Here is a 57,671-nt window from a genome sequence, read left to right as displayed (position 1 = left end):
CACGCCGAGATGGGCGTGGCGGCGGCGGAGGCGGGCAAGCACTTCTGGATCGAGAAGCCCGTCGGGCGGGGACTGGACGAGGCGCGGGATGTGGCCCGGGCCGCCGACGCGGCCGGGGTCGTCACCACCGTCGGCTTCAACTACCGGCACGCGCCCGCCGTCGAGCACATCCGCGAGCTGGTGGCGAACGGGCGGCTCGGCCGGATCACCAACGTCCGGTGCGTGTTCTTCGCCGGCTACTCCGCCGACCCGCGGGGTGCCCTGTCCTGGCGGTTCCAGCGGGCGTACGCCGGCAGCGGGGTGCTGGGCGACCTCGGCAGTCACGCCGTGGACCTGTGCACCTACCTGGTCGGGCCGGTCAGCGACGTGACCGCCCTGACCTCGACCGTGCACACCCGACGCCCGATCCTGCCGATGGGGTCCGGCACGCACTTCGCCGTCCTCGAGGGCGGCGAGCAGGGCGACGTGGAGAACGAGGACTACGTGGCCTCGCTGCTCCGCTTCGGCGGGAGCGGCCCGGGCGCGGGCGCGGTCGGCACCCTCGAGTCCTCGCGCGTCGCGGTGGGTCCCGACTGCCGCTACGGCATCGAGATCTACGGCACCGAGGGGTCGGTGTCCTGGGACTTCGAGCGGCTGAACGAGCTGAAGGTGTTCAGCGGCCGGGGCGCGTCCGAGCTCGGCTACGTGACGGTCAACGCCAACCCCACGTACGGCGACTTCGGCCGGTTCCAGCCCGGCGCCGGCTGCTCGATGGGCTTCGACGACCTGAAGACGATCGAGGCCAAGAAGTTCCTCGCTGCGGTCGCCGGGACCGCACACGACAACTCCACCATCGCCGACGCCGTGGCCTCCGCGGCGTTCGTCAGCGCCGCGGAGGAGTCGGCCGCCTCGGGTCAGTGGGTGGCGTTGCCCTCGGTCCCGGGCAGCACCGCGGCCGGCTCGCCGGGCGCCGCCGGCGATCCGGCCCCGGTCGGCTGAGAGGTCCGCTGGACCTTCCAGCGCCGGGCCAGCAGCGAGAGCAGCAGGGTGACGACCAGCAGCACCGCCATCGGCACCAGCATGAACGGCCCACCGGTGCCGGCGCTGCGGTCGAGGTTGATCTCCTGGCCGGCCAGGATGACGATCCCGAAGGCCATCATGTTGTTGACCGCGTGCACGACGACGGCGGCCTCCAGGCCGCCGGTCCGCCAGACCAGCAGCGACATGGCGGCCCCGAAGACGAAGTAGTAGACGTTCAGCCACGGGTCGCCCGCGCCGTGCGCGGCCATGAAGACCAGCGACGGCACGATCGTCGCGATGATCAGCCCGGGCACCGGCGAGGCGACCCAGCTGCCGGCGGACCGCATGATCAGCCCACGGGCGCCGTACTCCTCACCGGCCGCCTGGAGCGGGGTGGTGAGCAGCATGATGATCAGCAGCGCGATGCTCTCGCCGGTGAAGCTCCCCGGCCCGGTGATGCCTGAGGTCTGCGGGAACGCGATCGCCGAGACCCCCATGTAGACCAGCCACAGCGGGACGACGACCGCGGCGCTGCGACCCAGCAGCCGCCAGCGGAAGACCCCGGCCACCGAGTGCAGCCAGCGCTTCGGCTGACCCCAGATCCACCACTGCAGCAGCATGGCCAGCGGGATGGACAACGCGTTGCCGACGTTGGTGGCCAGGAAGATCGCCGGCGTGAACTCCACCGCGCCGGTGCTGTAGGACTCCCAGGTGGAGCGACCGGTGAGGACGTCGAAGGCGATCGCCCCGACCCCGACCACGGTGTTGATGATCAGGTAGCCGAGGACGAAGCCGACGATCGCCAGCACGCCCTTCCACCAGGCGTTGCGGGGCGTCCGCAGGAACCGGTGGTACTCGGTGCCGGGGGCCGGCAGCGGGTCCTTCCAGACCGGGGGACCCAGGGGCCCCCAGACCTGCGGAGCGCCGGGCGGGACCTGCCCGGCCGGGTAGCCCGGCGGGGGCTGCTGTCCGGCGGGGGGCTGCTGTCCGACCGGGAGCTGTCCGGCCGGAGCGTACGGGGCCGGCGGCGCGTACGGGTCGTAGGGCTGAGCGCCGTACGGTCCCGGCGCCGGGAATGAGTCCGGTCCGCCGGTCGTTGGCCCGTAGGTCGGCTGGTTCGGCGGCGGGCCGTGGTCCGGCCCGGACGAGGAAACGGGGTGCTGTTCGGTCATGTCTCTGCCATCGTGTGGGGTGCGACTGCTCCGGTCGGGTCGACCCGGGGCCACCGTCCGGCGGCTCGGGAAGGCGTTCCAGGCTACCCGGGCCGATGAGTCCGATCCGGCGGCGTAGTCCCAGGTGACGGACGCGACCACCACCCGCGGGCCTGCCCCGTGCAGACCGACCGACGCACCGCGGGCCGACACCGAGACCCCGCGCAGAGACAACGAGACACCGCGCAGAGACACCGAGACACAGGAGCACCACCATGACGACGACCGACGTCGCTGACGCCCAGCTGCGCAGCCGTGACCGCAAGGTCATCGCCACGCTGCTGATCGCGACCTTCGTGGTGATCTTGAACGAGACGATCATGGGTGTCGCGCTGCCGGTGCTGATGGTCGATCTCGATCTCTCCGCGGGCACCGTGCAGTGGCTCACCACGGCCTTCATGCTGACCATGGCGGTCGTCATCCCGACCACCGGGTTCCTGCTGCAGCGGTTCTCCACCCGTACGGTCTACGGCGCCGCCCTCGGCCTGTTCAGTGCCGGGACCCTGCTGGCCGGCGTCGCGCCCGGCTTCTGGGTGCTGCTGCTCGGCCGGATCATCCAGGCGTCGGGCACCGCCATCATGCTGCCGCTGCTGATGACCACGATCCTGACCCTGGTGCCGATCCACCGGCGGGGCGTGGTGATGGGCAACGTCAGCATCGCCATCTCGGTGGCGCCGGCGATCGGCCCGACGCTGTCCGGCCTGATCCTGCAGTTCCTCCCCTGGCGCTTCATGTTCCTGCTGGTGCTGCCGATCGCCCTGGCGGCGCTCGCGTACGGGCTCAAGGGTCTGGTGAACGTCAACGCCGACGGCGACCAGCCGCTCGACGTCGTCTCCGTGCTGCTGTCGGTCCCGGGCTTCGGCGGCATCGTCTTCGGTCTGAGCCGGTTGGGCGAATCCAGCGGTTCGGCTGCCTGGGTCGCTCCGGTGTCGCTGGTCGTCGGCGTCGTCTGCCTGGTGCTGTTCGTGGTCCGCCAGCGGGCCCTGGTCGCCGGCAAGGGTCCGCTGCTGGACCTGCGGGCCTTCAGCTTCACGATGTTCCGTCGCGGGGTGGCCCTGCTCTGCATCGCCGCCGTCGCCCTCTTCGGGGCGATCATCCTGCTGCCCATCTACTTCCAGAACGTCCGGGGACTCAACACCCTGCAGACGGGGATGCTGCTGCTGCCCGGCGGTCTGCTGATGGGGCTGCTCGGCCCGGTGGTCGGTCGGCTGTTCGACAAGTACGGTCCGCGCTGGCTGTCGGCCTCCGGATCCGCGCTCCTGGTGCTGACCATGCTGGCCCTCACCCAGGTGGGGCCGACGACGCCCATCCCGCTGCTGCTCGGCATCCACCTGACCCTGTCGACCGGGCTGGCCTTCCTGTTCACTCCCGCCTTCACGACCGCGCTCAACCCGCTGCCGCCGAGTCTCTACTCCCACGGCAGCGCGATCCTGTCCACCCTGCAGCAGGTGGCCGGCGCTGCGGGTGTCGCCCTCCTGGTCACCGTGGTGACCCTGCGGGCACAGACGGCGGCCACGACCGGGGCCGACGACATCGCCGCCGAGGTGGCCGGTCTGCACCTGGCCTTCCTGGTGGCAGCCGTCATCGGGGTGGTAGCGGTCGCGCTGGCCCTGACGCTGCGCAAGACCGAGGCGGTGGCCCCCGGTCACGGCCCGCACGGCGAGCCCACCGGCGCCGAGCCCGCCCGGACGGAGTCGACCGACGCCGAGCTGCGCAACGCCGACCCGAGCAGCGCTGAGCCGAACAACGCCGAGCCGAGCAGCGCTGAGCCGAGCAACGACGAGATCGCCGTGGCGGAGGCCGACCGGCGCTGACCTCGGCGTCCCTGCACGCCCTGGGCGGTCCCTGCACCCTCTGGCGGTTCCTGCACCCTCGGGCGGTTCCTGCACCCTCGGGCGGTTCCTGCACCCTCTGGCAGCCGTTGCACCGGCTGCCGGCGGTGCAGCCGCGGCCATCGGGTGCAGCCACGCGCGAGGGGTGCGGCTGCGCTCAGAAGGTGCAGCCGCGGGGCGGAGGTCTGTCGGAGGTCTCTGTCAGAATCACTCACATGTACGAATACGCCTCCGGTGACACCGCCCGCCGACCCTCGAGTGGCCACGACCACGACGGCGCCGTGGCCCTCGACAGAACACCCGTGCGGCGGCCCGACGAGGAGGCCGTGCTGCTCGACGTGGCCGCGCACTTCGCGGCCGAGCACGGGGTGCCGGGCCCGGGCGCGCTGATCGACCGCTCGGCGTCGTTGCGCGCTGCTGCCCGCCGGTGGCCGCTGCTGCAGGACGAGCGGCGGGACGAGGCGGCCGTGGCCGAGGTGGTCGAGCTGCTCCGCGACGCGGTCGACGCCCGGGATCGCTTCCCGCGGCTGTGGGCGGCGGCCACCGAGCGTGGCGCCGTGGGCGGCCGGGAGCTGCGGCAGCTGGTGCGCCAGCACCGCGACAAGCTCCGCGTCGAGAGCCTGCGCATCGACGCCGACCAGGCCGCCGTGCTGGAGTCCGAGCCGGATCTGTGGCACGCCGTGTTCCGGGCCAGCCGGTTCCTCGGCCGCCTGCACGGTGACGGTCTGACCGACCAGCAGATCCTCGCCCTGCTCGACGAGCACGTACCGGATCCGGTGGTCGGCCTGCTGGCCGGCTGAGCCGTCGCCCGGCCACCCGCGGGCCGACAGGCCCGAGGTGCGGGGGGAGCGGTCCCGACGGGGACACCCCTGACGGGCCGCCGGCCGCAACGACTAGCGTTTCGCCCGTGACTGACGCAGAGCAGAGTGCTTCCGACGCCGCCTCGGCCGGGCGGCGGGTGGCCATCGTGACCGGTGGCGGCTCCGGCATCGGGGCCGCCTCCGCGGTCGCCCTGGCCCGGGAGGGGTGGACGGTGGTGGTCGCCGGCCGGCGGGTGGAGCCGTTGACGGCTCTGGTCGCCGAGCACCCCGAGCTCTCGATGGACTGCGGCGTGGCCGACGTGACCGACCCGACCTCGGTGCACAACCTCTTCGCCCGGGCCGTCAACAAGTACGGCCGGGTCGACCTGCTCTTCAACAACGCGGGCCGGGGCGCGTGGTCGGCCGAGATCGACGAGCTGGACGTCAAGGAGTGGAAGGCGGTCGTCGACGTCAACCTGACCGGGGCCTTCCTGTGCACCAAGGAGGCGTTCCGGGTGATGCGGCGCCAGGACCCGCCGGGCGGTCGCATCATCAACAACGGGTCGATCTCCGCCCACGTCCCCCGGCCGCTGTCGGTGGCGTACACCGCGACCAAGCACGCCATCACCGGTCTGACCAAGTCGACAGCGCTGGACGGCCGTCGCCACGGGATCGCGTGCGGTCAGATCGACATCGGCAACGCCGCCACCGACCTGACCAAGGACATGGCCTCGGGGATCCTGCAGGCCGACTTCTCCACCGGTGTCGAGCCCCGGATGGACGTCGAGGACGTGGCCCGGGCCGTCGTCTACATGGCGAGCCTGCCGCCGGAGGCGAACGTGCTGACCATGACGGTGATGGCCACCACGATGCCGTACGTGGGTCGCGGCTGAGACCGACCAGACCCTGGTGCTCGCTGGGTAGGGTGTCCTGACTCGCCTGCCCCGGCCTCAGGAGCCTCGTGTCCGTCATGCCCCTCGCACCTCGGTCGACCCGCCGCACCGCCGGTCTGGTCGCCGGACTGGCTGCCCTCGTCCTCCCGCTCACGGCCTGTGGCAGCGACGACGCGGCGACCACCCCCGCCCCGACCGACATCTCCATCGCTCCACCCACCTCGACCCCAGCCGGCTCGGCGCCGGCTGACCCGGCGAGCCCGACGGCTTCCGAAGCGCCGACCGACGCCGCGACGTCGAAGCGACCGTCCGCCAACGGCGGTCTGGACGCCCTCGGCGCGGCGAAGGCGGCCGAGACCGGGCTGGCCGACAGCACAGTCGTCGAGCTGTCCAAGGACGACGACAGCGGCTCCTCGTGGGAGGTCCTGGTGCGCGTCGGTGGCGGCGGTCGCGAGCTGCAGGTCGACCAGGACGGGGAGATCACCGGCAACCAGGCCGAGTCGCTGTCGGCGGTCCAGCGCGGGAACCTGCCCGACGTCACCGTCGCCGACGCCGTCAGGGCGGCCGAGCAGCGGGTGTCGGGCGGCGAGGTCACCGACGCCGAGCTCACCCGGGAGAACCAGCGGACCGTCTGGGACGTCTCCGTCGAGGTGGCCGGTGGCGACGACTACGAGCTGTGGATCGACGCGTCGTCCGGCAAGGTCGTGCGCTCCGAGCGCGACTGACCTCAGTCCAGGTGCTCGTCGAAGAAGTCGGTGGTGCGCTCGATGGCCCGTTGCCAGGTGGCGCCCTCGAAGGTGTGCCCGGCGCCGGAGTAGCGGTGGAAGGTGACGTCCTTGCCCTTCTTCTCCAAGGTCTCGACGATGTCGGCCGACCAGGAGATCGGGCAGGTGTCGTCGGCGGTGCCGTGGTGCACCATCAGCGGGTCGTCGACCCGGTCGAAGTACGTCTTCGGTGAGGCCGCCTTCCAGAACGCGGGACTGTCCTCGGGCAGCCCGTAGGTGCGCTCGATCTTCCGGTTGACCGAGCGGCGGTCGTCACTGGCCCGGTAGAACTGCTTCCAGTTCTGCGCGGCCAGTGAGCTCGTCGAGGCGTAGATGACGGCGGCGTCGACCAGGTTCGGCTGGGCCACCAGCGCGTTCAGGGTCACGTTGCCGCCCATCGACCGCCCGAGCCAGCCGACGCGGTCGCCGTCGAGGAAGTCGAGCTTCGAGCGCTTCACCGCGTAGACCGCGTTGATCGTGTCGACGGCGTACGGCAGCCGCAGCTCGTAGTCCACGTCCGGGTCGTCGTCGCCGGAGGCGTGCCCGCGGTAGTCGGTGTGGAACACGACGTACCCCTGACGGGCCAGGTAGTCGTGCTCGCGCGGCATCCCCTGGCCGGGGAAGTAGGTGTCCGGGTTGATGTAGCCGTGGTTGAGGACCAGCACCGGGAAGGGTCCCTTGCCGTCGGGCACCAGCATCACGCCGGAGACGGTGAGCTTCTCGCTGCGGTAGGTGACGATCCGGGTCGTGTAGTCGTCGGTCCGGTTGATCACGCGGCCGAGCTTCAGCTTGTCGCCGTTGTAGTCCTTCTCGATCAGCGCCCGCACCGAGATCGGGTCCGGCTTCTCGCTCGGGGTCGGGGACGGTGTGGTGGGCCGGGGCGACGGCGTGGTCCGGACGCTCGGACTCGTCGCAGCCGTGGGCGGGGCGGCGGAGCTGGCCGGCGGTGCCGTCGGCGAGGTCGCCGCCGTCGGGGTCCGTTCCTCGGTGCAGCCGGCCACCAGGGCCAGCAGGCCGGTGGTCACGACCAGGGCGATCGACCGTCTCATGGACCGAGTATTCCTGCTCGCCGGCACGGCCGGTGTCGGGAGCCGGGGTCGGAGCTCGAGCGCGAGGCCAGGTGTCGGGTCGCCCTGGACCGGAGGGGGAATGCCCCGGATGCCGGGTGCCAACGCCGCCGGGTTGGGCTGTCGGGCCTCCGGCGGCCGTGAGACCGTCGTTCGGGTCAACCGGAGCCCGGCACCCGTTTGTGTCCGGTCGGGTTCCACGGGACGATCGACGGATCATGCCCCTCCTGGATCCCGCCGCCGTCTCGCCCGAACCCGATGCTCTGTACGAGGCGTTCACCGGGTGGGCGGAGGGGCGCGGCCTGACCCCGTACCCGGCGCAGGCCGACGCGCTGCTGGAGCTGGTCACCGGCAGCAACGTGATCCTGGCGACGCCGACCGGCTCGGGCAAGAGCCTGGTCGCCACCGGGTTGGAGTACGCCACCGCCGCCCAAGGCGGCCGCACCTTCTACACCGCGCCGATCAAGGCGCTGGTCAGCGAGAAGTTCTTCACCGCCACCGAGATCTTCGGTCCCGAGCGGGTCGGGATGATGACCGGCGACGCCTCGGTGAACGCGGACGCCGACATCATCTGCTGCACCGCGGAGGTGCTGGCCAACCTGGCCCTGCGCCAGGGTCCCGGGCAGGGGATCGCCAGCGTGGTGATGGACGAGTTCCACTTCTACGCCGACCCGGACCGTGGTTGGGCCTGGCAGGTTCCGCTGCTGGAGCTCCGCGACGCCCAGTTCCTGCTGATGTCGGCCACCCTCGGCGACGTCACCCGGTTCGAGCACGACCTGACCCGTCGGACGGGCCGGCCGACCGCGGTGATCGCGTCGGCCGAGCGCCCCGTGCCACTGCACTACGAGTGGGTGACCACCCCGGTGCACGAGACGATCGAAGAGCGGCTCGCCACCCACCAGGCGCCGATCTACGTCGTGCACTTCAGCCGGGCCGCGGCCATCGAGCAGGCCCAGGCGCTGAACAGCCTGCGGGTCTGCACCCGCGAGGAGAAGGACCAGATCGCCGACCTGATCGGCGGCTTCCGGTTCGCCGCCGGGTTCGGCAAGGTGCTGTCCCGGCTGGTCCGCAACGGGATCGGCGTCCACCACGCCGGGATGCTGCCCAAGTACCGCCGACTGGTCGAGCTGCTGGCCCAGGCCGGTCTGCTCAAGATCATCTGCGGCACCGACACCCTGGGGGTGGGCATCAACGTGCCGATCCGCACCGTGCTGTTCACCGCGCTGAGCAAGTACGACGGGGTCAAGCCGCGGCTGCTGACCGCGCGGGAGTTCCACCAGATCGCGGGCCGGGCCGGACGGGCCGGCTACGACGCCGCGGGCACCGTGCTGGTCCAGGCCCCCGACCACGTGGTGGCCAATCTCAAGGCCCTGGCCAAGGCGGGCGACGACCCGAAGAAGCGGCGCAAGGTGGTCCGCAAGAAGCCGCCGGAAGGCACCGTGGGGTATGGCGAGCCGACGTACGAGCGGCTGGTCGGGGCCCCGCCGGAGCCCTTGGAGTCGAGCTTCGCGGTGACCCACGCCATGATCATCAACGTCATCTCCCGGCCGGGGAACTGCTGGACCTCGATGAGCGAGCTGCTGACCGACAACGACGAAGCGCCGCGGCGGCGCCGGAAGCACGTGCACGATGCGCTGCGGATCTACCGCGGGCTGCTGGACACCGGGGTGGTGGAGCGGCTGGACCAGCCCGACGACCACGGACGGCTGGCCCGGCTGACCGTCGACCTGCAGGCCGACTTCGCCCTCAACCAGCCGCTGTCACCGTTCGCCCTGGCCGCCGTCGACCTGCTGGACATCGAGTCACCGGAGTACCCGCTGGACGCGCTGTCGGTGATCGAGTCGATCCTGGAGAACCCCCGCCCGGTCCTCTCGGCGCAGCGGTCCAAGGCCCGCGGCGAGGCGGTCGAGGGGATGAAGCGGGAGGGGCTGGAGTACGAGGAGCGGATGGAGCTGCTCGAGGACGTCACCTACCCCCGCCCCCTGGCGGACCTGCTCGAGGTGGGCTACCGGGCGTACGCGACGAGCCATCCCTGGGTGCTGGACCACGCCCTGGAGCCGAAGTCGGTCGCTCGGGACCTGTTCGAGCGGTCGATGACCTTCACCGAGTACGTGGCGTTCTACGGTCTCGCGCGGGCGGAGGGCCTGGTGCTGCGCTATCTGGCCGACGCGTACAAGGCGCTGCGGCAGACCGTGCCGGAGACCAAGCGGACCGAGGGGCTGGAGGACCTGATCGCCTGGCTCGGCGAGCTGGTGCGGCAGACCGACTCCAGCCTGCTGGACGAGTGGGAGAAGCTGCGCAGTCCCGACGCCGACCCGGAGGCCGAGCTCGTCGCCGAGGCCGATCGACGGCCTCCCGCTGTCACCAGCAACCTCCGAGCCTTCACCGTGCTGGTCCGCAACGCGCTCTTCCGTCGGGTGGAGCTGATCGCCCGCCGCCGCTGGTGGGAGCTCGGCGAGCTGGACGGCGACCAGGGCTGGGGCGCCGGGGAGTGGGAGTCCGCGCTGGCGGACTACTTCACCGAGCACGCCCAGGTCCAGGTCGGCGCGAACGCGCGTGGACCGGCGCTGCTGATCATCGAGCGGCTCCCCACCTCCTGGCGGGTGCGTCAGATCCTCGACGACCCCGAGGGTGACCACGACTACTCGCTCACCGCCGAGGTCGACCTGGCGACCAGCGACGAAGCCGGAGAGGCCGTCATCACGATCACCGGAGCAGGCCGGACCGCCGCCTGGTAGTCAGACCGGTCCGGGACACAGCTGTCGGCCCGGCCGCGTTCGTCACGATCCTGCTGCTGACGTCCGTGGTCGGAGAACCCGGCACCGGATGGTGCCGGGCGGGGGCCAGAGCCGTCCGTGGTCGGAAAACCCGGCTCCCGAGGAACCCGCCCCCGGGCCGTCGCTCAGATCCCGGCGGACCGGTGACCGACCTGCGGCTCGTCCGCGGTGGCCGACTGCACGGCGTCGGCCGCCGCGCGCACCGCACCGGCGACCGGGTCGGGCAGCTTGTCGGCGTTCTTCTTCACCTCGCCGGCCAGCGACGACACCCCGGACCGCACCCGCGGGTCGTGCGCGAAGTCGTCGGCCTTGGCCTTGATCTGCTCGAACTGGGCTCGGCCGGCCTTGGTGCCGAGCACGTAGCCCACCGCGGCTGCGCCGGCGGCCACTACCAGGGTCTTCAGCTTCATCGGGGCTCCTCGTCGTCGATCTGCGGGTCCTGAGTGTAGAGCCAGGCACCGGGGCGGCGGCCAGAGCGGTCGACGTACGCCCGGCCGGTCGCGTCCGGGATGATCGAACCCATGAGCCTGATCTCGCGACTCGCCGTGGTCGGCGCCGGCAGTGTCGGCACCTCGCTGGCGTACGCCGCCCTGATCCGTCGGTCCGCGTCCGAGGTGATCCTGTACGACATCGACGCCGCCAAGACCGAGGCCGAGGTGCTCGATCTGGCACACGGGACGCAGTTCACCGGCACCTCGAGGGTGTCGGGCGGCGGCGACATCTCCTGCGTCGCCGGGGCGTCGGTGGTGGTGATCACCGCCGGAGCCAAGCAGAAGCCGGGGCAGACCCGACTCGAGCTGGCGGGCACGAACGTCGCGATCCTGGAGACCCTGATGCCGCGCCTGCTCGAGCAGGCACCGAACGCGGTCTACCTCCTGGTCAGCAACCCGGTCGACGTGCTCACCGTCGCGGCCGCCCAGATCTCCGGTCTCCCGGACGGTCATCTCTTCGGCTCGGGCTGCGTGCTCGACTCGGCCCGGTTGCGGTGGCTGATCGCCGAGCGCAGCGGGGTGTCCCAGCAGAGCGTCCACGCGATGATGCTGGGCGAGCACGGCGACACCGAGTTCCCGCTGTGGTCCCAGGCCAAGATCGGCACCGTCCCGCTGCGGGAGTGGAGGGACGATGGGGGTTCGCGGCTGTTCTCCGGTGACGTCCGCGCCACCATCCACGACGAGGTGGTGCACTCGGCGTACAAGATCATCGCCGGCAAGGGCGCGACCAACTACGCGATCGGGCTCAGCGGTGCCCGGATCGTCGAAGCGGTCCTGCGGGACGAGAAGGCGGTGCTGCCGGTGAGCACGGTGCTGCACGGCTACCGGGGCATCGACGGCGTCGCGCTCAGCGTGCCCGCGATCGTCGGCGCCCGGGGGATCGAGCGGGTCCTCGACACCCCCATGGACGAGCAGGAGACCCGCTGGCTCGATCGGTCGGCCAGCACCCTGCACGCCTCCCTGACGAGTCTGGGTCTGGAGTGATCCGCCCGCTTACCGCGTAAACACCGACCGAGTACGGTCGGAGCATGACTGATGACACCACCGAGTTCGAGCGCGTCGGCGAGCTGATCTCCAAGGCCCGCTTCGCCTTCGTCACCACCACGGGGGCGGACGGCCGCCTGCTCAGCCGGCCCCTCGCGATCCAGGACCGCGACTTCGACGGCGACCTCTACTTCTTCACCATGGACCCGTCGTCCAAGACCGAGGAGATCGCGGCCGACTCCCACGTCAACGTGAGCCTGCAGTCCGGCGACGACTACCTCTCCATCGCCGGCACGGCCACCGTCACCCGGGACCAGGCCATGATCGACGAGCTCTGGAACGCGCACGCCGCGGCCTGGTTCGAGCAGGGCCGGGAGGACCCCACTGTCGCTCTGCTCAAAGTGCACGCGGACTCCGCGGAGTACTGGACCATGGACAGCCCCAAGCCGGTCGCGTTGATCAAGTACGCCAAGGCGATCATCACCGGCGACCGGCCCGACGTGGCCACCAACAGGACCGTCGAGCTCTGAGCGATCCCTTCCGAACAGGTGCTTGACCTCGCCCCAGGGGCGAGCCCCAGAGTGGGGTCATGACCTCGACCCGACCGCCGAGCGGTGATCAGCTGATCACCGCCGGCCGGTTCGCCCAGGAGACGCTGCTGTCGGCCAAGGCGCTGCGGATCTACGCCGATCGCGGGCTGCTGCCTCCGCGGCGGGTGGACCCGACCAACGGGTACCGCTACTACGCCGAAGACCAGATCCGGACCGGTTGGCTGATCGCCCTGCTGCGATCGGCCGATCTGTCGCTGGACGGGATCGCCGACATCGTCGGGGCGCCGGCGGCGGAGCGGCCGGTCCTGCTGGAGCGTGCGGTCGATGCCGCCCGCCAGCGGGCCGAGGTCAACCTGACCGTGCTCGACCGAGCCCGGCACCACCTGCGAGGGGAGTCCACCATGTCCGAACCGTCCACCCGGGTCGAGAGCGACCGTGCCGTGCTGAGCGTGCTGCGACGGATGCGGCCCGACGAGATGGACCAGGTGATCAGCGGCGAGGCCCGGCGGCTGCGGGAGGTCGCCCGGAGCGCCGGCCTGACCGTCACCGGCGACGCGTTCGGCATCTTCCACGCCCCCGTCACCGACGAGTCGGACGGACCGTTGGAGATCGCCGTGCCCGTCGACCAGCTGCTCGGGGCCGAGGTCTCCCCGGACCCGGGCAGCGACCTGCGCAGCTACCGGCTGGCCGGAGGACACGTGGCCGAACGTCTCGCCGAGGGCCGTGAGACCGACTTCCCCGACATCCTCGCGCTCTACGACGAGGTGCACGCCTGGATCACCGCGAGCGGCCGTACGCCGGTCGGGCCGCCGCGGGAGATCTGGCACAACGCACCGAGCGACCCCGAACCCCTGCGGCTGACCATCTCCTGGCCATACGCAACGGACTGACCCTCAGCTCCGGGCGATGGCCCAGCCGTGCGCGGCGACGTGGTGGGGCTGGTCGGGGTGGCTGGTCTCGATCACCTCGGCCCCCTCGGGCACCCCGGCCGCCCGGTCGGCCAGATTCAGCACCAGGGTCAGCGGCCGCTCGCCGGCGGCGTCGTCCCGAGCGGTGGCGGTGATCTGCAGGTAGGTGTTGCTGACGTCGCTGGACACGATCCGAGCGTCGGTCAGCCACGGGGTCCGGCGGCGGAAGGCGATCAGCCGTCGGTAGAGCTCCAGCACCCCGGCGTTGGTGCCCTCGACCTGGTCGGGCTGCTCGGGCATGGTCGGTCGGATCGCGTCGTCGCCACCCAGCCGCTGCTCCTTCACCCCGGCCAGTCCGAGCTCGTCGCCGTAGTAGAGGCACGGGATCCCGGGCAGGAACAGCAGCAACGCGATGGCGTGCCCCCAGTGCCGCCGGTCGCCGATCTGGCTGGCCACCCGGGTGGTGTCGTGGTTGTCCAGGAAGGTGAACGGCACGATCCGCTCGCACAGCTCGGCGTGGCGGCCCAGGGTGTGCTCGAGCTCGTAGAAGTTCTGGTTCTCGATCGAGGACCACATCGCCTTCCACAGCTCGTACTGGGTGATGCTGTCCAGACCGGCGGTCGCCGCGTAGCCGGCGTAGTCGCCGTGAATCATCTCGCCCAGGAACCAGGCGTCGGGGAAGCGCTCGCGGACGGCGGGGACGACGGCGGCCCAGAACTGCGCCGGCACCGCGTACGCCGCGTCCAGACGCCACCCGTCGACGCCGCGCTCCAGCCAGTGCAGCATCACGTCGCGGACCAGCTGCTGGACACCCGCGTCGCCGTGGTTCAGCTCGACCAGCTGCTGCTCACCCTCGAACACCTCGACGTCGACCCGGTCGCCGTCGGTGTGCAGCTTGAACAAGTGTGCGGCCGGCGCCTCCGCGCCCCGCTCCAGCACCTCGTCGAGACCGGGGTAGCCGCGTCCGACGTGGTTGAACACGCCGTCCAGCACCACCCGGATGCCGCGCTCGTGGCAGGCGGCGACCAGGGCGTCGAAGTCCTCGTCGTCCCCGACCCGGGGGTCGATCCGGAAGTAGTCGAGGGTGTCGTAGCCATGGCTCATCGACGCGAACAGCGGATTGAGCAGCAGGCCGTTGCAGCCCAGGGCGACGAGATGGTCCAACCACCCGATCAGCCGCCGCAGCCGGTGCACCGCCGGACGGTCGAGGTCGTCGCGGACGTCCTCGGCGCCGGTGAAGCCGAGCGGGAACACTCCCCAGAAGATGGCGTACCGGGTCCAGTCAGGCATAGCAGCCATGTCTACCAGGGCCTCCTCACGCCGCCACTACCCGTCGCCCAGCAGACCGGCCATGGCTGCCGCCCGGTAGGCCGAGCCCAGGGCGTCCCGGGTGGCGGTGACGGTGGCGTCACGGTCGGCGCGCTCGACCGGCGGCACGGGGGTCCTGATGTCGGCTCGCAGCCGGTCGGCCGTCCCCAGATGAGCCGCGGCGGTCCTGAAGTCGCCGGCCAGCGCGGCGATGGCGGCCAGCTCGTCGTGGACGCTGGACATCCGCCACCGGTCCCCGATCCGCGCGTGCCCCTGGAGGGCGGCCTCCTGCAGGTCCCGGGCGGCCTGCACCTGACCGGAGAGCCGGGCGACCGCCCCGAGCTGGTTGCGCGTCCAGGCGATCCCCTCCGCGAAGCCGTTCTGCTCGCCCACCTCGTACGCCTGGTGCAACAGGATCTCCGCGCCGACCAGGTCGCCGCGGTAGCGGGCCGTGACCCCCCCGTTGATCAGCGCCCACGCGATCTGCTCCTGGTCGCCGCCGCGGCGCAGTCGGTGCATGGCCGCGTCGCCGAGGGCGTCCGAGGCGTCCAGGTCACCGCGCAACCAGGCCACGAAGCTCAGGTAGTTGAGCTCGGTCGCGATCAGCTGCTCGTCGCCGATCCGCTCGGCGATCTCCAGCGACCGGCGGTGCTGGGCCTCGGCGACGTCGTAGTCACCGAGCTCCCGGGCGATCGAGCCGAGGCGGGTCAGACAGTAGGCCGTCCCCTCGTCGTCGGCCAGCTGCTCGTACAGGGTGAGGGCCTGGGTCAGCTTGCCGCGGGCCACCTCGTAGTCGCACTGCAGGAAGGACAGCATGCCCGCCCCGGCGAGGACGGGGGCCCGCAGCTCGGCCGGGGCGTCGGCGCCGGCGGCCAGGGCGCCCCGCATCCAGGTCCGACCCTCGGTGTAGCGACCCCGCAGGTAGCACCAGCGCCACAGGTGCCGGACCAGCCGCAGGGCCGCCTCGGGGTCCGTGGTGGTCAGGAAGTCCACCGCCGCCCGGATGTTGCCGGACTCGGCATCGAGGGTCCGGAGCCACCGCTCGGAGTCGACCGAGGACAGGTGGGTGGCGGCCTCGGCGGTCAGCTCGGTCACGTAGTCGGCGTGCCGGCGGCGGACCAGGGCCGTCTCGCCGGCCGCGTCGAGCTGACCGCGCGCGAACTCGCGCACCAGCCGGAGCAGCACGAACCGGGTCGGCTCCTCGGCTTCGTACATGCGGCTGACCAACGACTTCGCGGCCAGCGAGGTCAAGGCGTCGAGCACCTCGAGCGGGGTGTGGACGTCACCGCAGACCGCTGCCGCCGACTCGTGGCTGAACCAGATGAACACCGACAGCCGGGCGAGCACCAGCTGCTCCGGCGGGGTGAGCAGCCGGTAGCTCCAGCCGACCACCCGGTCGACCAGTCCGTCGTCGGGCTCGCCGCCCGGTTCGAGCAGCGGGCCGACCGTGTCGTCCAGGGCGTCGGCCAGGGAGCTGACCGACATCACCCGGGCCCGGGCGGCGGCCAGCTCGATGGCCAGCGGGAGACCGTCGAGCCGTCGGCAGATCCGCGCCGCGGCGGCGTTCTGGGCCGCCGTGGGGGGACCCAGCGACGCCAGTCCCGTACGGTCCCAGAACAGCTGGACCGCCGGTGAGGAGGTGACCTCCCGGGCGTGGGCGCGGGCTGAGGGCACGGCGAGAGGTCGGACGGTCAGGACGGCCTCGCCGGGGACCTGCAGCTGATGCCGCGAGGTGACCAGGAAGACGAGGTCAGGGCAGGAGGCGACCAGCACCTGGATCAGCTCGCGGGCCGCGTCCAGCAGGTGCTGGGCTCCGTCGACCACGAGCAGCTGGCGGCGGGTGCGGAGGGCCTCGGCGAGGGTGGTGAGGTCGACATCGGGGTCACCGGTCACGCCGAGGGCGGCGGCGAGGGCCGGGATCAGGTCGGTGCTCTGGGAGACTCCCGGGACCGGCAGCCAGCGCACGCCGTCGGCGTAGCCGGTGGCGCCGGTGGCGAGAACCGCCGCCAACCGGGTCTTGCCCACGCCTCCCGGGCCGGTCAGGGTGACCAGACGGTGGTCCGCCAACAACGCGTGGATGGCGTCGAGGTCGTGGTCTCGGCCCAGCAGCGGGTCGGCGAAGGTGGGTGGTTCGAGCGACGGGGTGGCCCGGGGGGTCGGGGGGACCGGAGGGGCCGGCAACAGGGCGGCGAAGAACCGCTCCCGTTCCGCTCCGGCGAGGCGCAGGGCATCGGCCAGCAGGCTGAGGGTGGTCATCCGGGGCGAGCGCCGGCCGCGCTCCAGCAGCGAGACCGCTTCCGGGCTCAGACCGGCGCGCGTGGCCAAGCTCTCCTGCGACATCCCCGCCCGCTGGCGGTACCACCGCAGCTCGCTTCCGAACGTGCTCACCCGCACCCACCTCGTCGGCCCCGCTGTGAGCCTCACCTTAGTGCCCGTGCTTGCCGGGCCGCACGGGATTGTCCGACCCTTGTCCGTGGTCGGGGTCCCCTGCCGGACGGAAGACTTCGGTGGAGTCGCGGGTCGATGTGTTCGGGGGAGCTCTCCTTCGCAGGGGATTCGTCCGTGGCCGTGAGCTTGGGGGGCGTGCCCGGTGGGGGCGACTCGGACGGGGCCGAGGAGTCCGGGGTACGCCCCTCAATCACGCCCGGACCCGGTTCTCGCCGGCGAGGGCCCGCTGCGCGGTGCCGGCTCCGTCCCGATGAGTGAGGGCACCCTGACCTGCGTCTCTAGACTGGCCAGGTGACCAGCCGGACCGAGACCTGACGTGGAGTTCTTCCGCGGTCTGCCCTTCCCGCTGGCGGTCGGTGCGCTCTTCGTCATCGTGCTGCTGCGCGCCGGCGGCACGTACGCGCTCGGCCGGGCCGCACGCTCGGGGGCCGGCCGGAACGCACGGGTGCAGCGGCTGGTCGACACGCCGAGGTTCGTCCGGGCGCAGCAGCTGGTCGCGCGCTGGGGAGCACCGATCGTCGTGTTCTCCTTCCTCACCGTCGGTTTCCAGACCCTGGCCAATCTCGCTGCCGGGGTGGGCCGGATGCCGTTGCGCCGCTATCTCCCGGCGCTCGTCGTCGGTGGGCTGCTCTGGGCCGTGCTCTACGCCACCGTCGGTCTCCTCACCTGGGCGGCGCTGTCGCACCTGTACGAGATCTCACCCGTCGCCGCCACCACCGGCAGCCTCGCCCTGGCGGCCGGTCTCATCGGCTACGTGGCCTGGCAGGTCCGGCGGGCGCGGGCGGAGGAGGCGACTGTCGTGCTCCACCGGGAACTGCGAGACGGGCGCGTTCGGTAGGCGGGTGCCGCACGCTTGGCTGTGAGCGCCCGGCGCCTCCGATCTGAGTGCGGCGTCCCGCGCAGCTACGTCATTCTCCTCAGGACTTCCCGGGCCGGTCTTGCGACCGTTGACCCAGTCGCCGGAGAGGCCGGCGGCACCACCCACAGGGGGAGAAATGTCCAGCAACCACCGCAGTCTCCAGGACGGCACCACGACCCTGCCGACGTCGTCGGGCGACCGGGACGTCGAGATCACGTTCGACGTGCCGGGTCTGTCCAGCAGCACCTTCGTCCACACGCGTCCGTACCTGTCCTACCGGGTGGCCCCGGTCGGCAGCTCGGGCACCCGTCTGGTGATGGAGCTGAACGGGACCGAGATCGTGGACCTGAGCTACAACACCACCGTCAACCGGACGATGACCGAGATCTTCGATCACGGAGTGCTCAGGGCCGGCACGGGCGGGGTCAACACGCTCCGGGTGTTCGTCCCGGACGACGAGCCCGGCTCGGCCCAGATCAGCGAGCTGATCGTCACCTACACGGACGCGTGAGCCGGCGCGTCCGACCGAGCAGCTGCCGGCGACACGATCCGGGTCGTGTCGCCGGTGGCCGCATGCCATGCTGAGGAATGGCTGGCCCGAGGTCGACGGCTCCGCGGGAACCCATGGTCGGGCGTGCTGCGGAACTGGCCTCGGGGCTCACTGCTCTGGCCGCGGTGGCGGCGGGTACGCCGCAGGCCATGATCATCAGCGGCGAGGCCGGCATCGGCAAGACCCGCCTGGTCCGGGAGCTGGCGAGCCGTGCACGAGCCGACGGGTTCGTGGTGGCGACCGGTGTCTGCTCGCCGGTCAGCGGCGGTCGGCTGCCGTACGGTCCCGTCTCGGAGATGCTGGCCCACCTCGTCGGTGAGGCACCGGAGCTGCCCTCCCTGGCGTCGACGTCCACGTGGCAGGCGCTCGGTCCACTGCGGATGGAGGCACCCGGGACCTCGTCGGACTCCGGGCTCGCAGCGACCAGGCTGTACGCCGCGGTCGTCGATCTCCTCCTCACCGTGAGCGGTCGGCACCCGACGATGCTGGTCGTGGAGGACGTGCACTGGGTGGACCAGGCGAGCATGGACCTGCTGGCGTTCACCGCTCGCCGGCTCCGTCAGGGCCGGGTGCTGCTGGTTCTCACCGTGCGGCCCGAGCGCGCCCGCACCCGATCGCCCGACCGCTCGGCGCTGGCCGAGCTCCGACGGTTGCCCAGCGTGCACGGCATCGAGCTCGCGGCGCTCTCGGCCGACGCCGTGCGCGAGCTGGTCCGGTCGGTCCCGGATCCGCCGTCGGACCATCAGGTCGCCCGGATCACTGACCTTGCTCAGGGCATCCCGTTCTTCGCTCTGCACCTGGCCCGCCACGACGCCGACGAGATCCCGGCCCGGCTCCGAGGCGTCCTGCTGAGCTCGGTCGACGAGGTCACCGACGATCAGCGCTCCCTGCTCGTGCTCCTCAGCCTGGTCGGCGCCTGCGAGGAGCCCGAGCTGCTGGTCCGGGCGACCGGCGGCTCGGCGGAGCGTCTCGGTGCGGCTTCCCGCGACCTGGTACGCCGCGGGCTGCTGAGCGTCGACGGCAGCGCCCTGGCGTTCCGCCATGCCCTCCTCCGCGAGGTGGTGGTGGCCGACACGCTGCCGAGCGAGCGCGTGGTGGCGCACACGGCGGCAGCCGACTTCTGGCTGTCCGGTCCCGCGGCCGACCAACCGCACCGGGCGGCCCAGCTGGCTCACCACCTGCTGGAGAGCGGGCGCCACGGCGCGGCGCTGCACTACGCGCTGAAGGCGGCCCGGCACGCCGGGGCGATCTGGGCGTACGAGGATGCGCGCGCCTGCTACGCGGGCGTCGAGCGGATCTGGGGCCTGGTGCCCGATGCCGAACGGGTGAGCGGCGTCCGGCAGATCACCGTGCTGTGCGAGGCGGCCACGGCCTGCCGGTGGTGCGGACGGCCGGAGGACGCCCTCCTCCGCCTGCAGCACGCTGACCGGCTGGTCGTCACCGAGCTCGACCGAGCGACTGTCGCGCACCGGCGCGGCCAGGTGCTGTGGGCGACCGGAGACATGCACGCGTCGCTCGAGGCCTATCGGCTCGCCCTCGGCGCCCTGCCGCCGCAGGCCGATGATCACCTCAGAGCCTCTCTCCTGGCGGCCCTCGCCCAGGGCTGCATGGCCACGGGGCAGGCGCGGTCAGCCACCGAGTGGGCGGCGCAGGCCATCGCCGCGAGCACGCTCACCGGGGACCAGCGGATCCGGCTGCACGCCTCGATCACGGCGGCGGTGGCCCAGGCTCAGCTCGGCGACGTCGACGCTGCGGTGTCCGGTCTGACGCTCCTGCTGCCGGAGGTTCGCGGCCTGGATGATCTGGAGCTGGTGCTCCGCTGCTACGGGAACCTGACCTTCGCCCTCGGGGTCGGCTGCCGGTTCGAGCAGCTGGCCGAGGCCGCCGCCGAGGGCATCGCCGCCGCCGCCCGGTACGGGCCGGTGATCTCCCTCGCCTCGACCTTGATCAGCAACCAGGTGAACGCGCTGGTGGCGCTCGGTCGCTGGGACGAAGCCGTACGGGTGGCCACCGACGCCCTCGCGGACCTGACGGCGGAGGGAGTCGCCGGGCACCTGCACGCCTCGCTGGCCGAGGTGGCGGTGGCACGCGGCGACGAGGCGGAGGCGGACCGGCAGCTCGCGTCGGCCCGGGCCTTCGGTGGGCAGAACCCCTACGTCGCCGCCACCGTGGCGATCACCGAAGCCGACCACCACCTGTGGAACCACCGTCCGGCGGAGGCTGCCGCCGTCCTGGCGGAGGCGCTGCCCGGACTCCGCAAGCAGGACGACGCACTGTTGATCATGGAGGCGTGCTGGCGCGCCCTGCGGGCGGAGGCCGACCGGGTCGAGACGACGGTGCCGCTGCGTCGGACCGGCCCCAGCGGCGCCCGGGACGAGCTCGTCGGGGTGGCCCGGGACGCGGCGGCGGGCACGGCGTTACCGGTCTGTGCCGCCGTGCTGTCGGCCGTCGAGGCGGAGGCGGACCGCGTCGACGCCACCGACCGCCCGGAGCAGTGGACCGCCGTGGTGGCGGCCAACGCCGCCCTCGGACGGCGGCACGTGCAGGCGTACGGCTCGCTGCGACTGGCGGTCGCGCACCTGCGGGGGCAGGCGCGGAGCCGCGCGGAGGTCGCGCTCCGGGCCGCCCACGCCGAGGCCGTGGCGCTGGGTGCCGTCCCGCTGATCGAGGAGATCTCCACGGTGGCTCGGGTCGGCGGGCTGCGTCTCGGCCCTGACGCCGGCAGCTCCGCCCGGAGCGACGCACACGGCGGGGCTGCCTCGGTCGCCGACTCTCTCGGGCTGACGCCGCGCGAGCGCGAGGTGCTGGCCATGCTCATGACGGGAGCGACCAACCGGATGATCGCCCGGGCTCTGTTCATCAGCGAGCGGACGGCGAGCGTGCACGTCAGCAACATCCTGCCCAAGCTCGGTGCGGCCAACCGCACCGAGGCGGCCCGGATCGCCCTCCGGCTGAACCTGGACAGCCTGGGGTGAACCGGACGATAGTGGCGGCGTGGGACATTACATGCCGTGCCGTACGAGCGGGAGCCAGGACACGCACCTCTACCGTGCCGGTGACCCCGGGGAGTCGCTGTGCGGCAAGTCGGTGTCCGAGGGTGCGGCCAGCCCCGGGAACCGTCCGGTCTGCGCGGACTGCGCGAAGGCGCTCCTGGTGGCGATCTTCCGCAGGGCCGGTCGGATCTCCTCGGTCGAGGTGGTCGCTCACGACGAGCAGGAACCCACCCCGTCGAGTGGGTGAGGAGCTGCTGGCCCGACGTGGCCGGGTCGCGCGAGGCGCGGACCGGCGACGGCCCGCGGCGACTGCTGCCCGCTAGCGTTCCCCCGTGACCCCCGACCCCCAGCTCTGGACCCCTGTGCCCGGCTTCGACCTCACCGACGTCACCTACCACCGCGCGGTGGACGCGCCGGTGGTGCGGGTGGCCTTCGACCGGCCCGAGGTCCGCAACGCCTTCCGGCCGCACACCGTCGACGAGCTCTACCGGGTCCTCGACCACGCCCGGAGGAGCTCGGACGTCGGGGCGGTGCTGCTCACCGGCAACGGACCCTCGCCCAAGGACGGGGGGTGGGCGTTCTGCAGCGGCGGCGACCAGCGGATCCGCGGTCGGGCTGGCTACCAGTACGCCGAGGGTGAGAGCGCCGAGACCGTCGACCCGGCCGCGCTGGGTCGGCTGCACATCCTCGAGGTCCAGCGGCTGATCCGGTTCATGCCCAAGGTGGTGATCGCGCTGGTCAACGGCTGGGCGGCGGGCGGCGGCCACAGCCTGCACGTGGTCTGCGACCTGACCCTGGCCAGCCGGGAGCACGCCCGCTTCAAGCAGACCGACGCCGACGTCGGCTCCTTCGACGCCGGCTTCGGCTCGGCGTACCTGGCCCGTCAGGTCGGTCAGAAGTTCGCCCGCGAGATCTTCTTCCTCGGTGACGTCTACGACGCCGAGGACGCGTACCGGATGGGGATGGTCAACAAGGTCGTCGACCACGACGACCTGGAACGGGTCGGTCTGGAGTGGGGCGAGAAGATCTGCGCCAAGAGCCCGACCGCCCAGCGGATGCTCAAGTTCGCCTTCAACGCGATCGACGACGGCCTGGTCGGCCAGCAGGTGTTCGCCGGCGAGACCACCCGGCTGGCGTACATGACCGACGAGGCCGTGGAGGGCCGGGACGCGTTCCTGGAGAAGCGTTCCCCGGACTGGTCACGCTTCCCGTACTACTACTGAGCGGCGGCCGCCGAGCTCGTCGCCCGGCCGGTCCACCGCTGGGAATCTGCTCGGGTTCGTCGGGTTCGCTCGATCTATAGCCCGAGCAGAACCGACCAACCCGAGCAGATCGAGTCTGAGGCGCAAGCGGACCTCAGACGACGCCGTAGAGGCGGTCGCCGGCGTCGCCCAGGCCCGGCACGATGTAGCCGCGCTCGTCGAGCCGCTCGTCGACGGCGGCGGTGACCAGGGTGCAGGGGACCTCGAGGTCCTGCAGCAGCGCAGTGATCCGGTCGATGCCCTCCGGGGCGGCGAGCAGGCAGATGCAGGTGATGTGGTCGGCGCCCCGACGAACCAGGAAGCGGACGGCTTCGGCGAGGGTCCCACCGGTGGCGAGCATCGGGTCCAGCACGTAGCACTGCCGCCCCGACAGGTCGTCGGGCAGCCGTTCGGCGTACGTGGACGCGACCAGCGTCTGCTCGTCGCGGACCATGCCGACGAATCCGACCTCCGCGGTCGGCATCAGCCGGGTCATCCCCTCGAGCATCCCGAGGCCGGCGCGCAGGATCGGCACCACCAGGGGGCGGGGTGGGGCCAGCTTCACGCCCTCCGCCGCGCCGACCGGGGTCTGGACGGTGACCGGTGCGACGCGGACGCCTCGCGTCGCCTCGTACGCCAGCAGCGTGACCAGCTCCTCGGTCAGCCGGCGGAACGTCGGTGAGTCGGTCCGCTCGTCCCGCAGCGTCGTCAGCTTGTGGGCGACGAGCGGGTGATCCACGATGCACAGGTCCACGGGGGAACGGTAGCGACCCCCGGACGCCGTTCGTATCCGAGTCGTGGTTCTGGGTCCTGTCTGACACGATGGGCACGGCTCATCCGGGCCGTGGTTTCGAAGGAGTGGCATGTCGCAGCACAACGACGAGGAGATCGAGTCGTTCGAACCCGACGATGCCGTCGACAACCGCCCCGGCCTGGACGAGGACCTGGATGTCGACAGCGAGGACGACGGCCCCGCGTCCGACGACTCCGATGCCGACGACGCGGACGATGACGACTCCGACGACGACGACGACGACGACGACGACGACGAGCCGGAGGATGCCCTCGCCGACGAGATCGACTTCGTCATCGCCGCCTACCGCGAGGACGGCCAGCTGAGCGTGTCCGCGCTGAACGACGACCTGGCCAACGACCTGGAGGAGCTGATCGTCCAGCTCCGCCGGCTGCCCGGCGACGCCGGTGCGATCGGCTTCGTCAGCCTGGTCGAGGAGGTGCTGGTGGCGGTCCGCGTCCGGGGGCGGCACGTGCAGGTCGTCCTGAACGACGCCACGGCGGCCCTGGACTGGCCGATCGCCCGCGACGTCCTCGACCTGCTGGGCGAGGAGCTGCCCGACTCCGACGACGAGGCCGAGCCGGTCGGTGACCTCAGCATGTTCGCCGACCTGGGACTCAGCGACTTCGACCTCGGCACCATCATCGACGACCTCGACCTGGCGTCGGACCAGGCGCTGATGCAGATCGCCGACAAGATCAACATCGGCCCGCAGTTCCGCAAGGTCGCCGAGACGGCCCTGCAGGACTGACGGTCGACGGACCGGGGCGTCGGCGCCGTGGGTAGCCGGTGGGACGACGCAATGCGCCTGGCCCTGGCCGCAGGACTCGCCGCCGCCGGTCGTGCGGACCGCCCGGACGTGCCGGTCGGGGCCGTCGTGCTGGACCCGACGGGGACGGTGGTGGCGATCGCCGCCAACGAGCGCGAGCTGACCGGCGACCCGACGGCCCACGCCGAGGTGCTGGCCCTGCGCCGCGCCGCCGAGCGGCAGGGGGAGTGGCGACTGGCGGGTCACACGCTCGTGGTCACCCTGGAACCCTGCACCATGTGCGCGGGGGCGGTGGTGCTGGCCCGGATCGAGCGGCTCGTGTTCGGCGCGTACGACCCGAAGGCCGGTGCCGTCGCCTCGCTGTTCGACGTCGTCCGCGATCCCCGGCTTCCCCACCGAACCGACGTCCGCGGCGGGATCCTCGAGACCGAGTGCGGTGCGGCGCTGCGGTCCTTCTTCGGTCGCTGACCGGGGGAGGCCCCCCGCCCCGCGTCGGCGCCGCAGGATTTCGTCCGCGCTGTCCCGGTTGGGTATTGTCCTCCGCGGTGGCGTGTCTGAGCGGCCGAAAGAGCGCGCCTCGAAAGCGCGTGAGGGGCAACCCTCCGCGGGTTCAAATCCCGCCGCCACCGCCAGTCGGCCGATCGCCGGTCCTGCCTCCACGCAGGGCCGGCGTTCTGTCGCTCGGGGCGGGCGCCGGCGATGGTCTCGTACGGCCGACGTCGACTGCCGTACGGCCGCTGCCACCCCGGCGCAGGGCCGCCCGCCCCGCGCTCGTCGCGACCGGGTCGCTGCCCGGACGGGCAGCCACGCGTGCCCGGAACGCCACCCGACGGGTCCCGGACCGGCGGACACCGGGCTGTAGGTTCGAGCGACGAGAGTGACCGGCAACCGAACAGGACGACCCGTGACTCCTGCAGATGGTCGGCTGCCCCAGCCGGATCGGCGCCGCCGCCCCGCCCCGCTGCGTCGAGGGGCTGCCGAGCCGCAGGACGCCGGGGAGTCCCCGGCGCCGCCGGTCTCCTCGGGGAGCCTGACGGCCGAGCACGTCGTGCGGCTGCAGCGCACGGCGGGGAACAGCGCCGTGACCGCGGCCCTGCACGGTGGCGAACGGGCGCGGGATCCGCTGCAGGTGCAACGGCTCGAGCCCGCCCAGGTCCAGCGCAGCGTGCTCTCCGACCGGCTGGCGGGTGTGTGGCGGGACCAGGGGAGAGACGCGTTCTTCCGGGAGCTGGCGCTGGTCCGGAACTCCGACCCCGACGTCTCGGCGTTCATCGAGCGGACCCTGACCGGGGCCGACCTCCGGCGCGCCCGGGTCGTCCTGGGCACCGACCGCCCCCTCACCGACAGCCAGCGCAACGCTCTGCACACCCTGCTGGTGAGCCGGCTGAGCAGCGCGGAGACGCTCTACGCGGCCGCCTGCCAGCAGGTCCACGAACGCATCCAGGCCGAGCGGGCGGCGGCCACCGAGCTGGCCGTGGCCCTGATCACGATCGGCATCACCTACGTCGTTCCCGGGCTCGGCGGCGCCATCACCCGGATGGTCACCAACATCCCGGCCAGCGCGGCGGCCGGCACGCAGGCCGTGGCGCTCGGCATCCTGCCCCGGGCGGGGGCGATCGCCTCGACCCTGGGCGAGGCCGGCAAACGAGCGGCGCCGCCGGTGGTGCGGGCGGCGCTGGCCGCCTCGCCCCGGGACCTGTTGAACGCGATGATCCAGGGCTTCGCCGTGGCCAAGGACAGCATCGTCAGCGACGTCGCCACCAAGATCCAGGACCGCCAGGCCCTGCCCGACGAGGACCTGTGGGTCGCGGTGGCCAACTGGGACCCCGTCGAGCGCACGATCGCCGGGTACGCCACCCAGATCACGGGCTTCTACGACCGCTGGCGGGAGCAGGTGGACACCATCGGGCCGCTCCAGCACGGCCGCCGGTCCACGCTCGAGCGGGACCGACCGTTCACCTACCAGACCGGCGTGGTCTGGACGCGGCACGCCACCGGCGAGTACCTCACGCTGGCCCGGGTGACCGACGGGCGGATGTCCTTCCTGCGCTTCGTCGACGCCGATCTGCGCGAGATGGCGCTGGCCCGGGCCCAGACCAGTCAGCCCCGCGGGGTGCAGACGCTGCCCTGGGACCCGCGCAGCATCTCCGGTCTGCCGACGGACCCGCCGGCCACGGCTGCCCGCCGGAACTGAGCGAGGTCTGGCTCGGCGACGGGACCGATAAGATCCCTGCACACGGCACCCCGTTCTCGGTGAGGACGGGGTCGCTCTGTATCGGGGGTCCCACACACTCCCGCGTGTCGGCCGGGAGGGGCAGATCGTGATCGATCTCGACCTCATCCTGCTGGTCGGCTCCGTCGTGGTCATCGTGGCGATCCTGTCCGCCCGGCTCGGCACCCGGTTCGGGCTACCCGCCCTGTTGCTGTTCCTCGGTGTCGGCATGCTGCTCGGCCAGACCCGCGTCAACTTCGACAACGCCGAGCTGGCCCACGCCCTGGGTTTCGGGGCCCTGGTGATCATCCTGGCCGAGGGCGGTCTGACCACGAAGTGGTCCGACATCCGGCCCAGCATCGGCGTGGCCTCGGTGCTGGCCACCCTCGGGATCGGGATCAGCGTGGCCCTGATGGCGCTGTTCGGGCACATCGTCCTGGGCCTCGACTGGTGGATCGCGATCCTCTTGGGGGCGGTCTTCTCCCCGACCGACGCGGCCGCGGTGTTCTCGGTGCTGCGCAACGTTCCACTGCCACAACGGCTGCGGGGGGTGCTGGAGGCCGAGTCCGGTCTGAACGACGCCCCGACCGTGCTCCTCGTCTCGCTGGCCTCGTCGGCGGCGCTGACCGGCCAGAGCGAGTACGGACCGGTGCTGCTGGGCGGCCTGGTGCTGCTGGAGCTGGCGGCCGGGATCGGGCTGGGGGTGGCGCTCGGCTGGGTCGGCGTCCAGGTGCTGCGGCGGGTGGCCCTGCCCGCGTCGGGTCTCTACCCGCTGGCCACGATGGTCTGGATCGTCTTCACGTACGGGGTGACCGCCGAGCTGCACACCAGCGGCTTCGCGGCCGTCTACGCCTGCGCGCTGATGCTCGGCAACGCCCAGCTGCCCCACCGCGGGGCCACGCGCTCCTTCGTCGAGGGCACCGGCTGGATCGCCCAGATCGGGTTGTTCGTGATGCTTGGTCTGCTCGCCGTGCCCGAGCGGCTGAACCTGCGCGAGGTGGTGATCGCCCTGGCGGCCGGGCTGTTCCTCACCTTCGTGGCCCGGCCGGTGTCGGTGTTCCTCTCCGCGACCGCCTTCCGGATGCCCATCAAGCAGCAGATCTTCGTGTCCTGGGCCGGTCTGCGCGGTGCCGTGCCGATCATCATGGCCACGGTCCCGCTGTCCATGGGGGTGCCGAACGCACCGTACCTGTTCGACGTGGTGCTGATCTTCGTGGTCATCTTCACCTGCCTGCAGGCCCCGACGCTGCCGTTCGTCGCCCGCAAGCTCGGCCTGGTCGACCTGGAACGGGCCCGCGAGGTCGAGGTCGAGGTCGCGCCCCTGGACATGATCTCGGCCGACCTGCTGCAGGTGCGGGTGCCGGCGGGGTCCCGGATCGCCGGTGTCGAGATCAGCGAGCTCCGCCTCCCGCGTCACACAGTGGTCACGCTGGTGATCCGCAACCAGACCCCGTTCGCCCCCCGCGGGCAGGAACGGCTGAGGGTGGGCGACGAGCTGCTGATCGTCACGCCCACGTCGGAGCGCGAGCTCACCGAACGGCGCCTGGCCCTGCTCAGCCGGGAGGGTCGACTGGCCAGCTGGAGACGGAGCGCACCGGACCCGGAGTGAGCCGGCCGGGGACCATCGGACGGGTCAGTTGCCCAGGGCCGGGGTCGAGGTCTGCGTGGAGGGGAGGCAGGCGGTCGCGGTCTTCACCACGATGGCGGTCTTGGCGTTCTTGTTGAAGCCGCCGTACTTGTCGCCGACCAGGACGTCGACGGTGCCGTCGGTGCGCTTGTCGGCCCGCACGGTGGCGCCCTTGAAGAACCCCTTGACCAGGATGACCTCGGGGTTCCGCGCGTCCGAGCCGACGATCACCGTCTGCTTGATGTTCTCACCGGTGTTGGAGGTGCGCTGCACCCGGAAGCCCTTGTCCCGCAGCGCGCGGCCGACGTCGCCGGCCAGGCCGCGCCGGTCGCCGCCGTTGTACACGTTGACCGTGACCTGACCGGAGCGCAGCTGGCTGTTGGGCAGCGACTGCTGCACGCACGGCTCCGGCGGCAGCGGCGGGACGGTGGCGATCACGTTGTTCCAGCCCCACCAGGCGCCGTAGCACAGCACGCCGAGCAGGATCAGCAGCGTCAGGGGTGTCCGGACGATCCGGAACACTCGACCGATCACTGACGGGTTCCCTTCTGCCTCTTCACCGGATCCTCGACCCTACGGGACGCGGGCTTACTTCAGGTCGAGGACGCGGGCGTGCATGGTCTGGCGCTGCTGGAGCGCCGCCCGGAGGGCTCGGTGCAGTCCGTCTTCGAGGTAGAGGTCGCCCCGCCAGGACACGACGTGGGCGAACAGGTCCCCGTAGAAGGTGGAGTCCTCCTCCAGCAGCGCCTCCAGGTCCAGCGTGCGCTTGGTCGTCACGAGCTGGTCCAGGCGCACCTGGTGCGGCGCGATGGCGGCCCACTGCTTCTGTACGTACCCGTGGTCCGGGTAAGGACGTACGTCGCCGACGCGCTTGAAGATCACGCGCCCACCCTAGACGACCTGGTCGGGCGGACCGGTCCACGACCTGATTACGATTCGGGCATGGCGGAGAGCAACGACGGGCCCGACGAAGCGACTGACTCCGGTCCCGCGACCACCCCGTACGCCCCGCCGGCCGCCGCAGAACCCGCCCCCCCGGCTCCCGCGGGTTCCGCTGGGCCCGGCGCCGCAGTCGGCGGCGACGCCCCCGCGCCGTCGGCGGAGGTCGTCGCCATCCAGACCGGCTACACCTTCGACGAGCCGGCCATCGACCTCGGTGTGCTGATGGAGGACGACACGCCCGTGCCGCAGGCCCGGGTCCGGATCCCGTTGTCGATGCTGAACCGGCACGGTCTGGTGGCCGGCGCCACCGGCACCGGCAAGACCAAGACGCTGCAGGTGCTGGCCGAGGCCATCTCGCGGGCCGGCGTGCCGGTCTTCGCCGCCGACGTCAAGGGCGACCTGTCCGGCATCGCTGCTCCCGGCGAGGCGAACGAGAAGCTGGCCGCCCGGACGAAGAAGATCGGTCAGGACTGGCAGCCGCAGGGCTGCCCGGTCGAGTTCTACTCCCTGGGCACGGGCGACGTCGGGGTGCCGTTGCGGGCGACGATCACCTCGTTCGGACCCATCCTGCTGTCCAAGGTGCTCGGCCTGAACAAGACGCAGGAGTCCTCCCTCGGCCTGGTCTTCCACTACGCCGACACAGCGGGTCTGCCGCTGCTCGACCTCGCCGACCTCCGCGAGGTGCTGAGCTACCTGACCAGTGACGAGGGCAAGGAGGAGCTGAAGGGCATCGGCGGTCTCAGCAGCACCACCGTCGGGGTCATCCTGCGCAGCCTCATCACCTTCGCCGACCAGGGGGCGGAGGACTTCTTCGGCGAGCCCGAGTACGACACCGCCGACCTGATGCGGGTCACCGCCGACGGCCGGGGGGTGGTCTCGCTGCTGGAGCTGCCGAACCTGGCCAACCAGCCCGCGCTGTTCTCCACCTTCCTGATGTGGTTGCTGGCCGACCTGTTCACCGACCTGCCCGAGGTCGGCGACGTCGACAAGCCCAAGCTGGTCTTCTTCTTCGACGAGGCGCACCTGCTCTTCAACGGCGCGTCGCCGGCCTTCTTGCAGGCGATCACCCAGACCGTCCGGCTGATCCGCTCGAAGGGGGTGGGCATCTTCTTCGTCACCCAGACGCCCAAGGACGTGCCGGACGACGTGCTCGCCCAGCTCGGCTCACGGGTCCAGCACCAGCTCCGGGCGCACACCCCGAACGACGCCAAGGCGCTGAAGCAGACCGTCGCCACCTTCCCCAAGTCGCACTACGACCTGGCCGAGGTGCTGCAGTCGCTGGGCATCGGCGAGGCGATCGTCACGGTGATGGACCCCGACGGAGCTCCCACCCCGGTGGCCTGGACCCGCATGCTGGCGCCCCAGTCGTTGATGGCCGCGATCCCGGCCGAGTCCCTCCGCCCGGGCATCGCCCAGTCGGCCATGATGACCAAGTACGGCCAGGAGGTCGACCGCGAGTCGGCGTACGAGATGCTCACCCGCAAGGTGGAGGCCGGCGCCCAGGCCGCCGAGCAGGAGCGGATGGCCCAGGAGTCGGCGAGGCAGCAGGCCGAGTACGCCAAGCAGGCGGCAGCCGCCGCGACCCAGGCCGAGAGGGACCGGATCGCCGCCGAGAAGCTGGCCGCCAAGGAGCGGGCCGACGCCGAGCGGCGCGCGGTCAAGGAGCGGGCCGAGGCCGACCGGCGGGCCGCCGCCGAGGCTCGCGAATCCGCCCGCAACCGGAAGCAGGCCGGTGACATGGTGGGCAAGGTGCTGCGTTCCTCGGTGGCCAAGGAGATCGTGCGCAGCATCCTCGGGAACGCCCGGCGGCGCTGATGAGCGAACGGATCGCGGTCACCGGCTCGTCGGGTCACCTGGGTCGGGCCGTGGTCGACGACCTGGTCGCGCACGGCTACCAGGTCGTCGGCATCGACCGGTCGGTGGCGCCCGAGGCGACGCACCCCACCTACGCCTGGGAGGGAGAGTCGGTCGAACCGCTCCGCCCGCTGCTGGAGGACTGCGACGGCCTGATCCACCTGGCGGCCATCCCGGCGCCGGTCGGTCACCTGCCGGAGGTGGTCTTCGTCAACAACACCCGGGCCACCTTCGCCGCGCTCGAGGCCGCCGGGTCGGTCGGCATCCGCCGGGCCGTGATCGCGTCCAGCGGGTCGGCGTACGGGACGGCGTGGTCGCCGCAGCCGACCCGGTTCCGCCAGGTGCCGGTCGACGAGAACCACCCGATGACCAACTTCGACCCCTACGGGCTGTCCAAGGAGGTCGACGAGCGGACCGCGGCCGTGATGGCGCGTCGGCACACCATGTCGGTGGCCGCGCTCCGCTTCCACTGGATCGCCACCCGCGAGCAGCAGCTCGAGGCGATGGCGCGACAGCGGACGGGGCCGCGGGACCTCGACGACGAGCTCGGCAGCCTGTGGGGGTACGTCGACCTGCGCGACGCCGCGTCGGCCTGCCGGCTCGCGATCGAGGCGGCGGCGCGGTCACCGTACGGGTTCGTGCCGCTGAACGTCGTCGCGGCCGACAGCCTGGCCGACGCGCCGATCCCCGACCTGCTGGCCGAGCACGCCCCGGAGATCGAGGTGACCGCACCACTGGGACCGACCCAGGGGGCGTACGCCATCGGGCGGGCCGCCGAGCTGATCGGCTGGATGCCGCAGCACTCCTGGCGCGACCCGGCCTGACCCCGGGTCGCGGGGTCAGCGCTCGACGCCGGCCAGGTAGACGGTGTTGGTGGCCGGACGTCCCTGCAGCGGGTTCCAGAAGGTGACGACCTCGGCCACCACGTCGGTGAGCACCTCCGTCAGCACGTCGACGTAGTCCTGGTCCGGTGGGTCGTTGGACCACAGGCCGTACACGCCGCCGGGGTTCAGGTGGTCGGCCAGGCGCCGCACGCCGGCCACGGTGTAGAAGTCGCCGCTGCCGGCTCCGAGCTGGTGGCGGGGCGAGTGGTCGATGTCGACCAGCACCGCGTCGAACCGACGGTCGGGGGCGTCGGGGTCGAAACCGGACTGCCGCGACATCGCGAAGAAGTCGCCGTGCACCAGCCGGCAGCGGGGGTCGTTGGCCAGCCGCCGACCGAGCGGCACCAGCTCCTCCCGGTGCCAGCGGATCACCGGCTCGAGGGCGTCCACCACGGTGAGCTCGCGCACCCCGGCGTCGGCCAGCACCGCGTCCGCGGTATAGCCCAACCCGAGTCCGCCGACCACGACGTCCCAGCCGCTCGACGGCGTCCCGGCACGGGTCAGGCGGGCGAGCGCCAGATCGGCGAGCGCGATCTCCGCGACGGTGAACAGGCTGGACATCAGGTACTCCTCACCCAGCTTGACCTCGAAGATGTCGAGCCCGGTGCTCGGGTCCCTCCGGCGGCGCAGGCTCACCTCGCCGATCGGGGTCGGCTCCCAGGCGAGCTCCTCCAGGCGACTGCTCACCCCTGCACGTCCTCTCCCAGGCTGGTGGGCCGCCGCTGCCGTCCGGCCCCTGCTGCCCGGATCGTACGACGTCCCCGGCGGCCTCGTGGGCTGCCGGGGACGTGGTCGGGGTGCGGTCCGGTGGCGTGCGGACTCGTCGGAGTCGGTCACCACGCGTCAGACGGCGGTGGTGTAGGCCTCCTGGCCGCGCCGGTCGGCGCGACGCTGACGGCGCTGAGCCCTGCGCTCGAGCCGCTGCTCGCGCAGCGCCTGCTGGTGCTCGGCCGCCTTGGCGGCGTGGAGGCTGAGCGCGAGCTGGTCGACGGCGTAAGACAGACCGAGGGCCTGCTGGTGGGTGTCGTACATGGTGAGTTCCTTCGAGATCAGAGGGGTCGTGCCGAGAGGAGCCGACGCCCGACCGAGGGCGGTGGGCGGCGGTGGACGACCTTGATCAACACCTCGTCACGCAGCACCGGGGCCACGGGGGAGGGGCGGTCGTCAGGGACGAAGGCGGGCTGGCTCAGCAGCCGGGGACGGAGGCACCCGTCCAGGCCGGGTCGAGACCGGTCCCGTCATCCGTACCGATGATCATGAACATGGAGTACCTCCTCTCTGCCGACGATGTCGGGGATCTCCCAGCGACAAGATCAACAGTAGGCAACCCCGATTCCCGGTGGCAACGGGTTTATCGACGGGCCGTGTGGTCTGCTGGGGCATGAGCGATCTGAGCTGGGTGCCGACCTACTACGACGACGTCGCGAGCTCCTACGACGAGTCCCGCGGCGGGGTCGAGCGGGCCCGGGCGGTGGTGCGGGCGCTCGGGACCCTGGTCCGGCCACCCGGCCCCTCGGTCGCTGCCGCTGCGTCGCGGCGCGAGCGCTGTCTCGACGTGGCCGGCGGCACCGGCATCGTCTCCGCCGAGCTGGCCGCCGCCGGTTGGTCGGTGGTGGTGCTCGACCGCTCGGCCGGGATGCTGGCCGAAGCCGCCGGACGGTTGCCGGGGCGGGTCCTGCGGGCCGACGCGGACCGGCTGCCGGTGCGTACCGCCAGCCTGGACCTGGTCACGATCATCTGGATGCTCAACCTGCTCGACGTCGCCACCGCCGACGCGGTGCTGGCCGAGACCGCCCGGGTGCTGCGACCGGGTGGCCGGTTGGTGCTCACCGCGGACAAGGAGCTCGCCCACGCGAGCACGACCACGGTGCGCTCCGACGACAGCGAGCGGCTCGGGACGGTGCTCCCCGGGTGGGGGCTCGATCCGGCCGGCACCGCGACGTTCAGCGCGCCGAGCCCGTGGGGATCGGCCCGGGTGGGGGACCCGTTGTTCCGGCTGGCGGCCTTCCGACGCGCAGGAGGCCCGGACCGCGGTCCTTGACACCGGTCCCGGCATCCGGTTGTTTCGATGCATCTACGACGGGTGCTGTCGAGAAGTCCTGTCGAAGAGCTGCGCGAGAACGGCGGACCGGACGCGGCGGGCCGGGCACCGAGATCGGTGCCCGGTGAGGACTGTCGAAGGGAATGCCATGACGCTGAGTCGTCGTCAACTGATCACCACCGGGCTGGGCGTCGCGGCGACCGCGGGCCTCGCGGGCTGTGCCGGCCTCACCAGCCGCACCGACGAGGGGTCGGGCGGCGGCGCCGGCGACGCGTCGGGGCCGGCCACCCTGACCTTCGTGAACTGGTCCGGTGACACCGAGAAGAAGGCGTTCGACGCGCTGATCGCGGCGTTCCAGCAGAAGAACCCCGACATCACGATCAAGACCGACACCGTCCCGTACGCGAGCATCCAGACCAACCTGGACTCCCGCTTCCAGTCGGGGAACCCGCCGGACCTGTTCCGGGTGTCCTACATCGACATCGGGCAGTACACGAGCCAGGACGTGCTGCTGGACGTGTCGGGCGCCTTCGACCAGACCGCGGTGGACGCGTTCGTGCCCGGTCTGTGGCAGGGCGTGGTCTACGACGGCAAGCCCTACGGTGTGCCGCACCAGATCGACACCACCGCCGTGCTCTACCGCAAGGACGCCTTCGAGGCGGCCGGCATCACCGACGTCCCCACGACGTTGGAGGAGGCCTGGAGCTGGGACGAGTTCGGCGCGGTCGCCGACAAGCTCGCCGGCGTGGTCAAGGGCAAGCAGTCGCCGTTCATCTACGACTGGCAGAGCGCCGGCGCCTACCGCTGGCTGTCCTGGCTGTTCCAGGCCGGCGGCAGCCTGCTGGCCCCCGACCTCAAGGCGCCGGCCATCGACTCCGACGAGGGTCGGCGGGCGGTCGAGTTCACCCAGAGCTTCTTCACCAAGAAGTGGGTGGCCCGCAACACGTCGGTGAAGAGCACCACCTACCCCGACAGCGCCTTCATCGCCGGCACGGTGGCGATGGCCTTCGCCGGTGACTTCCTGGTGCCGTCCATCGAGAGCAGCATCGGCTCCAAGGTCGAGTACGCCGCCTTCCCGATGCCTCGCGACAAGATCGCCGCCTCCGACCTCGGCGGCAACGCGATCGTCGCGGCCAAGGACGGCAAGAACACCGCCGCGGCCACCAAGTTCCTCCAGTTCATCGTCGAGGAGGACCAGATGCGGACCTTCTGCGAGGCCACCGGCCAGCTGCCCACCCTGACCTCGCTCACGACCTCCAAGCTCGACTTCGCCGTCCGGCCGGACCTGATGGAGACCTTCGTCCAGCAGGCCACCACGTTGACCCCGGAGCAGGTGAAGCAGGTCACCGTGCCGCAGTTCGCCAAGATCAACGCCTCGTTGGCCGACGAGCTCGAGAAGGCCTTCCTGGGCGGACGGTCGCCGGCCGACACGACGGCCGCACTCGCCGCGGCGGTGGAGCGGGCCGGTCAGTGACGGTCGTCCAGTCCGCCGGTGTGGCGGCCGGTGCCCCGCCCGTCCCCGGGCGGCGGCGTCGGCGGCATCGCTACTCGGACCGGTCGGGCTACCTGTTCGCGGCGCCGGCGATGGTGCTGGCGTCGGTCTTCTCGCTGCTCCCGCTGGCCCTGGCCTTCGTCTACAGCTTCGCCGAGATCGCCCCACTGAGCGGTCGGATCAGCTGGGTCGGCTTCGACAACTACACCCAGATGCTGACCGACGGCACCTTCTACCGGTCACTGGTCAACACGGTGATCTTCACCGTGCTGGTGGTGCCCGTCAGCATGGGCCTGGGACTGGCCCTGGCCGTGCTGCTGAACTCGGTGATGCCGGCCCGCAAGCTGTTCCGGACGATCATCTACCTGCCGCTGGTGATCTCCGGGGTGGCCGTCGGTCTGATCGGCACCTTCTTCTTCAACGAGACCATCGGTGTGGTCAACAAGCTGCTGGCCGCCGTGGCCCTGCCCGGGGTGCCGTGGCAGTCCTCCGGGGTGCCGGCCTTCGCCTCGGTGATCATCGTGACGCTGTGGATCCGGGTCGGCTTCACCATGATCATCTACCTGGCCGGGCTGCAGGCGGTGCCGGTCGAGCTGCAGGAGGCGGCCCAGGTCGAGGGAGCGAGTGGCTGGCAGCGGTTCCGCCACATCACCTTCCCGCTGCTCGGACCGTCCACGTTCTTCCTGCTGGTGATGAGCGTCATCTACTCCTTCCAGGTGTTCGACATCGTCTTCGTGCTGACCAACGGCGGTCCAGGAGCCGCCACCGAGGTGCTCGGCACGTACGCGTACAAGACCGCGTTCGGCGCGGCCCGTGACCAGGGCTACGGTGCCGCGATCGGCGTGGTGATCTTCTTCTTCACGCTGATCTTCACCGTCATCCAGTGGCGCACCAACCGGACCCGGGACGAGGTGGCCTGATGACGGTGACGGCTCCCCAGCACCAGCTGACGGCCGACGAGCCGGGCACCTCCCGCGCCGTCCAGCGGCGCCGGTCCCGGCGCTGGCTGGTCGTCCGGGTGGTGCTGGCCGCCGTGGTGTGTCTGGTCATGGTCTTCCCGCTCTGGGTGATGGTGGTGACCGCGTTCTCGGGCACCGCTGTGTTCAGCCAGCAGCTCGAGCTCTGGCCCCAGCGCTTCACCCTGGCCAGCTTCGAGAAGGTGTTTGCGTCCTGGCCGGTCGGGACCTGGTTCGGCAACTCGGTCACCGTCTCGGTGATCACCACTGTGCTGTCGGTCATCGTCAGCGTGACGGGCGGTTTCGCCTTCGCCAAGCTCCGGTTCCGCGGTCAGACCGTGATGTTCATGGCCCTGCTCGCCACCATGATGATCCCCGTCCAGGCGACCCTGGTGCCGTCGTTCCGGATCGTCAACGCGATGGGGCTGATCGGCACCTTCTGGGCGGTGATCATCCCCGGGGCGGCGGCCACCTTCGGGGTCTTCCTGTCCCGGCAGTTCATGCTGGCCATCCCGACCGAGCTGCTGGAGGCGGCCCGGATCGACGGGGCGGGGACCCTGCGCATCTTCTGGAGCGTGGTGCTGCCGCTGTGCAAGCCCCTGCTGGCCGTGCTCACGCTGCTCAGCCTGATGGCGCAGTGGAACGACTTCCTGTGGCCGCTGATCGTGCTGCGTGACCCGACGCTCTACACCCTGCCGATCGGGCTGCAGTTCCTGCAGGGCCAGTACCAGACCGACTACGGGGCGCTGATGGCGATGACGCTGGTCTCGGTCATCCCGTTGGTGATCTTGTTCCTGGCCTTCCAGCGCTTCTTCGTCCAGGGACTGGCCACCACCGGCCTCCGCTGAGGCGCGCGGTCAGCGGCGGCGGGGAAGGAACTTGGCCCGCCGCGCCCGGGCCCAGGCGACGGCCCGCTGCTCCCGGTCCAGCTCCCCGTCGGCCACCAGCTGGAGGCGGCGCGGGTCGCCCCGCTCGGCCAGCGACCGCATCAGGTCGACGCCGGCCTCCTGGGAGGTCATCACCTGCTCGACGAGCGCGTCGTCCAGGGCGATCCCGTACGCCTCCGCGAACACGCGCATCCGGTGCCGCCGCCGTGGTCGGCGGTCCAGCCCGAGCACGCCCTGCCAGTAGCTGCGGTCGCGGATCGGGGCCAGGTAGTGCAGGGCGTACGCGATGTCGCTGGTCCGGGTGCCGACGTGCGCGTGCTCCCAGTCGATGAGCCCGACGATCCGCCCGTCCCGCCAGACGAGGTTCCACGGTCCGACGTCGCCGTGGCAGACCAGCGTCTCGGCGGCGCCCTCGCCATCGGCCGAGCCTTTCCGCTCCTGCGAGCCTTCCCGCTCCACCGAGCGTCCCCGCGTGGCCGTGCCGGCGCCGGTCGAGCCGTCGAACCAGCTGACCGGCTCGCTCGGCCGCCAGCCGGCCACCGCGTCGTGGTAGCGCCGGAGCAGCTCCCCGACCGCGGCCACCGCCGAGTCGGAGTCGACCAGCCGGCAGGCGGCGTCCCCGCCCACCCCGGGGATGAACTCGACCTCGTCGCCACCAGCGGTCACCCCGTACGGTCGGGGCGCCTCGGTGAAGCCCCTCGTGCGCAGATGGCTCAGCAGGGCCTGGACCGAGGCCGACCACGGCTGGGAGGGATGGCGGACCCGGTCGCCGACCCGCAGCACGGGCCGGTCGGCGCGGTCCTGCAGCACCTCGGGATCGGGGTCGGGGAAGGTCGGCATCGGCGTCCTCGCTGGTCGGGTCCGGTGATCCTCGCACGCGGACTACCCTCGTCACGACTGCCCGATCCCCTCTCGAAGGAGCACCGATGGACACGTCGTCCCCGACCCCGCCCGATGACGTCAGCGACGCCGACTGGGCGGAGCAGCACACCACCACCGACCCTTTCGAGGAGTTCGACGCGGCCCCCACGGTGCCGGTGCAGCGCACCACCGTCGAGGCCGACCAGGTCGACGTCGCCGAGCAGGCCGAGGTCGTTCCGCTGACCGACGACGAGGAGTAGGGGCGGCTCCCGGTCAGCGGCGGACCCAGGCGGTGAACGACGCGACCGAACCACCGCTCGGTCGTCGGAGCCAGGGCCACGGATGGAGTGCCGCCACGTCCAGGTGGCCGGCACGGACGGCGAAGCCGGGCACCGGCGCGTAGGTCACCGCCAGCCGGCGCCCGGCCAGCACCTGCGTCGGGTCGCCCAGGTGCACCTCCACGGCGCGGCGCCGGCCGAGGTCGGCCAGCGCCTCGGTGAGGAAGACCAGCCGGTGTCCGGCCAGCCGCAGCCGAGCCAGCAGCGGGGCGTCGAAGACGAAGACGACCGGCAGCTCCGGGTGGGCGGCCAGGGCCGGGTCGTCGTCCCCCAACGACTCGGCGGTCAGCCAGACCGCCTCCGGTGACCCGGTCAGTCGGGGCTCGGCCGGTCCCGCGGTCCGAGTCGGGTCCGGGTCGTGGCGCAGGACGGCGACCGGCTCGACCCCGGTACCGGGCTGGCTCTGCGGCCAGGACTGGATCGGGCACCGCTGGCGCAGCGGGCACTGCCGGCAGAGCTCCGGGGCTCGCTTCTCCACCTGCCAGCGGGAGAACCCGTACGGCTTGCCGGTGCCGGCCCCGATCGTCCACTGCCAGCCGAGCCCGTTGGCGGCCGTCGACCCGTCCAGCAGCTGCCGGAACATCCCGCGCTCGCCGTCCTGCCAGCGCTGCCCGGCCCGCACCGTCCACTGCGACGCCGCCCACATCCGGCTCTGGTTGACCAGCCAGCCCTCCTCGGTCAGCGACCGGTCGATCTCGGCGAGGCAGGCCATCTCCGTCGGCCAGGGGTCGCCGGACCAGCCCTCGCCCACCGCCGGTTCGCGTCGCAGCGGCCGGCGGATGGCCCGGCCCACGCGGGCGTAGAGGTGCCGGGCGTACTCCTGCCACAACAGCTCGTCGCGGAACTTGCCGACGTCCCGGCCGGGACCGCCGGCCACCGCGTCCCACACCCGGGGGAGGGTCAGCAGCCCGTGGCGGATGAACGGTGACAGACCGCTGGCGCCGCGGGCGCTCTCGGGCAGGACCTGGTTGCGCCGGGCGGCGTAGCCGCGCACCGAGAAGGCGCTGAGAGCGGCGTCGGCCGCCGCCTGACCGCCGGTGAAGCGGGTGGAGCGGCGGACCCCCGCCGGGCCGTCGAGCGTCAGCGCCCCGAAGTGCTCCGCCACCCAGGCCGGGGCGTCGTCCAGGTCGGGGTCGGGCAGCTGCGTCACGGGCCGACGGTAGCCGCGCCCGCCGACACAGCGCGTGTCGTCAGGAGCACACCGTGCTGTCCGCTCCGCCCGGTGGGAGCGGCTCCGCTTCGCCCGGGGGAGTAGAAACGGGGCATGAGTGATCTTCCCGCGACCGTGTTCGTGCTCTACGGAGCCACCGGTGACCTGGCCAAGCGGATGGTGCTGCCGGCCTTCTTCGACCTGTACGCCCGCGGGCTGCTGCCGCGCCGCTGGAAGCTGGTCGGCAACGGACGTGGTGACGTGGCCCACGAGGACTTCCGGGGTCACGTGCACGACGTCCTGACCGAGTTCGGCACCGTCCCCACCGACGAGCAGTGGGCCGGCTTCGCGCCCGATCTGCTGTTCGCGGGCGGGGGTTTCCGGGCCGAGGACGGCGGTCAGCTGCCGGACCTGATCGAGCAGACCCGCGCCGAGCTCGGCGCAGACGCGCAGCTCATCCACTACCTGGCGGTGCCGCCGAGCGCGTTCGCGCCGACCACCGAGGCGCTGCGGGAGCACGACCTGGCCAAGGGCACCAAGGTCGTCTTCGAGAAGCCGTACGGCACCTCGCTGGAGAGCCTGCACGAGCTGGACGCCTTGGTGCACACCGTGTTCGACGAGGAGCAGGTGTTCCGGATCGACCACTTCCTCGGCAAGGAGGCGACCCAGAACGTCCACATGCTCCGGTTCGCCAACACGATGGTCTCCCGGGTCTGGGACCGGAGCTCCATCGAGGAGGTCCAGATCGACGTGCCCGAGACCCTCGACATCGCCGACCGGGCAGCCTTCTACGACGCCACCGGCGCGTCCCTCGACATGCTGGTCACCCACCTGTTCCAGGTCGCGGCCGAGGTGGCGATGGAGCCGCCGACCTCGTTCGCGCCCGAGGACATGCAGCTGGCCCGCGAGTCGGTGATCTCGGCGTTCCGTCCGCTGGACCCGGCCGACGTCGTGCTCGGGCAGTTCGACGGCTACCGGCAGACGGAGGGGATCGCGGACGACTCCAGCACCGACACGTACGTGGCCGCGAAGCTGTGGGTGGACACCGACCGCTGGCGGGACGTGCCGTTCGTGCTGCGCACCGGCAAGCGGCTGCAGGGCGGCGCCCAGCGGCTCTCGCTGCTGTTCCGGACGCCGGAGGGCCCGCTGCACTCGGCCGGCAAGGTGCCCGAGGTGCTCGCGTTCGACCTGGAGGGCAGCGGTCGCATCCTGATGGAGCTCACCGTCAAGGCCCCCGGCCCCGACTTCGTACCGAGTGAGGTCGACCACGTTCTCCGGCTCGACCAGGTGGCCGACGGCTCGATGGCGCCGTACACGTCCCTCATCTACGACGTGCTCCGGGGCGACCGCTCCCTGTTCACCAGCTCGATCGGTCTGGCCGCCGCGTTCACCGCGTTCGCGCCGCTGCTCGGACCCGAGCGTCCGGACGTGGTGTCCTACCCCGAAGGGAGCTGGGGCCCGGCCGCGGCCGACCGGCTGACCGGCCGCTTCGGCTGGCTCCTCGCCCGCGAGTGACCCCACACCCTCGGCTGATTCCCCCGAGAACCTGTTGACGCGTTCCTCCCCCATCCGCTGACGCCCCCTTTCGCTACCGACGCCCCCCTTGCACAGGGGGCGTCACCGGGTGAAAGGGGGCGTCACCGGGTGAAAGGGGGCGTCAGCGGGTGAGAGGGTGCCGTGATGTCAGGCGACCACCCGGCGGGAGGCCACCAGCGCCCCGGCCTGGAAGCCCTCCACCAGCACCACCGTGCCGGGGGCGCCGTGCAGCTCGGACAGCACGACCGGGTCGGCCGTCACGTCCTCCGAGCCGATCGGCCGCCCGTTCACGTAGACGTCGACGCGGTCCAGGCCCCCGGCGGCGACCTCGACCCGCAGCCCGACCCTGGTGAAGGCCGTGGTCACGGCGAGCCGCCGGACCGGCATCCCGGCCAGGATCTCGCCCGCCCGGTCGAGCAGGTCCACGTTGCCGGTCAGCACGTCGGCCTTCGTCATGGCGTGCCGCACCGTCGGCGTCACGCCGAGATCCTCGACGGGCGTGCCGGACAGCGCACCCACCCTCAGGCCCCGCCGGATCGCGACCCGCATGTTGGCCCCCTTGGGCAACGGCGCGTACGGGGAACCGGGCTCGCTGGCCCGGTCACCGACCAGCTGCATCAACAGCTGGTGGGTCCACACGTTCGCGCCGCCGGCGCCGGTGCGGTCGTCGACCCCGAGGATGGGTCCGATCTCGTGATCGGCCCACCCCGCCGCGAAGAAGTCGGTCGCGGAGTAGCACCGGGCGTCGGTGACCAGCACCGCCGGACCGTGATAGGTCTGGCCGATCTCGTTGGCGCCGTCGGACGGGGTGATGGTGAACCCCGCGGAGAAGGTCGCGCCGATCTCGACCGCCTGGTCCAGGGAGGGGAACCACGGTCCGAGGTCGATGCCCTCGGCTCCGTCCTGGTGACGCCGGCACAGGGCCAGGTTCAGCGGGGTGGCGATGAACTGGACCGGCTCCGGGCTGATCGGCCGCGGGGTGAGGGTCTGCAGCGTGAACTCGCTGGCGTGCAGGTGCCCGCCGCCGTTGCCGCGGACGTCGACGATCAGACCGTTCGGCGGCAGCAGCGAGATCAGCCGGGCGAACTCGTCGCGGAAGGCGACCGGGTCCTGCACCGAGAAGGTGAAGATCCGGATCTGCCCGAACGTGCCGTGGGCCGTGGTCACCGCACGGGCCCGGAAGACCGACGGCATGGTGGTGGGCAGATCGGCGGCCCCCACGGCCTGCGGTTCGGTCAGCTGACCGTCCTCGGCCTGCTCACCCTCCAGCCGGACCACCTCGGGGTGGTAGAGGCTCTTGCGGGCCCGGTCCCGCTCGTCGGCGTCCAGGTCCAGGGCGTTGGCCAGGGAGGCGGGCGACACCGCGTCCAGGTCGGTGGTCGGGGGGAGGTTGGTGGCGACCTCCCACGCCACCCGGATCTCGCCGGTGCTGCCGTCGGCGGCGCGGAAGGTGACGTCGATCCAGTCCTCCTCCGGCGGCAGCTGCATCAGCAGCGGTCGGATGGTCAACGAGTCCAGACCCCGGGCCAGGCTGGCGGCCCGGTTGCTGCCGGCCAGCCGGAGTCCGTTGATCTCCACCGCGGTGCCGATGGGTACCCCGTTCCAGTGGGTGACCTCGACCCCGAGACCGAAGCCCGGCGCACTGAACCCGGTCACCACGCTGGTCACCAGGTAGTGGTCGCCGTCGGACTCGGTGGCCTTCTCCAGCACGAACGGGAGGTACGCGACCCGACCGGCGAACGGCTTGGGCAGCAGGTAGTTGGTGTGCAGGTCCCGGACGGACATGAAGATGCCGGCCATCTCCTTGTGGAACAGCCACTCCGGGCCCATCGTCTGCGGCGTCTGCCGGGTCAGCTCGGTGCGCAGCAGGCGCAGCCGCTGAACCGGGTTGACGGCGTGCATGGCCGTCTTCAGCGGCAGGTGGACGTAGTTCTGCTCGAGCAGGACGAGCGCCTGCTCCACGATCAGCCTCCGCTCGGGCAACGTCAGCGTGCCGGCGCCGGCGAGGAAGTCGGGAACGGTGACCGCACCCTCGAGATCGGCTCGGGCGATCGGCCGGTCGGTGCTGGTCCGGGCCGACGACGGGGTGGTGAGGGTCATGACGGTTCCTCCGAGGTGTAGGACTTCTCCAAGGGAAGTGCGGCGAACGCCGACCCAGATACGTCAGGGAGGAACCACGCCGTGATCGACCCCGCCGACCCCCGTGTGCGGCTCGAGCTCCGGGCCCTGGTCGATCTCGTGGTGCCGGCCGACGCGTACCCCTCGGCGAGCGAGGCCGGCGGCCTGGACTTCCTCCACGACTACCTGAGCGAGCGCGTCGACCTGCTGCCGCGGCTGGACGGTCTGCGCGCGGCCGAGGACCCGACGACGCACCCGGACTGGGACTGGTTCGCCGGGCTGGTCAACGGCGGCTTCTACGCCGACCCGGCCAACGGCGGGAACCGCGACGGAGTGTCCTGGCGGATGGTGGACTGGGCGCCCGAGCCCGCCGCGGGGTGGTCGCTCCCGGTGCCCGTGCCGGAGGCGGAGCCGCTGGTGGTCACCCGCGCCGGGTTGGCCGGCCGTTACGACGCGGTCGTCATCGGTTCGGGAGCGGGCGGCGGGGTCGCGGCGTGCCTGCTGGCCGAGTCGGGCCGGCGGGTCCTCGTGGTCGAGGCCGGGTCCTGGCCGACCATCGCCGAGCTCAGTCGCGACCAGCTCCGGAACCCGCGGTCCGACTGGGGCCTGCTGCCGCTGTCCGGACCGGTCGACGACCGCGACCTCCGGGTGCTGGAGCTCGGCGGACAGGCGCAGGTCCTCCGCCCGTACGAGCCCGGCTGGGCGAACAACGCGATGACGGCCGGCGGTGGGACCCGCGTCTACGGGGCGCAGGCCTGGCGGTTCGAGCCGCGGGACCTGGCCATGGCCAGCACGTACGGGGTCCCCGAGGGCAGTGCCCTGGCCGACTGGCCGATCGGCTACGACGACCTCGAGCCGTTCTACTCCCGGGCCGACAGCGAGCTCGGGGTGTCCGGGTCGGCCGTCGGTGAGTCGACCCGGCGCAGCCGCCCGTACCCGATGCCGCCGGTACGCACCGGTCCGCGGCACGACCTGCTGCGGGCCGCCGCCGACCGGCTCGGGTGGGGTCACGTCCGGGTGCCACTGTTGATCAACTCCCGGGTGTACGGCGGCCGCGGGGCCTGCGAGGGCTGTCGGATGTGCGTCGGGTTCGCCTGCCCGACCGACGCGAAGAACGGCTCGCAGAACACCCTGCTGCCCCGGGCGTTCGCCACCGGGCACGCCGAGATCCTGCTGCAGACGCGGGCGGAGCGGCTGATCGTCGACGGCCGCGGCACGGTGACCGGCGTCCGGCTCGCGGGTCGGACCCCCGACGGCGAGCTGTGGCGGACCGACGTCGGCGCCGGCGAGGTCGTGGTGTCCGGCGGGGCCGTGGAGTCCGCGCGGCTGCTGCTGAACAGCGCCCACGACGGGGAGCCGACCGGTCTGGGCAACCGGCACGACCAGGTCGGGCGGCACCTGCAGGGCCACGTGTACGGCGGTGCGGTCGGGCTGTTCGACGACGTCGTCGAGGACCTGGTCGGGCCCGGTCCGACCATCTCCACCCACGACTTCCGGCACGGGGTGGACGGGGTGGTCGGCGGTGGGGTCCTGGTCGACGAGTTCATCCCGTTGCCGGGCAACGTCTACCGCTCCCTCAGCGGGGCGGGGCTGATCCCCCGCTGGGGCGCCGGGGCCAAGCAGGGCATGCGGGATCTGCTGCGCCGCTCGCTGCGGGTGATGGGTCCGATCCAGGAGGTCACGTCGGCGGCGTCACGGGTCCGGCTCGACCCGGCGGTGCGGGACGCGTACGGGATCCCGGTGCCGCGGCTGAGTGGCTCCGTCCACGCCTGCGACCGGGCGGCCCAGGCCGTGCTCGCGGAGCGCGCCGTCGCGTGGCTGGCAGCGGCGGGTGCCACCCGTACGGCGTCGATGGTCGGGGTCGGGGACGGCCCCAGCGCCGGCCAGCACCAGGCGGGCACCTGTCGGATGGGCTCCGACCCGGCCGGCTCGGTGGTGGATCCGTGGTGCCGGGTGTGGGGCCACGACAACGTCCGGGTCGTCGACGCGTCCGTGCACGTCACCAACGGCGGGGTCAACCCGGTGCTGACGGTGTTCGCGAACGCCTACCGGGTGCTGGACCAGCTGACGAGCTGACCCCTGACCGTCGGCACCCATCAACAGGACACCTCCCACAACGCGGTGACGCCCCCTTTCGCTCGCCGGCGCCCCCCTTGCCAGGGGGCGCCGGCTAGTGAAACGGGGCGTCAGCGCAGGGAAGCGGGGCTGGTCAGATCAGGTGTCCAGGGAACCCCGGGCCACGGTGAGCACCGGGACGGGGGAGTTCTTCACGATCTTGGCCGCGTGCGACCCCAGCAGGAACCGGCTGATCGCCGAGGTCCTGGCCCCGACCGCGAGCAGGTCATCGGGTCGCCACCCGACGCTGGCGATCGTCTCCTCCCACCCCACGCCGGAGCCGATCACGATCTCCAGGCTGTCGGCGTCGACCCTGACCCTGTCCGCGGCCGCCCGGATGTCGTCGCGGACCCGGTCGGCCCACTCGTCGACGACCAGGTCTTCGGCCGACGCCTCGATGCTGCCGCGCAGCGAGGCCGCGGGGCGTACGGCGAAGCAGGCCACCCGGAGCGGGATGCCGAACTCCTCGGCCCGCTCGGCCGCCGCCCGGAGCAGCCCGGAGTCGGCGTCGGCGCGGCCGAACCCCACGGTGATCCGGCCGATGGGGGCGCCGGCCGGTGCCGTGAAGTCCGCCGGCGCGAAGCAGACGGGGGTGTCCAGGCTGTGCAGGATGCGCTGGGCGATGCTGCCCAGCGAGACCCGGTTGGGCAGGCCGGAGGTGCTGGAGCCGAGCACGACCAGACCGGCGTCGTGGTCGGCACTCACCCGCAGCAGCCCGTCGGTCACCGACCGGGCGGTCTCGACCAGGAACTCAGCGGTCGCGTCCGCACCGATGATCCCGCGCGCCCGCTCCAGCGCCTCCCGGGCCGAGGCCTCCTGCAGGGCGAGGAACTCCTCGTCGCCGAGGAACGGATTGGGCGGCCACGGCTCGGGGGTGATCGCCGCGACCACCAGCGGTGAGCCGGTGGAGTGGGCGATCATCGCCGCGAGGTGGCTGGCGGCCTCGCCCCGGTCCCCCGGGGCGAGGCCGATCACGATGGTGCTCATCACTCAGGCCGACACTTCGGCGTGCTCGACCACGACGTGGGTCACCGGGAGGTTCGGGTAGGCCTCCCGGGCCCGGTCGACGACGTCGTAGCGCAACCAGGCGGACCGGTCCTCCGGGTGCGTGCAGATCACCAGTCGGTCCGGGTGGAACTGCTCCACAGCTGTCGACAGAGCCCGCAGCGGCCGGTAGTCGCCGAGCTCACCGGTGACCTGCAGGTTCTGCGCGCGCAGGACCTCCAGCGTCCGGTCCAGGCGGGCCTGGGCGGCCTCGGCGGTCTTCTCCCACAGGTAGACCGCGCCGGAGTGCATGGCCTGGCCGGTGTCGATCGGGTTCGCCGGCACGCAGATCAGGTACTCGGCGTTGCCGCTGGCGTCGATCCGGCGCAGCTCGCTGATCAGCTCGTCGCCCTCGACGGTCTCGTTGGCCAGGACGAGGACGCGGTGGGCGTCCCCGGTCTCGGCCGCGGCGGGTGTCGCCGCCGGAGCCTTGTCCCGGATCCGCTTGGTGGCGAAGAAGATGGCCAGCAGCAGGCCCCACGACAGCAGGCTGAGCAGCAGCTGGGTCAGGGTGTCGGGGTTGAACGCCATCTGCACCAGGACGGCGAGGATGGCCACGATGACGACGATCGACAGGGCCGGGAACAGCCACATCTTGACCACGAGCTTGTCCGGGCTGGTGCGCCGGCGCAGCACCACCTGCGAGATGGCGATCAGCAGGTAGACGAACAAGATCACCGCACCGGAGGAGTTCAGCAGGAACAGGAACACCCGGTCCGGCGAGATGGCCGCGGCGATCACGCAGAGGAAGCCGATGATGCTGGAGAACAGGATCGCCGGCCGCGGCACGCCGCCCTTGCTGACCGTCATCAGCACCACCGGGGCCTCCCGCCGGGCCGACAGGACGAAGAGCATCCGCGACGCGGTGTAGAGACCGGAGTTCAGGCAGGACAGCACCGCCGTGAGCACCACGGCGTTCATGATGTGGTCGGCGTACGGGATGCCCATGGCCTGGAAGGCCGAGACGTACGGCGAGGCCTCCAGCGCGGCGGAGTTCCAGGGCAGGATCACCGACAGCAGGAAGATCGAACCCACGAAGAAGATCGCGATCCGGACGATCACCGAGTTGGTCGCCTTGGCGATGGCCCGGGCGGGGTCCTCCGACTCGGCCGCCGCGATGGTGGCGATCTCGGCGCCGACCATCGAGAAGATCACCACCACGATCGCGGAGAAGATGGCGCCGGGGCCGAGGGGCAGGAAGCCCCCGTGGGCGGTCAGGTTGCTGAAGTCCATGTCCTTGTTGGGCCACAGGCCGAGCACGAACAGCCCGCCCAGGACGAGGAACACCACGATCGCCGCGACCTTGATGCCGGCGAACCAGAACTCGAACTCGCCGAACGACTTGACCGAGAACAGGTTGGTGGCGGTCATCAGCAGCATCAGGACCAGCGAGAGCACCCACAGCGGGATGCCGGGGATCCAGAACTGGATCACCTTCGCTCCCGCGACGGCCTCGAAGCCGACCACGATCACCCAGAAGTACCAGTAGAGCCAGGCGGTCGAGAAGCCCGCCCAGCCGCCGAGGGCGTTGCGCGAGTAGTCGGCGAACGACCCGGTGGACGGGTTGGCGACCGCCATCTCGCCGAGCATCCGCATCACCATGATGATCAGCAGACCGGTGATCGCGTAGCTCAGGAAGGCGCCCGGACCGGCGCCGCCGATCACCACGCCGGAACCGACGAACAGACCGGCGCCGATCACGCCGCCCATGGCGATCATGGTCAGGTGACGCTGCTTGAGGCCCTTCTTCAACTGTGTCGGTGGTGCGCCCATGACGTCCCCATTCCTCGGGTCAGGCGGTGCCTGACGGTCCTCGGTGCGCGCTGACCCGGCGGGCCGGCTCGGTGCGCAGTACGGCGACATCATTCACCGCGCGACGAATGGTGTCTATGCACAGCCGAGTCGAGAGTGTTACGGATCTATGCCTGTTGGGCAGATCTCGAACAGATCGTGCTACTTGCGACCGACCAGCGAACGGAGGAAGAAGATCAGGTTGGCGGGACGCTCGGCCAGCCGCCGCATGAAGTAGCCGTACCAGTCGTCGCCGAAGGGCACGTAGGTGCGCACCGTGACGCCTTCGGCGACCAGGCGGTCCTGCTCGCCCTCTCGGATGCCGAAGAGCATCTGGATCTCGTAGTCCTCGGTGCCCCGGCCGGCCTCGGCCGCGTACGCCTGCGCGGCGGCGATCATCGCCGGGTCGTGCGAGGCCACCATCGGGTAGCCTTCGCCCTGCATCAGCACCCGCAGGCAGCGCAGGTACGACGCGTCGACGGCCTCCTTGCCCTGGAAGGCGACCTCCGCCGGCTCCTGGTACGCCCCCTTGCACAGCCGGATCCGGGAGCCGGAGCCCGACAGCGCCGCACAGTCGGCCTCGGTGCGGTGCAGGTACGCCTGGAGCACCGTCGCCACGTCGGGGAACTCGCGACGCAGCTCGGTGACGATCGCGAGGGTGGAGTCGGTGGTGGTGTGGTCCTCGGCGTCCACGTTCACCCACGCTCCGGCCTCCGCCGCGGCCTGGCAGATGATCCGGGCGTTGACCAGGGCCAGCTCCTCGCCACCGTCCGGCAGCGACTGGCCGAGCGCCGACAGCTTGATCGAGACCTCGAGCCGGCGGGCCCCGTCGGTGTGGGGCAGCTCGAGCCGACGGTAGGCGTCGAGCAGCGACAAGTACGCCCGGACGGTCTTGTCGGCCTCGGACGCCTCGCTGATGTCCTCCCCCAGGTAGTCCACCGAGATGGAGCGGCCACTGGCGAGCAGCGAGCGGACCGCCTCCATCACCTTGTCCTCAGCCGCGCCCGGCACGAACCGGGTGACCAGCGACCGGGTCAGCCGGGACCGGCTCACGGTGCGCTCGATCCGCTCCGAGCGGGCGGCGGCGAGCAGGACCGGGCGAAGGGGGTTGGTCAGGGTGGGCATGGTCGTTCTCCGTCTGCGTCGAGGGGGTGGGGATCAGGACTGGTGCGGGTAGAGGTGGTTCCGGGCCGGCACGAACGTCTCCTTGATGGTGCGGGCCGAGGTCCAGCGGAGCAGGTTGAGCGGCGAGCCGGCCTTGTCGTTGGTGCCGGACGCCCGGCCACCGCCGAAGGGCTGCTGGCCGACGACGGCGCCGGTGGGCTTGTCGTTGACGTAGAAGTTGCCGGCCGCGAAGCGCAGGGCGTGGTCGGCCTCGACGACGGCGGTGCGGTCGTCGGCGATGATCGCGCCGGTCAGCCCGTACGCCGAGCCCTGGTCGACCAGGCGGAGCGCGTCGGCGTACGCGCCGGGCCGGCTGTCGTCGTAGACGTGCAGGGACAGGATCGGGCCGAAGTACTCGGTGCTGAAGGCGGCGTCGCCCGGGTCCTGACCGAGGAGCACGGTCGGGTCGATGAAGAAGCCCTCGGAGTCGTCGTAGCCGCCGCCGACCGCGATGGTCAGGCTGTCGGTGGCCTTGGCCCGGTCCAGGGCCGCCGCGTTCCGGTCGAAGCTGCGCTGGTCGATGACCGCACCGCCGAAGTTGCTGAAGTCGGTGACGTCGCCGTAGGTCAGGGCGTCGACCTTGCCGAGGAAGTCGTCCCCCATCCGGGCCCAGACCGACGACGGCACGAAGGCGCGGGAGGCGGCGGAGCACTTCTGGCCCTGGAAGTCGAAGGCGCCGCGGATCAGCGCGGTGGTCAGCACCTCGGGATCGGCGGAGCTGTGCGCGACCACGAAGTCCTTGCCACCGGTCTCGCCGACCAGGCGGGGGTAGCCGCGGTAGGTGGAGAGCCTGCTGCCGACCTGCTGCCACAGGCTCTGGAAGACGGCGGTCGAGCCGGTGAAGTGGATGCCGGCCAGCCGCGGGTCGTTCAGCACCACGTCGGAGACGAGCGGGCCGTCACCGAACACGAGGTTGATCACCCCGGCCGGGAGCCCGGCGGCCTCGAGCAGCTGCATGATCACGTACGCCGCCGCGGCCTGGGTCGGGGCCGCCTTCCAGACCACCGTGTTGCCCATCAGGGCCGGCGCGGTCGGCAGGTTGCCGGCGATGGCGGAGAAGTTGAACGGGGTGATCGCGTAGACGAAGCCCTCGAGCGGGCGGTACTCCACCCGGTTCCAGACGCCGGGGGAGGAGATCGGCTGGTCGGCCAGGATCTGCCGGGCGTAGGCGACGTTGAAGCGCCAGAAGTCGATCAGCTCGCACGGGGTGTCGATCTCGGCCTGGTACGCGGTCTTGGACTGGCCCAGCATGGTGGCGGCGGCCACCCGCTCCCGCCAGGGGCCGGCCAGCAGGTCGGCGGCGCGGAGGAAGACGGCGGCGCGGGCGTCGAAGGGCAGATCGCGCCAGCCGGCGGCGGCCCGGGAGGCCGCCTCCACGGCGTCGGCCACGTCGGTCGCGGTGGCCTCGGTGTAGCGGCCGATGACGCTGGCGTGGCGGTGCGGCTGCACGACCTCGTACGCGGGGCCGGACGCGGTGCGGTGCTGACCGTCGATCACCTGGCGGATGTCCAGCGGGTTGCCGGCGAGGGTGTCGAGCTCGCGGACCAGCCGGTCGCGCTCGGGGGAGCCCGGGGCGTAGTCGTTGACCGGCTCGTTCAGCGGGAGGGGAACCTGGGTGATGGCGTCCACGGGAGATCCTTCGGGGCGAGGCTGGTGGTGCGGGGGACCGTTCAGCCGGGGTGGTTCGGTGGCACCAGTCAACCTCCTCGGAGGCTGGCCTGTCGTTGTCCACTCGGATAGAGAAAGCGGTCTTTCGTCGTACGATCGGACAGCAAGCCGAAAGGGGAACCGGATGGCAGCACCACTGGGCGGGGTGTCGTTGGCCCTGCTGCTGCAGGCGTTGGGTGCGACGGTGGCCACCGCCGTGGCGGCACCGGCCGGCACGGACGGGACCATCGGCTCGGTGGTGCTGCTCGAGGCACCCGATCTCGGGGCGTCGGCGGCGAGCGGCGACCTGGCCGTGCTGATCGGCGTCCCGCCCACCGAGGCCGTGGCCTGGCTCGACCGGCTGCGCTCGGCCGAGGCCTCGTTGCGGCCGCTGGCCGTGGCAACCAAGCACCTGTCGACCGAGCTGCGCGACGCCGCGGAGCGCTCCGGCGTGGCCCTGGTCGCTGTGCATCCCCAGGCCCGGGTCGAGCTGGTCCTGGCGACCGTCCGCACCCTGCTGGACGGCGGTGCGGGACAGGCGGTCACCGGCGACCCGGCCGACGAGCCGCTGGCGGGGGAGAACGACCTCTACGGGCTCGCACAGACGGTCGCCGCCCTGACCGGCGGGCTGGTCAGCATCGAGGACGAGCGCTCCCAGCTGCTGGCCTACTCAGCGACCGACGGAGCCGCTGACGAGCTGCGGATGCTGTCGATCCTCGGCCGTGCGGGTCCCGCTGACTACCTGCGTCGGCTCCGGCAGCGTGGGGTGTTCGACCGGCTGCGGACCGAGCGCCGGGCCGTGGAGGTGCCCGCCGACGACGAGCTGGGCTGGCGTCGCCGGCTGGTCGTCGACATCCGCCCGCTCGGCGGCGACGAGGGCCCGCACCGGTCTGCCGCGGCGGGGTCGCTGGGCACCATCTGGGTCCAGGAGGGGACCCAGGCGTTGGATCCCGACGCCGGCTCGGTGCTGGAGGGCGCCGCCGCGATCGCGGCCCGGCTGATCGAACGGGCCCGCAGCGCGCCGACCCAGGAGGCTCTGCAGATCCAGCGGCTGCTGGGCCTCCGCGGCGGCGGTGTGGACATCCCCTCGCTGGCCGCCGCCCTCTCGCTGCCGGCGTCGGGACCGGCCGCGGTGATCGGGTTGGCCCCTGGTGGCGCGCCTGTCGCCGCCTGGCCCGGTGCCTCGCCGATCGCGGACGTGGCCGCGGCCGTCCGGCTGCACGCCAGCGCGTACGCGCCGGAGTCGCTGGTGGCCACCACCGACAGTCGGATCTACGTGCTGATCCCACGGGTCCGGGCAGCCGGGTTGCCCCGCTGGGTCGCCGGGATGCTGGACCGGCTGACCCGGCGGAGCGGCCTGGAGCTGCGCGCCGCCGTGGCCGCGCCGGTGGCCGAGCTCGCCGACATCGGTGCGGCGCGGACCGAGGTCGACCGGGTCCTCGACCGGCCGGGCGCCGAGCGCGTCACCACGCTCGCCCGCTCGCGCACGTCGGTGCTGCTGGGCGAGATCGCCGACCTGGTCGCCGGGCGGGAGCAGCTCCGTGATCCGCGCCTGCAGGCACTGATCGACGACGACCAGACCCGCGACGGTTCCCTGCTGGTCAGCGTGGAGCGCTATCTCGACCACTTCGGCGACGTCCGCGCGGCTGCGGCCGCGCTGCACATCCACCCGAACACGCTGCGCTACCGGATCAGGCGGGCCGAGCAGGTGCTGGACATGCGGTTGAGCGATCCCGAGGACCGGCTGCTGCTGCAGGTCGAGCTGCTGGGCCTGCACCGGTCCGGCTGAGCGGCCCGGGATCAGCCGAAGAGACTCAACAGCTGACCGGCCACACCCCAGGCGCCCTCGGTGGAGTTGGCCACCACGGTCGCCGTGGTCTGCGTGGCGGGGTCGTGGATCGAGCGCATCGACACGCCGGCGTCGTAGCCCTCGATCAGGACGGCCGGCCCGGTCGCGTGCAGGTAGCAGCCCAGGCCGTAGCGCAGTCCCTCCTCGGGGACCTCGGACCGGGGCGTGATCATGGTCTCGACCAGCTCGGGTGCCACGATCCGACCGGCGACGAGCGCGCGCCAGAACCGGTGCAGGTCGTCGACGGAGGAGTAGATGCCGCCGTCGCCGTTCCCCCGGACCGGCAGGTGCAGCAGGTTGCTGCGGTCGCCCTCGTCGAACAGGTAGCCCAGGGCGGCGTCGGCGGGCAGCTCGTCGGACCGGAGGTAGGCGGTGCCGGTGAGGCCGGCCCGGGCGCACACCTCACGCTCCACGTACGCGTGGAAGCCGACGTCGCTGAGCCGGTCGATGATCAACGCCAGGACGACGTAGCCGCCGTTGTTGTAGCTGAATCCCTCCCCGGGAGCCGCGACCTGCGGATGGCCGTCGATGACCGGCACGAACGCCTCGGTCTGCGCCAACGTGTGCACCGGGACGGTCAGCACGTAGTCCGACGCCTCCCAGTCGGCCTCCTCGTCCAGGTAGTCACCGATGCCGGACGTGTGGCCCAGCAGGTGCTCGAGGGTGACGCGGTCGTGGATCAGCGGCAGGTCGTCTCCGAGGATCGGCCGGACCGGGTCCTTGAGGCCGAGCTCGCCGGTCTCGACCAGCCGGAGCACCCCGAGCGCGGTCATGATCTTGCTCCCACTGGCCAGGGCGAACCTGGTCGTCCGCGCGACGGGCAGCCGCAGCGCCCGGTGGGCGTAGCCGTAGCACCGTTCCAGGACGCGCTCGTCGGCGACGTCGATCGTCACCACGCCGGAGAGGCGACTCTCCAGCGCGGCCGACTCCAGCCCGGTGACGTCGATGTCCACCCCGTCATCCTCACACCGCACCGCGTGGGGGGCCAGGAGTTAATCGGTCCGGTCCGGTCCGGTCCGGTCGGGTGGGTTGGGTGGTTGCCTGGGCGGCCCGGGTGTTCCGTCCGTGGTCGGGTAACCCGGCCCCGGTGGTGGCCGGGCTGGCCGATATCCCGTCCGTGGTCGGGAAACCCGGCTACCCGAGGCCTCCCCGGGTCACGCCCGTACGAGGTCGGCGACGGCCGCCGTGGTCTCTTCCTCCACCAGGTCGGCGTTGAGACGTGCGCCGGCGAGGGCTCCGGCGGCAGCGGCGGCGCCGACCTGCGCCCCCAGATCGCTGATGTTGCCGGCGAGGTAGACCCCGGGGACGGCGGTCTTGCCGGTCGCGTCGGCGACGACGTACGCGCCCATCCCCATCGGGTGCTCGATGGTCGTCAGACCCAGGCCGGTCAGGAAGTCGGCCCGGGCCACCGCGCGGGACTGGACGGTCAGCACGGTGCGGGGAACGAGGGTGCCGTCGGTCAGGACCACGCCGGTGATGCGGTCGTCGTCGATGTGCAGCCCGGCGACCTCGCCGTCGACGATCCGGACACCGCGCGCCGCCAGCCGCTCGCGATCCTCCGAGGTCAGGTCGACGGTGTGGGCGAAGACCGTCACGTCGTCACTCAGCTGGCGGAAGAGCAGCGCCTGGTGGCCCACCATCGGGCTCGTCGCGAGCACGCCGATCGCCTGGTCGCGCACCTCCCAGCCGTGGCAGTACGGGCAGTGGATGACGTCGCGACCCCAGCGTTCGCGGAGTCCCGGCAGCTCCGGCAGCTCGTCGACGACACCGGTGGTGACCAGCAGCCGGCGGGCGGTGACGGTCCGTCCGTCCGCCAGTCCCACGGTGAAGCCGGCCGACACCCGGTCGACGGTGCTCACCCTCCCGGAGACGACCGCTCCACCGTACGAGCGCACCTCGGCCCGACCGCGCTCCAGCAGCTCGGCGGGCGGCATCCCGTCGCGGGCGAGCAGCCCGTGGACGCCGTCCGCCGGGGCGTTGCGCGGTTGGCCGGCGTCGATGACGACCACCGACCGACGGGAGCGGGCGAGCATCAGGGCGCCGTTGAGTCCGGCGGCGCCGCCGCCGACCACGACCACGTCGTAGCGGGAGTTCAGTTCTTCGTTGGGCATGACCCGAGTGTGGCCGCCGGCGGGCCGAGGTCGCAAACGTCATTGCCGAAGTGGCAAACTATGATCATGGACCTCGATCTCGACCAGACCCTCGACGGGGTCGGACCCCGACTCCGTGAGCTGCGGGCCCAGCGCGAGCTCACGCTGGCTGACCTGTCGACCCAGACAGCCATCTCGGTCAGCACCTTGTCCCGGCTGGAGTCGGGCGACCGCCGGCCCACCCTGGAGCTGCTGCTGCCACTGGCCCGGGCCTACGGGGTGACGCTCGACGAGCTCGTCGACGCACCTCCGACCGGCGATCCTCGGATCCACCTGAAGCCGATCAAGGCGCACGGGATGACGATGCTGCCGCTGACGCGACGGGCGGGGGGCATCCAGGCGTACAAGCTGATCATCCCGGCCCGGTCGGCGCGCCAGACCCCCGAGCTCAAGACCCACGAGGGCTACGAGTGGCTCTACGTGCTGGACGGGAACCTGCGAGCCGTGATCGGCGGGCACGACCTGATCCTGGCGGCCGGAGAAGCCGCTGAGTTCGACACCCGGGTGCCGCACTGGTTCGGGGCCGCCGACGAGCGGGGGGTCGAGTTCCTGAGCCTGTTCGGCCGCCAGGGCGAGCGTGCGCACCTGCGGGCCCGTCCGAAGCGGGGCTGAGCGGGGGCGCTCGACGAGGACGACGTATCGCGGGGGCCGCCCCGTGCCTCCTCCGCCCAGTCGATCCCGCCGAGACGGCGGGGCAGGGGAGGAGCTCAGATGAGCTGGAGCGGCTGGTTCAACATCGGTGCGCCGGCGGGTGGGTACAACGGCGGGCCGGCGACGATCTCGCGCAACAAGGACGTCTGCAACGTCTACGTGCGTGGCAACGACAACGCCCTGTGGCAGCGGGCCTACTACAACGGTCAGTGGCACCCCTGGGGTCGCCACGGCGACGGCGGGGTGCTCGCGTCCAAGCCGGCGCTCGGGTCGATGGGTCCCGATCACGAGCACGTGTTCGTCCGTGGCACGGACGGCAACGTCTACCAGAAGTACTGGACGGCGGCGGGGGGCTGGAAGGGCTGGTTCAACATCGGCGCACCGGCCGGTGGCTTCGCCGGGGCGCCGGCGACGATCTCGCGCAACAAGGACGTCTGCAACGTCTACGTGCGTGGCAACGACAACGCGCTGTGGCAGCGGGCCTACTACAACGGTCAGTGGCACCCCTGGGGACGCCACGACGACGGCGGGGTGCTGGCCTCGGAGCCCACTCTCGGCTCGATGGGTCCCGATCACGAGCACGTGTTCGTCCGTGGCACGGACGGCAACGTCTACCAGAAGTACTGGACGGCGGCGGGGGGCTGGAAGGGCTGGTTCAATATCAGCGCACCGGCGGGTGGCTTCGCCGGGGCGCCGGCGACGATCTCGCGGAACAAGGACGTCTGCAACGTCTACGTGCGTGGCAACGACAACGCGTTGTGGCAGCGGGCCTACTACGACGGGCAGTGGCACGGATGGGGACGGCACAACGACGGTGGCGTGCTGGCCTCGGAGCCGACGCTCGGCTCGATGGGGCCGCAGCACGAGCACGTCTTCGTCCGCGGCACCGACGGCAACGTCTGGCAGAAGTACTGGCAGTGGACGGCCGAGCCGGTCGGCGAGGTCTCCTTCCCCGTCAACGAGTGCGTGTACGGCTGGACCGCTCGCTACCGTCAGGCCGGCACCCACACCGTCGTCCGCATCCAGCTGAACCCCGATGCCGGCATCAGCGCGGCGACGATGAACAGCCTGCGCACCACCTGGCGGGACGGGATCATCGCGACCTGGGCGAACCGGTTCCGCTGCCTCGCCCCCAACGGTGGGCAGCAGTCCTTCACCTTCGACGTCCAGTGGGTCAGCTCGGGAGCCCACCACGTCGTCCGCGTCCTGGCCGGACCCGCACGCTCCAACATGACCAACTGGGACACCAACGACACCGGCAACGTCGCAGCCCACGAGTTCGGGCACATGATCGGGCACCCCGACGAGTACGCCGACGCGACCTGCCCGGCGCGCAACCCGGTCAGCACGGGCACGGTGATGGACGACAACACCGAGACCGTGGCTCGGCTGTACAACCGACTCGCCACGTTCCACGGTGGCGGCCACACCCCGGTGGCGGGCAGCCCGCTCGAACCCGGAGAGCAGGATCAGGAGATGACGCCGGTGAAGCTGATCGACAACCTGAAGCCCGAGCCGCGGAGCCGGGTGCTGGACCGTCTGCGGGCCGTGGCCGACGCGGACGGGGCGGTGCCCCAGGGACTGGAAGGCACCGAGATCACGTTCGAGGTGACCGGCGGCGCTCCGGGTGAGCGGTACACGTACCGGCTCGGGGTCCGTGCTGACGGCACCGCCGAGCGCCGGGAGCTCGACGAGCTGGGCGGGACCATGACCGTCGGCGGGACCATGACGGTGGGCGGTGACGCCGAGCCCGCTCGCGCGGCCGAGACCGTCGGCACCGTGGACGGCCGACTCGCCGGGCGGGTCTTCGCTGCCGCCCGCGAGGCGGGGCTGCTCGACGACGACGCGCCGAGCCTGCCCGAGCAGGGCGGGGACCTGGTGCCGGACAGCCTGGTCGCCATCCTCACCGTCCGGGACGGTGACGCGATCCGGCGCGTGGTCGTGCCGGCCGGGGAGCCGTCGGGCGGGTCGGATCTGCTGGGCGACGAGGCTGCGGATGTCCCGCTGAGCACGCCGATGCAGCTGCGGTCCTCGTCCGTGGACGCGCTGCAGCCGGTGCTGGAGGCTCTGCGGGCGGTGGAGGCCGCCCTGTAGGCGGTGGCAGACAAGCAAGAAGGAGCCGGC

49 protein-coding genes and 1 tRNA gene (1 of these 50 only partly in view) are annotated in these 57,671 nt (G+C 71.9%); 31 read left to right on the top strand and 19 right to left on the bottom strand.

Going from position 1 to position 57,671, the window contains the following annotated elements; all coding sequences use genetic code 11:
- Nucleotides 1-978: the 3' portion of a Gfo/Idh/MocA family protein gene (locus ABD714_RS11930; RefSeq protein WP_344812577.1), read on the top strand. Its footprint begins 273 nt before the window's first position; the window shows 978 of its 1,251 coding nt (coding positions 274-1,251); its start codon lies off the left edge, out of view; it ends in the stop codon at nt 976-978.
- On the opposite strand, the gene ABD714_RS11925 is transcribed toward ABD714_RS11930, so the two are convergent.
- On the bottom strand, nt 894-2,171 hold the full coding sequence (locus tag ABD714_RS11925) for a CPBP family intramembrane glutamic endopeptidase (protein WP_344812576.1): 1,278 nt from the start codon (nt 2,169-2,171) through the stop codon (nt 894-896). The two genes, ABD714_RS11930 and ABD714_RS11925, sit on opposite strands and share 85 nt — an antisense overlap.
- Before the next feature lie 254 nt (nt 2,172-2,425).
- On the opposite strand from ABD714_RS11925, the gene ABD714_RS11920 reads away from it, so the two are divergent.
- From ABD714_RS11920 to ABD714_RS11905, 4 genes are all read left to right on the top strand, one after another.
- Nucleotides 2,426-4,024 (top strand): MDR family MFS transporter, encoded by a 1,599-nt coding sequence (locus tag ABD714_RS11920; protein ID WP_344812575.1) that lies wholly within the window; start codon nt 2,426-2,428, stop codon nt 4,022-4,024.
- Between the two features lie 233 nt (nt 4,025-4,257).
- Nucleotides 4,258-4,842 (top strand): hypothetical protein, encoded by a 585-nt coding sequence (locus ABD714_RS11915; RefSeq protein WP_344812574.1) that lies wholly within the window; start codon nt 4,258-4,260, stop codon nt 4,840-4,842.
- A gap of 107 nt (nt 4,843-4,949) precedes the next feature.
- Nucleotides 4,950-5,735, top strand: coding sequence for an SDR family oxidoreductase (locus tag ABD714_RS11910; RefSeq protein ID WP_344812573.1), 786 nt, complete (start codon nt 4,950-4,952; stop codon nt 5,733-5,735).
- A 77-nt stretch (nt 5,736-5,812) separates the two neighbouring features.
- Nucleotides 5,813-6,460: a PepSY domain-containing protein gene (locus ABD714_RS11905; RefSeq protein WP_344812572.1), complete on the top strand. Its 648-nt coding sequence runs from the start codon at nt 5,813-5,815 to the stop codon at nt 6,458-6,460.
- Nucleotides 6,461-6,462: 2 nt separating this feature from the next.
- Here ABD714_RS11905 and ABD714_RS11900 read toward each other — a convergent pair whose 3' ends face one another.
- Nucleotides 6,463-7,548 (bottom strand): alpha/beta hydrolase family protein, encoded by a 1,086-nt coding sequence (locus ABD714_RS11900; protein ID WP_344812571.1) that lies wholly within the window; start codon nt 7,546-7,548, stop codon nt 6,463-6,465.
- A 236-nt stretch (nt 7,549-7,784) separates the two neighbouring features.
- Between ABD714_RS11900 and ABD714_RS11895 the strand changes: the two genes are divergently transcribed.
- Nucleotides 7,785-10,304 carry a DEAD/DEAH box helicase gene (locus ABD714_RS11895; protein WP_344812570.1) on the top strand — a complete coding sequence of 840 codons (2,520 nt, stop codon included), beginning with the start codon at nt 7,785-7,787 and terminating at the stop codon, nt 10,302-10,304.
- Between the two features lie 164 nt (nt 10,305-10,468).
- Here the strand turns inward: ABD714_RS11895 and ABD714_RS11890 are convergent, their stop codons facing one another.
- Complete coding sequence (locus ABD714_RS11890; RefSeq protein WP_344812569.1) at nt 10,469-10,753, bottom strand: hypothetical protein; 285 nt, start codon at nt 10,751-10,753, stop codon at nt 10,469-10,471.
- 111 nt (nt 10,754-10,864) lie between these two features.
- On the opposite strand from ABD714_RS11890, the gene ABD714_RS11885 reads away from it, so the two are divergent.
- The 3 genes from ABD714_RS11885 to ABD714_RS11875 are packed head-to-tail and all read left to right on the top strand — an operon-like array spanning nt 10,865 to nt 13,259.
- Nucleotides 10,865-11,818, top strand: a complete 954-nt coding sequence (locus ABD714_RS11885) for an L-lactate dehydrogenase (RefSeq protein ID WP_344812568.1) — start codon at nt 10,865-10,867, stop codon at nt 11,816-11,818.
- A gap of 44 nt (nt 11,819-11,862) precedes the next feature.
- Entirely contained in the window at nt 11,863-12,348 is a 486-nt protein-coding gene (locus ABD714_RS11880; protein WP_344812567.1) for a pyridoxamine 5'-phosphate oxidase family protein, read from the top strand.
- Nucleotides 12,349-12,407: 59 nt separating this feature from the next.
- Nucleotides 12,408-13,259, top strand: a complete 852-nt coding sequence (locus ABD714_RS11875; protein WP_344812566.1) for a MerR family transcriptional regulator — start codon at nt 12,408-12,410, stop codon at nt 13,257-13,259.
- A gap of 3 nt (nt 13,260-13,262) precedes the next feature.
- Here the strand turns inward: ABD714_RS11875 and ABD714_RS11870 are convergent, their stop codons facing one another.
- Nucleotides 13,263-14,576: an alpha-amylase family glycosyl hydrolase gene (locus tag ABD714_RS11870; protein WP_344812565.1), complete on the bottom strand. Its 1,314-nt coding sequence runs from the start codon at nt 14,574-14,576 to the stop codon at nt 13,263-13,265.
- A gap of 27 nt (nt 14,577-14,603) precedes the next feature.
- Nucleotides 14,604-16,973 (bottom strand): ATP-binding protein, encoded by a 2,370-nt coding sequence (locus ABD714_RS11865; RefSeq protein WP_344812564.1) that lies wholly within the window; start codon nt 16,971-16,973, stop codon nt 14,604-14,606.
- Nucleotides 16,974-17,349: 376 nt separating this feature from the next.
- On the opposite strand from ABD714_RS11865, the gene ABD714_RS11860 reads away from it, so the two are divergent.
- The 5 genes from ABD714_RS11860 to ABD714_RS11840 all read left to right on the top strand — a co-directional run bounded on the left by ABD714_RS11860 (nt 17,350) and on the right by ABD714_RS11840 (nt 22,658).
- Nucleotides 17,350-17,871, top strand: coding sequence for a DedA family protein (locus ABD714_RS11860; RefSeq protein WP_344812563.1), 522 nt, complete (start codon nt 17,350-17,352; stop codon nt 17,869-17,871).
- Between the two features lie 157 nt (nt 17,872-18,028).
- Nucleotides 18,029-18,403, top strand: a complete 375-nt coding sequence (locus tag ABD714_RS11855) for a hypothetical protein (RefSeq protein ID WP_344812562.1) — start codon at nt 18,029-18,031, stop codon at nt 18,401-18,403.
- Between the two features lie 77 nt (nt 18,404-18,480).
- Nucleotides 18,481-21,417, top strand: a complete 2,937-nt coding sequence (locus tag ABD714_RS11850) for an ATP-binding protein (protein ID WP_344812561.1) — start codon at nt 18,481-18,483, stop codon at nt 21,415-21,417.
- Between the two features lie 19 nt (nt 21,418-21,436).
- Complete coding sequence (locus ABD714_RS11845; protein ID WP_344812560.1) at nt 21,437-21,682, top strand: hypothetical protein; 246 nt, start codon at nt 21,437-21,439, stop codon at nt 21,680-21,682.
- 85 nt (nt 21,683-21,767) lie between these two features.
- Nucleotides 21,768-22,658 carry a 1,4-dihydroxy-2-naphthoyl-CoA synthase gene (locus ABD714_RS11840; protein WP_344812559.1) on the top strand — a complete coding sequence of 297 codons (891 nt, stop codon included), beginning with the start codon at nt 21,768-21,770 and terminating at the stop codon, nt 22,656-22,658.
- 133 nt (nt 22,659-22,791) lie between these two features.
- Here ABD714_RS11840 and upp read toward each other — a convergent pair whose 3' ends face one another.
- Nucleotides 22,792-23,430: a uracil phosphoribosyltransferase gene (upp, locus tag ABD714_RS11835; RefSeq protein WP_344812558.1), complete on the bottom strand. Its 639-nt coding sequence runs from the start codon at nt 23,428-23,430 to the stop codon at nt 22,792-22,794.
- A gap of 109 nt (nt 23,431-23,539) precedes the next feature.
- Here upp and ABD714_RS11830 point away from each other — a divergent pair, with 109 nt between their 5' ends.
- The 5 genes from ABD714_RS11830 to ABD714_RS11810 all read left to right on the top strand — a co-directional run bounded on the left by ABD714_RS11830 (nt 23,540) and on the right by ABD714_RS11810 (nt 28,059).
- Complete coding sequence (locus ABD714_RS11830; protein WP_344812557.1) at nt 23,540-24,220, top strand: tRNA adenosine deaminase-associated protein; 681 nt, start codon at nt 23,540-23,542, stop codon at nt 24,218-24,220.
- 51 nt (nt 24,221-24,271) lie between these two features.
- Entirely contained in the window at nt 24,272-24,706 is a 435-nt protein-coding gene (locus tag ABD714_RS11825; protein WP_344812556.1) for a nucleoside deaminase, read from the top strand.
- Between the two features lie 76 nt (nt 24,707-24,782).
- Nucleotides 24,783-24,870: transfer RNA gene (locus ABD714_RS11820), tRNA-Ser, on the top strand.
- 272 nt (nt 24,871-25,142) lie between these two features.
- Complete coding sequence (locus ABD714_RS11815) at nt 25,143-26,432, top strand: hypothetical protein (protein WP_344812555.1); 1,290 nt, start codon at nt 25,143-25,145, stop codon at nt 26,430-26,432.
- Nucleotides 26,433-26,559: 127 nt separating this feature from the next.
- Entirely contained in the window at nt 26,560-28,059 is a 1,500-nt protein-coding gene (locus tag ABD714_RS11810; RefSeq protein WP_344812554.1) for a potassium/proton antiporter, read from the top strand.
- Between the two features lie 24 nt (nt 28,060-28,083).
- Here ABD714_RS11810 and ABD714_RS11805 read toward each other — a convergent pair whose 3' ends face one another.
- Nucleotides 28,084-28,611, bottom strand: coding sequence for a LytR C-terminal domain-containing protein (locus tag ABD714_RS11805; protein ID WP_344812553.1), 528 nt, complete (start codon nt 28,609-28,611; stop codon nt 28,084-28,086).
- Between the two features lie 54 nt (nt 28,612-28,665).
- Nucleotides 28,666-28,959 (bottom strand): type II toxin-antitoxin system VapB family antitoxin, encoded by a 294-nt coding sequence (locus tag ABD714_RS11800; protein WP_344812552.1) that lies wholly within the window; start codon nt 28,957-28,959, stop codon nt 28,666-28,668.
- A gap of 60 nt (nt 28,960-29,019) precedes the next feature.
- On the opposite strand from ABD714_RS11800, the gene ABD714_RS11795 reads away from it, so the two are divergent.
- Nucleotides 29,020-30,834 carry a helicase HerA-like domain-containing protein gene (locus tag ABD714_RS11795; protein ID WP_344812551.1) on the top strand — a complete coding sequence of 605 codons (1,815 nt, stop codon included), beginning with the start codon at nt 29,020-29,022 and terminating at the stop codon, nt 30,832-30,834.
- Entirely contained in the window at nt 30,834-31,697 is an 864-nt protein-coding gene (locus ABD714_RS11790; protein WP_344812550.1) for an NAD-dependent epimerase/dehydratase family protein, read from the top strand. Before ABD714_RS11795 ends, ABD714_RS11790 begins: the two co-directional genes overlap by 1 nt.
- Nucleotides 31,698-31,712: 15 nt before the next feature.
- On the opposite strand, the gene ABD714_RS11785 is transcribed toward ABD714_RS11790, so the two are convergent.
- Both ABD714_RS11785 and ABD714_RS11780 read right to left on the bottom strand, forming a co-directional pair.
- Entirely contained in the window at nt 31,713-32,444 is a 732-nt protein-coding gene (locus ABD714_RS11785) for a spermidine synthase family protein (RefSeq protein ID WP_344812549.1), read from the bottom strand.
- A 156-nt stretch (nt 32,445-32,600) separates the two neighbouring features.
- On the bottom strand, nt 32,601-32,789 hold the full coding sequence (locus ABD714_RS11780) for a hypothetical protein (RefSeq protein ID WP_344812548.1): 189 nt from the start codon (nt 32,787-32,789) through the stop codon (nt 32,601-32,603).
- A 349-nt stretch (nt 32,790-33,138) separates the two neighbouring features.
- Here ABD714_RS11780 and ABD714_RS11775 point away from each other — a divergent pair, with 349 nt between their 5' ends.
- From ABD714_RS11775 to ABD714_RS11760, 4 genes are all read left to right on the top strand, one after another.
- Entirely contained in the window at nt 33,139-33,798 is a 660-nt protein-coding gene (locus ABD714_RS11775; RefSeq protein ID WP_344812547.1) for a class I SAM-dependent methyltransferase, read from the top strand.
- Nucleotides 33,799-33,946: 148 nt separating this feature from the next.
- A complete protein-coding gene (locus ABD714_RS11770; protein ID WP_344812546.1) occupies nt 33,947-35,272 on the top strand; it encodes an ABC transporter substrate-binding protein in 1,326 nt (441 codons plus the stop codon).
- Nucleotides 35,269-36,210, top strand: a complete 942-nt coding sequence (locus ABD714_RS11765) for a carbohydrate ABC transporter permease (protein WP_344812545.1) — start codon at nt 35,269-35,271, stop codon at nt 36,208-36,210. The genes ABD714_RS11770 and ABD714_RS11765 overlap by 4 nt, the downstream gene beginning before the upstream one ends.
- Nucleotides 36,210-37,094, top strand: a complete 885-nt coding sequence (locus ABD714_RS11760; protein WP_344812544.1) for a carbohydrate ABC transporter permease — start codon at nt 36,210-36,212, stop codon at nt 37,092-37,094. The genes ABD714_RS11765 and ABD714_RS11760 overlap by 1 nt, the downstream gene beginning before the upstream one ends.
- A 9-nt stretch (nt 37,095-37,103) precedes the next feature.
- Here ABD714_RS11760 and ABD714_RS11755 read toward each other — a convergent pair whose 3' ends face one another.
- Nucleotides 37,104-37,973, bottom strand: coding sequence for an aminoglycoside phosphotransferase family protein (locus tag ABD714_RS11755; protein WP_344812543.1), 870 nt, complete (start codon nt 37,971-37,973; stop codon nt 37,104-37,106).
- 86 nt (nt 37,974-38,059) lie between these two features.
- Here ABD714_RS11755 and ABD714_RS11750 point away from each other — a divergent pair, with 86 nt between their 5' ends.
- Entirely contained in the window at nt 38,060-38,254 is a 195-nt protein-coding gene (locus ABD714_RS11750) for a hypothetical protein (RefSeq protein WP_344812542.1), read from the top strand.
- A gap of 13 nt (nt 38,255-38,267) precedes the next feature.
- Here the strand turns inward: ABD714_RS11750 and ABD714_RS11745 are convergent, their stop codons facing one another.
- Nucleotides 38,268-39,482 (bottom strand): FAD-binding domain-containing protein, encoded by a 1,215-nt coding sequence (locus ABD714_RS11745; protein WP_344812541.1) that lies wholly within the window; start codon nt 39,480-39,482, stop codon nt 38,268-38,270.
- A gap of 114 nt (nt 39,483-39,596) precedes the next feature.
- On the opposite strand from ABD714_RS11745, the gene ABD714_RS11740 reads away from it, so the two are divergent.
- Nucleotides 39,597-40,997, top strand: a complete 1,401-nt coding sequence (locus ABD714_RS11740) for a glucose-6-phosphate dehydrogenase (protein WP_344812540.1) — start codon at nt 39,597-39,599, stop codon at nt 40,995-40,997.
- A 168-nt stretch (nt 40,998-41,165) separates the two neighbouring features.
- Here the strand turns inward: ABD714_RS11740 and ABD714_RS11735 are convergent, their stop codons facing one another.
- The gene (locus ABD714_RS11735; protein WP_344812539.1) at nt 41,166-43,118 is read right to left on the bottom strand and encodes a S41 family peptidase; all 1,953 of its coding nucleotides are present in this window, start codon (nt 43,116-43,118) and stop codon (nt 41,166-41,168) included.
- Nucleotides 43,119-43,199: 81 nt separating this feature from the next.
- Here ABD714_RS11735 and ABD714_RS11730 point away from each other — a divergent pair, with 81 nt between their 5' ends.
- Nucleotides 43,200-45,212, top strand: a complete 2,013-nt coding sequence (locus ABD714_RS11730; RefSeq protein WP_344812538.1) for a GMC oxidoreductase — start codon at nt 43,200-43,202, stop codon at nt 45,210-45,212.
- A 138-nt stretch (nt 45,213-45,350) separates the two neighbouring features.
- Here ABD714_RS11730 and ABD714_RS11725 read toward each other — a convergent pair whose 3' ends face one another.
- The 4 genes from ABD714_RS11725 to pruA form a co-directional block, all read right to left on the bottom strand.
- Nucleotides 45,351-46,238 carry a universal stress protein gene (locus tag ABD714_RS11725; RefSeq protein ID WP_344812537.1) on the bottom strand — a complete coding sequence of 296 codons (888 nt, stop codon included), beginning with the start codon at nt 46,236-46,238 and terminating at the stop codon, nt 45,351-45,353.
- A gap of 3 nt (nt 46,239-46,241) precedes the next feature.
- Complete coding sequence (locus tag ABD714_RS11720; protein WP_344812536.1) at nt 46,242-48,068, bottom strand: amino acid permease; 1,827 nt, start codon at nt 48,066-48,068, stop codon at nt 46,242-46,244.
- A 180-nt stretch (nt 48,069-48,248) separates the two neighbouring features.
- Entirely contained in the window at nt 48,249-49,211 is a 963-nt protein-coding gene (locus ABD714_RS11715; protein ID WP_344812535.1) for a proline dehydrogenase family protein, read from the bottom strand.
- Between the two features lie 33 nt (nt 49,212-49,244).
- Nucleotides 49,245-50,879, bottom strand: coding sequence for an L-glutamate gamma-semialdehyde dehydrogenase (pruA, locus tag ABD714_RS11710; protein ID WP_344812534.1), 1,635 nt, complete (start codon nt 50,877-50,879; stop codon nt 49,245-49,247).
- Nucleotides 50,880-51,042: 163 nt separating this feature from the next.
- Here pruA and ABD714_RS11705 point away from each other — a divergent pair, with 163 nt between their 5' ends.
- Nucleotides 51,043-52,686, top strand: a complete 1,644-nt coding sequence (locus ABD714_RS11705; RefSeq protein ID WP_344812533.1) for a helix-turn-helix domain-containing protein — start codon at nt 51,043-51,045, stop codon at nt 52,684-52,686.
- Nucleotides 52,687-52,697: 11 nt separating this feature from the next.
- Here ABD714_RS11705 and ABD714_RS11700 read toward each other — a convergent pair whose 3' ends face one another.
- Nucleotides 52,698-53,699 carry a serine hydrolase domain-containing protein gene (locus ABD714_RS11700; protein ID WP_344812532.1) on the bottom strand — a complete coding sequence of 334 codons (1,002 nt, stop codon included), beginning with the start codon at nt 53,697-53,699 and terminating at the stop codon, nt 52,698-52,700.
- A gap of 201 nt (nt 53,700-53,900) precedes the next feature.
- On the bottom strand, nt 53,901-54,857 hold the full coding sequence (locus ABD714_RS11695) for an NAD(P)/FAD-dependent oxidoreductase (RefSeq protein WP_344812531.1): 957 nt from the start codon (nt 54,855-54,857) through the stop codon (nt 53,901-53,903).
- 66 nt (nt 54,858-54,923) lie between these two features.
- Between ABD714_RS11695 and ABD714_RS11690 the strand changes: the two genes are divergently transcribed.
- Nucleotides 54,924-55,508 carry a helix-turn-helix domain-containing protein gene (locus tag ABD714_RS11690; protein ID WP_344812530.1) on the top strand — a complete coding sequence of 195 codons (585 nt, stop codon included), beginning with the start codon at nt 54,924-54,926 and terminating at the stop codon, nt 55,506-55,508.
- 99 nt (nt 55,509-55,607) lie between these two features.
- Complete coding sequence (locus ABD714_RS11685) at nt 55,608-57,641, top strand: DUF8189 domain-containing protein (RefSeq protein ID WP_344812529.1); 2,034 nt, start codon at nt 55,608-55,610, stop codon at nt 57,639-57,641.
- Nucleotides 57,642-57,671 lie beyond the last annotated feature (30 nt).

Origin of the sequence: Microlunatus aurantiacus (assembly GCF_039536605.1) — a bacterium.
GTDB classification, from domain to species: Bacteria; Actinomycetota; Actinomycetes; order Propionibacteriales; family Propionibacteriaceae; genus Microlunatus; species Microlunatus aurantiacus.
Note: the sequence above shows the minus strand (reverse complement) of the source record. Positions and strands in the feature narration are given on the sequence as shown.

Coding starts and splice junctions, on each gene's coding strand:
- ABD714_RS11925 (WP_344812576.1), bottom strand. CDS start 2,171: ATGACCGAACAGCACCCCGTTTCCTCGTCCGGGCCGGACCACGGCCCG.
- ABD714_RS11920 (WP_344812575.1), top strand. CDS start 2,426: ATGACGACGACCGACGTCGCTGACGCCCAGCTGCGCAGCCGTGACCGC.
- ABD714_RS11915 (WP_344812574.1), top strand. CDS start 4,258: ATGTACGAATACGCCTCCGGTGACACCGCCCGCCGACCCTCGAGTGGC.
- ABD714_RS11905 (WP_344812572.1), top strand. CDS start 5,813: ATGCCCCTCGCACCTCGGTCGACCCGCCGCACCGCCGGTCTGGTCGCC.
- ABD714_RS11900 (WP_344812571.1), bottom strand. CDS start 7,548: ATGAGACGGTCGATCGCCCTGGTCGTGACCACCGGCCTGCTGGCCCTG.
- ABD714_RS11895 (WP_344812570.1), top strand. CDS start 7,785: ATGCCCCTCCTGGATCCCGCCGCCGTCTCGCCCGAACCCGATGCTCTG.
- ABD714_RS11890 (WP_344812569.1), bottom strand. CDS start 10,753: ATGAAGCTGAAGACCCTGGTAGTGGCCGCCGGCGCAGCCGCGGTGGGC.
- ABD714_RS11885 (WP_344812568.1), top strand. CDS start 10,865: ATGAGCCTGATCTCGCGACTCGCCGTGGTCGGCGCCGGCAGTGTCGGC.
- ABD714_RS11880 (WP_344812567.1), top strand. CDS start 11,863: ATGACTGATGACACCACCGAGTTCGAGCGCGTCGGCGAGCTGATCTCC.
- ABD714_RS11875 (WP_344812566.1), top strand. CDS start 12,408: ATGACCTCGACCCGACCGCCGAGCGGTGATCAGCTGATCACCGCCGGC.
- ABD714_RS11870 (WP_344812565.1), bottom strand. CDS start 14,576: ATGGCTGCTATGCCTGACTGGACCCGGTACGCCATCTTCTGGGGAGTG.
- ABD714_RS11855 (WP_344812562.1), top strand. CDS start 18,029: ATGTCCAGCAACCACCGCAGTCTCCAGGACGGCACCACGACCCTGCCG.
- ABD714_RS11850 (WP_344812561.1), top strand. CDS start 18,481: ATGGCTGGCCCGAGGTCGACGGCTCCGCGGGAACCCATGGTCGGGCGT.
- ABD714_RS11830 (WP_344812557.1), top strand. CDS start 23,540: ATGTCGCAGCACAACGACGAGGAGATCGAGTCGTTCGAACCCGACGAT.
- ABD714_RS11825 (WP_344812556.1), top strand. CDS start 24,272: ATGCGCCTGGCCCTGGCCGCAGGACTCGCCGCCGCCGGTCGTGCGGAC.
- ABD714_RS11795 (WP_344812551.1), top strand. CDS start 29,020: ATGGCGGAGAGCAACGACGGGCCCGACGAAGCGACTGACTCCGGTCCC.
- ABD714_RS11790 (WP_344812550.1), top strand. CDS start 30,834: ATGAGCGAACGGATCGCGGTCACCGGCTCGTCGGGTCACCTGGGTCGG.
- ABD714_RS11780 (WP_344812548.1), bottom strand. CDS start 32,789: ATGTACGACACCCACCAGCAGGCCCTCGGTCTGTCTTACGCCGTCGAC.
- ABD714_RS11775 (WP_344812547.1), top strand. CDS start 33,139: ATGAGCGATCTGAGCTGGGTGCCGACCTACTACGACGACGTCGCGAGC.
- ABD714_RS11770 (WP_344812546.1), top strand. CDS start 33,947: ATGACGCTGAGTCGTCGTCAACTGATCACCACCGGGCTGGGCGTCGCG.
- ABD714_RS11760 (WP_344812544.1), top strand. CDS start 36,210: ATGACGGTGACGGCTCCCCAGCACCAGCTGACGGCCGACGAGCCGGGC.
- ABD714_RS11755 (WP_344812543.1), bottom strand. CDS start 37,973: ATGCCGACCTTCCCCGACCCCGATCCCGAGGTGCTGCAGGACCGCGCC.
- ABD714_RS11750 (WP_344812542.1), top strand. CDS start 38,060: ATGGACACGTCGTCCCCGACCCCGCCCGATGACGTCAGCGACGCCGAC.
- ABD714_RS11740 (WP_344812540.1), top strand. CDS start 39,597: ATGAGTGATCTTCCCGCGACCGTGTTCGTGCTCTACGGAGCCACCGGT.
- ABD714_RS11735 (WP_344812539.1), bottom strand. CDS start 43,118: ATGACCCTCACCACCCCGTCGTCGGCCCGGACCAGCACCGACCGGCCG.
- ABD714_RS11725 (WP_344812537.1), bottom strand. CDS start 46,238: ATGAGCACCATCGTGATCGGCCTCGCCCCGGGGGACCGGGGCGAGGCC.
- ABD714_RS11720 (WP_344812536.1), bottom strand. CDS start 48,068: ATGGGCGCACCACCGACACAGTTGAAGAAGGGCCTCAAGCAGCGTCAC.
- ABD714_RS11715 (WP_344812535.1), bottom strand. CDS start 49,211: ATGCCCACCCTGACCAACCCCCTTCGCCCGGTCCTGCTCGCCGCCGCC.
- ABD714_RS11705 (WP_344812533.1), top strand. CDS start 51,043: ATGGCAGCACCACTGGGCGGGGTGTCGTTGGCCCTGCTGCTGCAGGCG.
- ABD714_RS11695 (WP_344812531.1), bottom strand. CDS start 54,857: ATGCCCAACGAAGAACTGAACTCCCGCTACGACGTGGTCGTGGTCGGC.
- ABD714_RS11690 (WP_344812530.1), top strand. CDS start 54,924: ATGGACCTCGATCTCGACCAGACCCTCGACGGGGTCGGACCCCGACTC.
- ABD714_RS11685 (WP_344812529.1), top strand. CDS start 55,608: ATGAGCTGGAGCGGCTGGTTCAACATCGGTGCGCCGGCGGGTGGGTAC.